Origin of the sequence: Phytopseudomonas flavescens, from assembly GCF_900100535.1 — a bacterium.
Lineage (GTDB): Bacteria > Pseudomonadota > Gammaproteobacteria > Pseudomonadales > Pseudomonadaceae > Aquipseudomonas > Aquipseudomonas flavescens.
This window is the reverse complement of record NZ_FNDG01000026.1, coordinates 1-43,497: the sequence shown is the minus strand read 5'-3', so window position 1 is coordinate 43,497 and position 43,497 is coordinate 1. Positions and strand designations below refer to the sequence as shown.

The 43,497-nt window shown below is 61.6% G+C and carries 54 protein-coding genes, 1 tRNA gene and 1 other RNA gene; 52 read left to right on the top strand and 4 right to left on the bottom strand.

The features are described 5' to 3' along the window. The first annotated feature begins 18 nt into the window (after nt 1-18). The 3 genes from BLR94_RS24280 (at nt 19) to BLR94_RS24270 (ending at nt 4,231) form a co-directional block, all read left to right on the top strand. Nucleotides 19-95 (top strand) — tRNA-Met (locus BLR94_RS24280). Nucleotides 96-338: 243 nt separating this feature from the next. Beyond that, a complete protein-coding gene (gene mprF, locus BLR94_RS24275) occupies nt 339-2,969 on the top strand; it encodes a bifunctional lysylphosphatidylglycerol flippase/synthetase MprF (protein ID WP_084308551.1) in 2,631 nt (876 codons plus the stop codon). Beyond that, nucleotides 2,969-4,231 carry a virulence factor family protein gene (locus tag BLR94_RS24270; RefSeq protein ID WP_084308550.1) on the top strand — a complete coding sequence of 421 codons (1,263 nt, stop codon included), beginning with the start codon at nt 2,969-2,971 and terminating at the stop codon, nt 4,229-4,231. The genes mprF and BLR94_RS24270 overlap by 1 nt, the downstream gene beginning before the upstream one ends. A 35-nt stretch (nt 4,232-4,266) precedes the next feature. On the opposite strand, the gene BLR94_RS24265 is transcribed toward BLR94_RS24270, so the two are convergent. After that, a complete protein-coding gene (locus BLR94_RS24265; protein ID WP_084308549.1) occupies nt 4,267-6,312 on the bottom strand; it encodes a TonB-dependent receptor in 2,046 nt (681 codons plus the stop codon). Between the two features lie 410 nt (nt 6,313-6,722). Between BLR94_RS24265 and rimO the strand changes: the two genes are divergently transcribed. The 12 genes from rimO to BLR94_RS24210 all read left to right on the top strand — a co-directional run bounded on the left by rimO (nt 6,723) and on the right by BLR94_RS24210 (nt 16,432). After that, the gene (gene rimO / locus BLR94_RS24260) at nt 6,723-8,048 is read left to right on the top strand and encodes a 30S ribosomal protein S12 methylthiotransferase RimO (protein ID WP_084308548.1); all 1,326 of its coding nucleotides are present in this window, start codon (nt 6,723-6,725) and stop codon (nt 8,046-8,048) included. Nucleotides 8,049-8,157: 109 nt separating this feature from the next. Continuing rightward, nucleotides 8,158-8,592: a hypothetical protein gene (locus tag BLR94_RS24255; protein ID WP_084308547.1), complete on the top strand. Its 435-nt coding sequence runs from the start codon at nt 8,158-8,160 to the stop codon at nt 8,590-8,592. A gap of 509 nt (nt 8,593-9,101) precedes the next feature. Then, nucleotides 9,102-9,458 carry a hypothetical protein gene (locus BLR94_RS24250; protein WP_084308546.1) on the top strand — a complete coding sequence of 119 codons (357 nt, stop codon included), beginning with the start codon at nt 9,102-9,104 and terminating at the stop codon, nt 9,456-9,458. A gap of 163 nt (nt 9,459-9,621) precedes the next feature. After that, complete coding sequence (locus BLR94_RS24245; RefSeq protein WP_084308545.1) at nt 9,622-10,155, top strand: sigma-70 family RNA polymerase sigma factor; 534 nt, start codon at nt 9,622-9,624, stop codon at nt 10,153-10,155. Continuing rightward, on the top strand, nt 10,145-11,083 hold the full coding sequence (locus BLR94_RS24240; protein ID WP_084308544.1) for a FecR family protein: 939 nt from the start codon (nt 10,145-10,147) through the stop codon (nt 11,081-11,083). The genes BLR94_RS24245 and BLR94_RS24240 overlap by 11 nt, the downstream gene beginning before the upstream one ends. 112 nt (nt 11,084-11,195) lie before the next feature. Then, a complete protein-coding gene (locus BLR94_RS24235; RefSeq protein ID WP_084308543.1) occupies nt 11,196-13,610 on the top strand; it encodes a TonB-dependent receptor in 2,415 nt (804 codons plus the stop codon). A gap of 250 nt (nt 13,611-13,860) precedes the next feature. Continuing rightward, entirely contained in the window at nt 13,861-14,091 is a 231-nt protein-coding gene (locus BLR94_RS24230) for a hypothetical protein (RefSeq protein ID WP_084308542.1), read from the top strand. A 61-nt stretch (nt 14,092-14,152) separates the two neighbouring features. Continuing rightward, the gene (locus tag BLR94_RS24225; protein WP_175154258.1) at nt 14,153-14,539 is read left to right on the top strand and encodes a hypothetical protein; all 387 of its coding nucleotides are present in this window, start codon (nt 14,153-14,155) and stop codon (nt 14,537-14,539) included. Next, entirely contained in the window at nt 14,517-14,678 is a 162-nt protein-coding gene (locus tag BLR94_RS27620) for a hypothetical protein (protein ID WP_167359804.1), read from the top strand. Before BLR94_RS24225 ends, BLR94_RS27620 begins: the two co-directional genes overlap by 23 nt. A gap of 109 nt (nt 14,679-14,787) precedes the next feature. Beyond that, a complete protein-coding gene (locus BLR94_RS24220; protein WP_084308541.1) occupies nt 14,788-14,949 on the top strand; it encodes a DUF2986 domain-containing protein in 162 nt (53 codons plus the stop codon). Between the two features lie 135 nt (nt 14,950-15,084). Continuing rightward, on the top strand, nt 15,085-15,672 hold the full coding sequence (locus tag BLR94_RS24215; protein WP_084308540.1) for a hypothetical protein: 588 nt from the start codon (nt 15,085-15,087) through the stop codon (nt 15,670-15,672). Between the two features lie 169 nt (nt 15,673-15,841). Next, nucleotides 15,842-16,432 (top strand): hypothetical protein, encoded by a 591-nt coding sequence (locus BLR94_RS24210; protein ID WP_084308539.1) that lies wholly within the window; start codon nt 15,842-15,844, stop codon nt 16,430-16,432. Nucleotides 16,433-16,765: 333 nt separating this feature from the next. Here BLR94_RS24210 and BLR94_RS24205 read toward each other — a convergent pair whose 3' ends face one another. Next, nucleotides 16,766-17,467, bottom strand: a complete 702-nt coding sequence (locus BLR94_RS24205; protein ID WP_244158258.1) for a LexA family transcriptional regulator — start codon at nt 17,465-17,467, stop codon at nt 16,766-16,768. A gap of 166 nt (nt 17,468-17,633) precedes the next feature. Between BLR94_RS24205 and BLR94_RS24200 the strand changes: the two genes are divergently transcribed. From BLR94_RS24200 to BLR94_RS24105, 21 genes are all read left to right on the top strand, one after another. Next, nucleotides 17,634-17,981 (top strand): helix-turn-helix domain-containing protein, encoded by a 348-nt coding sequence (locus BLR94_RS24200; RefSeq protein ID WP_084308538.1) that lies wholly within the window; start codon nt 17,634-17,636, stop codon nt 17,979-17,981. Further along, entirely contained in the window at nt 17,974-20,013 is a 2,040-nt protein-coding gene (locus BLR94_RS24195) for a DNA-binding protein (protein ID WP_084308537.1), read from the top strand. The genes BLR94_RS24200 and BLR94_RS24195 overlap by 8 nt, the downstream gene beginning before the upstream one ends. 60 nt (nt 20,014-20,073) lie before the next feature. Beyond that, nucleotides 20,074-20,796, top strand: coding sequence for an AAA family ATPase (locus tag BLR94_RS24190; protein WP_084308536.1), 723 nt, complete (start codon nt 20,074-20,076; stop codon nt 20,794-20,796). Then, complete coding sequence (locus tag BLR94_RS24185) at nt 20,796-21,569, top strand: hypothetical protein (RefSeq protein ID WP_084308535.1); 774 nt, start codon at nt 20,796-20,798, stop codon at nt 21,567-21,569. The genes BLR94_RS24190 and BLR94_RS24185 overlap by 1 nt, the downstream gene beginning before the upstream one ends. Beyond that, nucleotides 21,566-21,940 carry a hypothetical protein gene (locus BLR94_RS24180; RefSeq protein ID WP_084308534.1) on the top strand — a complete coding sequence of 125 codons (375 nt, stop codon included), beginning with the start codon at nt 21,566-21,568 and terminating at the stop codon, nt 21,938-21,940. Before BLR94_RS24185 ends, BLR94_RS24180 begins: the two co-directional genes overlap by 4 nt. After that, nucleotides 21,924-22,241 carry a hypothetical protein gene (locus tag BLR94_RS27355; protein WP_139207500.1) on the top strand — a complete coding sequence of 106 codons (318 nt, stop codon included), beginning with the start codon at nt 21,924-21,926 and terminating at the stop codon, nt 22,239-22,241. Before BLR94_RS24180 ends, BLR94_RS27355 begins: the two co-directional genes overlap by 17 nt. A 32-nt stretch (nt 22,242-22,273) precedes the next feature. After that, the gene (locus BLR94_RS24175; RefSeq protein ID WP_244158257.1) at nt 22,274-22,729 is read left to right on the top strand and encodes a hypothetical protein; all 456 of its coding nucleotides are present in this window, start codon (nt 22,274-22,276) and stop codon (nt 22,727-22,729) included. Then, on the top strand, nt 22,719-23,099 hold the full coding sequence (locus tag BLR94_RS24170) for a hypothetical protein (protein WP_084308532.1): 381 nt from the start codon (nt 22,719-22,721) through the stop codon (nt 23,097-23,099). The genes BLR94_RS24175 and BLR94_RS24170 overlap by 11 nt, the downstream gene beginning before the upstream one ends. Further along, the gene (locus BLR94_RS24165; RefSeq protein ID WP_084308531.1) at nt 23,096-23,707 is read left to right on the top strand and encodes a DUF3164 family protein; all 612 of its coding nucleotides are present in this window, start codon (nt 23,096-23,098) and stop codon (nt 23,705-23,707) included. The genes BLR94_RS24170 and BLR94_RS24165 overlap by 4 nt, the downstream gene beginning before the upstream one ends. A 2-nt stretch (nt 23,708-23,709) precedes the next feature. After that, nucleotides 23,710-23,982, top strand: a complete 273-nt coding sequence (locus tag BLR94_RS24160) for a hypothetical protein (RefSeq protein WP_084308530.1) — start codon at nt 23,710-23,712, stop codon at nt 23,980-23,982. Between the two features lie 59 nt (nt 23,983-24,041). After that, nucleotides 24,042-24,281, top strand: coding sequence for a hypothetical protein (locus BLR94_RS24155; protein WP_084308529.1), 240 nt, complete (start codon nt 24,042-24,044; stop codon nt 24,279-24,281). Next, an RNA gene (locus BLR94_RS24150) (hammerhead ribozyme type II) lies at nt 24,280-24,351 on the top strand. The genes BLR94_RS24155 and BLR94_RS24150 overlap by 2 nt, the downstream gene beginning before the upstream one ends. Beyond that, entirely contained in the window at nt 24,351-24,629 is a 279-nt protein-coding gene (locus tag BLR94_RS24145; protein ID WP_084308528.1) for a hypothetical protein, read from the top strand. The genes BLR94_RS24150 and BLR94_RS24145 overlap by 1 nt, the downstream gene beginning before the upstream one ends. Next, entirely contained in the window at nt 24,626-25,030 is a 405-nt protein-coding gene (locus BLR94_RS24140; RefSeq protein ID WP_084308527.1) for a gp16 family protein, read from the top strand. The genes BLR94_RS24145 and BLR94_RS24140 overlap by 4 nt, the downstream gene beginning before the upstream one ends. Next, nucleotides 25,031-25,465, top strand: coding sequence for a Mor transcription activator family protein (locus BLR94_RS24135; RefSeq protein WP_244158256.1), 435 nt, complete (start codon nt 25,031-25,033; stop codon nt 25,463-25,465). Further along, nucleotides 25,462-25,992, top strand: a complete 531-nt coding sequence (locus BLR94_RS24130; protein WP_084308526.1) for a hypothetical protein — start codon at nt 25,462-25,464, stop codon at nt 25,990-25,992. Before BLR94_RS24135 ends, BLR94_RS24130 begins: the two co-directional genes overlap by 4 nt. Before the next feature lie 422 nt (nt 25,993-26,414). Beyond that, nucleotides 26,415-26,945, top strand: coding sequence for a lysozyme (locus BLR94_RS24125; protein ID WP_084308525.1), 531 nt, complete (start codon nt 26,415-26,417; stop codon nt 26,943-26,945). Beyond that, complete coding sequence (locus BLR94_RS24120) at nt 26,945-27,544, top strand: BAR domain-containing protein (protein WP_090423763.1); 600 nt, start codon at nt 26,945-26,947, stop codon at nt 27,542-27,544. Before BLR94_RS24125 ends, BLR94_RS24120 begins: the two co-directional genes overlap by 1 nt. After that, a complete protein-coding gene (locus BLR94_RS24115) occupies nt 27,544-27,912 on the top strand; it encodes a hypothetical protein (protein WP_084308523.1) in 369 nt (122 codons plus the stop codon). The genes BLR94_RS24120 and BLR94_RS24115 overlap by 1 nt, the downstream gene beginning before the upstream one ends. Continuing rightward, complete coding sequence (locus tag BLR94_RS24110) at nt 27,905-28,219, top strand: hypothetical protein (protein ID WP_084308522.1); 315 nt, start codon at nt 27,905-27,907, stop codon at nt 28,217-28,219. Before BLR94_RS24115 ends, BLR94_RS24110 begins: the two co-directional genes overlap by 8 nt. Further along, nucleotides 28,219-28,731 (top strand): DUF3486 family protein, encoded by a 513-nt coding sequence (locus tag BLR94_RS24105; RefSeq protein ID WP_084308521.1) that lies wholly within the window; start codon nt 28,219-28,221, stop codon nt 28,729-28,731. The genes BLR94_RS24110 and BLR94_RS24105 overlap by 1 nt, the downstream gene beginning before the upstream one ends. 2 nt (nt 28,732-28,733) lie before the next feature. Here BLR94_RS24105 and BLR94_RS27350 read toward each other — a convergent pair whose 3' ends face one another. Then, entirely contained in the window at nt 28,734-29,210 is a 477-nt protein-coding gene (locus BLR94_RS27350) for a hypothetical protein (RefSeq protein WP_139207499.1), read from the bottom strand. 53 nt (nt 29,211-29,263) lie between these two features. Between BLR94_RS27350 and BLR94_RS24095 the strand changes: the two genes are divergently transcribed. From BLR94_RS24095 to BLR94_RS24020, 16 genes are all read left to right on the top strand, one after another. Next, nucleotides 29,264-30,844 (top strand): hypothetical protein, encoded by a 1,581-nt coding sequence (locus BLR94_RS24095; protein ID WP_084308519.1) that lies wholly within the window; start codon nt 29,264-29,266, stop codon nt 30,842-30,844. Continuing rightward, on the top strand, nt 30,844-32,403 hold the full coding sequence (locus BLR94_RS24090; RefSeq protein WP_084308518.1) for a DUF935 domain-containing protein: 1,560 nt from the start codon (nt 30,844-30,846) through the stop codon (nt 32,401-32,403). The genes BLR94_RS24095 and BLR94_RS24090 overlap by 1 nt, the downstream gene beginning before the upstream one ends. A gap of 285 nt (nt 32,404-32,688) precedes the next feature. Continuing rightward, nucleotides 32,689-33,963: a PBECR2 nuclease fold domain-containing protein gene (locus BLR94_RS24085; RefSeq protein WP_084308517.1), complete on the top strand. Its 1,275-nt coding sequence runs from the start codon at nt 32,689-32,691 to the stop codon at nt 33,961-33,963. A 102-nt stretch (nt 33,964-34,065) separates the two neighbouring features. Then, nucleotides 34,066-34,539, top strand: a complete 474-nt coding sequence (locus BLR94_RS24080) for a phage virion morphogenesis protein (protein ID WP_084308516.1) — start codon at nt 34,066-34,068, stop codon at nt 34,537-34,539. 131 nt (nt 34,540-34,670) lie between these two features. Then, nucleotides 34,671-35,267, top strand: coding sequence for a HEPN domain-containing protein (locus BLR94_RS24075; protein WP_084308515.1), 597 nt, complete (start codon nt 34,671-34,673; stop codon nt 35,265-35,267). 53 nt (nt 35,268-35,320) lie between these two features. Further along, complete coding sequence (locus tag BLR94_RS24070) at nt 35,321-36,304, top strand: phage protease (RefSeq protein ID WP_084308514.1); 984 nt, start codon at nt 35,321-35,323, stop codon at nt 36,302-36,304. 2 nt (nt 36,305-36,306) lie between these two features. Further along, nucleotides 36,307-36,711 (top strand): hypothetical protein, encoded by a 405-nt coding sequence (locus tag BLR94_RS24065; RefSeq protein WP_084308513.1) that lies wholly within the window; start codon nt 36,307-36,309, stop codon nt 36,709-36,711. Between the two features lie 15 nt (nt 36,712-36,726). Then, complete coding sequence (locus BLR94_RS24060; RefSeq protein ID WP_084308512.1) at nt 36,727-37,632, top strand: Mu-like prophage major head subunit gpT family protein; 906 nt, start codon at nt 36,727-36,729, stop codon at nt 37,630-37,632. A gap of 3 nt (nt 37,633-37,635) precedes the next feature. Next, nucleotides 37,636-38,052 carry an HI1506-related protein gene (locus tag BLR94_RS24055; protein WP_084308511.1) on the top strand — a complete coding sequence of 139 codons (417 nt, stop codon included), beginning with the start codon at nt 37,636-37,638 and terminating at the stop codon, nt 38,050-38,052. After that, nucleotides 38,049-38,540, top strand: a complete 492-nt coding sequence (locus BLR94_RS24050; RefSeq protein WP_084308510.1) for a phage protein Gp36 family protein — start codon at nt 38,049-38,051, stop codon at nt 38,538-38,540. Before BLR94_RS24055 ends, BLR94_RS24050 begins: the two co-directional genes overlap by 4 nt. Further along, nucleotides 38,540-39,103 carry a phage protein Gp37 gene (locus BLR94_RS24045; RefSeq protein WP_084308509.1) on the top strand — a complete coding sequence of 188 codons (564 nt, stop codon included), beginning with the start codon at nt 38,540-38,542 and terminating at the stop codon, nt 39,101-39,103. The genes BLR94_RS24050 and BLR94_RS24045 overlap by 1 nt, the downstream gene beginning before the upstream one ends. After that, entirely contained in the window at nt 39,103-39,336 is a 234-nt protein-coding gene (locus BLR94_RS27725; protein ID WP_169835199.1) for a hypothetical protein, read from the top strand. The genes BLR94_RS24045 and BLR94_RS27725 overlap by 1 nt, the downstream gene beginning before the upstream one ends. Beyond that, entirely contained in the window at nt 39,333-40,430 is a 1,098-nt protein-coding gene (locus tag BLR94_RS24035; RefSeq protein ID WP_084308508.1) for a phage tail sheath C-terminal domain-containing protein, read from the top strand. Before BLR94_RS27725 ends, BLR94_RS24035 begins: the two co-directional genes overlap by 4 nt. 14 nt (nt 40,431-40,444) lie before the next feature. After that, nucleotides 40,445-40,816: a phage tail protein gene (locus tag BLR94_RS24030; RefSeq protein WP_084308507.1), complete on the top strand. Its 372-nt coding sequence runs from the start codon at nt 40,445-40,447 to the stop codon at nt 40,814-40,816. A 6-nt stretch (nt 40,817-40,822) separates the two neighbouring features. Continuing rightward, on the top strand, nt 40,823-41,197 hold the full coding sequence (locus tag BLR94_RS24025; protein WP_084308506.1) for a hypothetical protein: 375 nt from the start codon (nt 40,823-40,825) through the stop codon (nt 41,195-41,197). A 123-nt stretch (nt 41,198-41,320) separates the two neighbouring features. Further along, on the top strand, nt 41,321-43,153 hold the full coding sequence (locus BLR94_RS24020; protein ID WP_090423762.1) for a phage tail tape measure protein: 1,833 nt from the start codon (nt 41,321-41,323) through the stop codon (nt 43,151-43,153). On the opposite strand, the gene BLR94_RS24015 is transcribed toward BLR94_RS24020, so the two are convergent. Further along, nucleotides 43,142-43,497: integrase core domain-containing protein (locus BLR94_RS24015; RefSeq protein WP_139207443.1), on the bottom strand; the 356-nt coding region annotated here is incomplete at its 5' end. The genes BLR94_RS24020 and BLR94_RS24015 overlap by 12 nt on opposite strands.

The following is a 43,497-nucleotide window of genomic DNA, read 5'->3' as shown; positions in this document are numbered from 1 at the left end:
CTCGTATAGAATTGCCGGCGCGGGATGGAGCAGTCTGGTAGCTCGTCGGGCTCATAACCCGAAGGTCGTCGGTTCAAATCCGGCTCCCGCAACCACCTTCGAAACGAAAGCCCCGACAGCCCAGCTGTCGGGGCTTTCGTTTTATGGACAGCCGAAAAACGCCAGGGCCCCTCCTGCATAACTCGGCCCGAGGCACTATCCTCGTGTGCAGACAAATCTTTCATGGCGGCAGGCATCGCTCCCTTGAAGCAGCCCGCATGCACCCATACATTATTTGTCACACAAAGGAACTTGGCTTCCGTACTCCAATCTGAGCCGCACTACCCAAGAGGTATCCGATGCGCGCCAGCTCCGACGCTACTGCCCCACCCTCCGTACCCAAATCTCAAGTCCTGCTATGGCGCCAACGCCTGGATCGATACCGCCAGCCACTGGGGCTGAGCGCCGCTCTGTTGCTGTTCGTGGTCGCGCTGTTCGCCTGCCGGCACCTGCTCAATGAGCTCGATCCCAGTGCGTTGCACCAGTCCATACTGGCCGTACCGACCGCCAACCTGTTCGGTGCCGTCGGCCTGACCATCCTCGGTTTCATCGCCCTGCTCGGCTACGAGTGGTCAGCCAGCCGCTACGCGGCCGTCAGCCTGCCGACTCGGACATGGGCCACTGGCGGCTTCTGTGCCTTCGCCATCGGCAATGCGGTCGGCCTGTCGATGCTTTCCGGCGGTTCGATCCGCTATCGCCTCTATGCTCGCCACGGCATCGGCGCCGGCGAAGTGGCACGCATGACGGTTTTCGCCAGCCTGTCACTCGGCTGCGTGCTCCCCTTGCTGGCGGCCTTGGCGGCCCTGGCGGATCCCGCTGCCGCGTCAGCCGCCCTGCATCTGCCGCAAGCTGTCCTGGTCAGCCTCTGCCTGGTGCTTCTGGGCCTGGACGGTGCATTGCTTCTGGCCCTGCACCGCGCCCGCCTCAGCGAACGGCCGGCAGCGGATTGCGTGACCGTGCGCCTGCGCCGGCACCTGTTGCGCCTGCCCGATACCCGCCTCACGCTGCTCCAGGTACTGATCACCCTGATGGATGTCAGTGCCGCGGCCGGCGTGCTGTACCTGCTGCTGCCCGAGGCCCCGCCCTTCACCACCTTCCTGCTGGTCTACCTGCTGGCGCTGGCTGCCGGCGTGCTCAGCCACGTACCCGGTGGCGTGGGCGTATTCGAGGCGGTGCTGCTGGCCGCCTTCGCCAACGAGATCGGTGCCGCGCCATTGGCGGCGGCACTGCTGCTGTATCGCCTCATCTATATCGTGTTGCCGTTGCTGGTGGCGTGCCTGCTGTTGCTGGCCATCGAGTTGCGTCGCCTGGTCGATGCACGCCAGGCGATTCGCGCCGCCAGCGGCCTGGCAGCGCCGGTCCTGGCGCTGCTGGTGTTCATCTCCGGGATGGTACTGCTGTTCTCCGGCGCGACACCGAGCCTGGACGAGCGCCTGGAGATTCTCGACTTTCTCATCCCGCATCGACTGATCGACGCTTCGCACTTCGGCGCCAGCCTGATCGGCCTGCTCTGCCTGCTGCTCGCCCAGGGGCTGCGCCGTCGCCTGTCGGCCGCCTGGGCGATGACCCTGGGGCTGCTGGTCACCGGGGCGGTGCTGTCGCTGCTCAAGGGCTTCGACTGGGAAGAAGCGCTGCTGCTGAGCATAACGGCGGGCCTGCTGGCCTTGTTCCGTCCCTACTTCTATCGCCCCAGCCGGATCATGGAGCTGCCCTTTTCGCCCTGGCACCTGGCTGCCAGTGCCTGCGTGCTCGGCGCCTCCATCTGGCTGCTGTTCTTCGCCTACCAGGACGTGCCTTACGAAAACCAGCTGTGGTGGCAGTTCGCGGTGAATGCCGACGCGCCGCGCGGTCTGCGCGCCGCACTGGGCTGCGTGTTGCTGCTCGGCGTGGTGTTTCTCGTCTGGTTGCTGCGCGCCGCGCCGCCGGCCGTGACCCTGCCCGACCAGGAAGAGCTGGACAGTGCAGCGCGCATCGTCAAGGCGTCCGGCCAGGCCGACGGCGGCCTGGCGCTGACGGGCGACAAGGCGCTGCTGGTGCACCCGCAGGGTGATGCCTTCCTGATGTATTCACGCCGCGCGCGCAGCATGGTCGCCCTGTTCGACCCCATCGGTACGGCGCAGCGACGTGCCGAGCTGGTCTGGCAATTCCGCGACCTGTGCGACCGCCACCATACCCGCCCGGTGTTCTACCAGGTGCGTGCCGAAAACCTGCCGCTGTACATGGACATCGGCCTGACGGCCATCAAGCTGGGCGAAGAAGCCCGGGTCGACCTGAATCGTTTCGACCTGGAAAGCACCGGCAAGACCATGAAGGATCTGCGTTACACCTGGAACCGCGGACAGCGCGATGGCCTGGTGCTGGAGTTCCACGCGCCCGGCGAAGCCCCTTTGGAGGAATTGCGCGGCATCTCCGACGCCTGGCTGAACGGCAAGCAGATGCGCGAGAAAGGCTTCTCCCTCGGCCGCTTCGATCCGGCCTATTTGCGCCATTTCCGCATCGTCGTGGCACGCGTTGAAGGCCGTGCCGTCGCCTTCGCCAACCTGCTGGAAACCGACAGCCGCGACCTGGCCACCCTGGACCTGATGCGCGTACTGCCCGATGCGCCGAAGCTGACCATGGAATTTCTCATGCTCGGCCTGATCCTGCATTTCAAGACAGCCGGATTCGCCCGGTTCAGCCTTGGCATGGTGCCGCTATCCGGCCTGCAGCCGCGTCGCGGCGCACCATTGGCCCAGCGTCTCGGCGCCCTGGTGTTCCAGCGGGGCGAGGGGTTCTACAACTTCCAGGGCCTGCGCCGTTTCAAGGACAAGTTCCAGCCGGACTGGGAGCCCCGCTATATGGCCGTACCGGCCGGGCTCGACCCGCTGGTGGCCCTGACCGATACCGCTGCGCTGATCGCTGGCGGCTTTACCGGACTGGTGAAACGTTGATGACTCGCACCGCCAAACGCCTGTTACCGATCCTGATCCTGTTGCTCGCGCTTCTCGCCGCTGGCCTCTATTACTGGCTGCGGCCAGCTGCCGAAGCCAGCCTGGCGCGCCACCCATTGGCCTCCGGCGGTGACCTGGTGATCGCCACCCCGGGTGGCAGGGTGCAACGCCGGGTGCTCCTTGCGCTACCCGCCGAGCAGCAGCTCGGTGATGCGCAGCTGCTGGAACTGGCGCAATCCAACCATGCCGCGATCGGCCAGTACCCGGCCACGGCGCAGAGCTGCGAGGCCCAGGACAAGCGCCTGGAAGAGGCCACCACGAAGATGGGCGGCGCACTGGATCTGCTCGCCGGCAGCGACAACAGCGCCATGCTCGCCTGGCGCTGGCTCGCCACCCAGGACAACGACCAGGCCCAGGCCCTGTCGGTCGGCTTCTCGCTTTCCAAGCCCGATTGCGACACGCCGCCTCCGGCACGCAGCGCTCATGGCCATTGGCTGGCGGTGTGGAATGACAACCCGGATGACGCCAGCGCCCGCTTCGTGCGCCAGCAGGCCAATGCCGAAACCCTGATCGGTGACTACAAGACCGCCCCCAGGACGCTGCTCACCGCCCAGTTGCGCCGCCTGCTGCAGGGCACCAGCGACGCCCTGCCAGTGGTGGAAGCGCCAGCGCCCCAGCCTGGCGACACGGTGAGCCTGTTCTACTCCGGCGACGGCGGCTGGCGCGATCTGGATCGCGCAGTCGCCGAGCAGATGGCCATGCGTGGCTACCCGGTGGTCGGTGTCGACACCCTGCGCTATTTCTGGCAACGCAAGAGCCCGGAGCAAGCCGCCAGCGACCTCTCCGAGCTGATGCGCGAGTACCGCGAGAAATGGCATGCCAAGCGCTTCGTGCTGATCGGCTATTCGTTCGGCGCCGACGTGATGCCGGCGCTCTACAACCGCCTGCCGGACAGCGACAAGAGCCAGGTCGACGCCGTGCTGCTGCTGGCCCTGGCGCGCAGCGGCGCCTTCGAGATCCACGTCCAGGGCTGGCTCGGCAAGGACGCCAGCGAAGCGGCCACCGGCCCGGAACTGGCTCTCTTACCCGCCGACAAGGTGCTGTGCGTGTATGGCAGCGAAGAAGCCGCGGAAAGCGGCTGTACCCAACCCGGGGCGGTCGGCGAGAAGCTGCAGTTGCCCGGCGGCCATCATTACGACAAGGACTACCCGGCGCTGGCCGAACGCCTGATCAAGGCCATCGACAAACGCCAGGGCAAGTAGCGGCCGCCAGCCGCAGCCAGGCCAAACGCAGGCTTTCAGAACCCCAGACGCACACCGACGGTGAGGTTGCGCCCTGGCAACAGCACGTCGTCCTTGATGAACGAGCTGTGGCTGCGGGCCTTCTCGTCGAGCAGGTTGTCCGCCCTGGCGAAGACCTGGTAGTCGCTGGACTCGAGGCGCCCGCGATAGCTCAGGCCGGCGCCGAGCATGTTGTAGCCGGCGGTCTCGGTCTCGTAGTCAGCGAGCTGGTCCTGGCGCTGCACGCGGTAGAACTCCAGCTGTCCGCTGAGCGCCTCGCTGAAGGCCTGGTCGAGGCGCACGCCCAGGCGATCGGCGGGAATGCGCGGCAGGTCGCCGCCCTGCTCGAGCCGACCGCGCACGTGGTCGCCGAACAGGGTGACGTCCGTGGCCGCCCCCAGGGCGTAGGTCAGCGAGCCCTCGGCCCCGGTGAGCACGGCGTCCTGCTGGCGGTACTCGATCTCGCGGAAACCGCCACCCACGTCGCGCCCGCTGTCGGCGGCGTAGATGAAGTCGCTCACCTGGTTGCGGAACAGGCTCAGGGTGAAGGTGGTGCGCCCGGCGAACTTGCGCAGGGTCAGCTCGGCGTTGTGCGAGGTCTCTTCGTCGAGATCGACGTTGCCCAGTTCGACGGTGCGGGTGGCTGCATGGGGACCGTTGGCATACAGCTCTTCGGCGGTGGGCAGGCGCTGGGAACGGGACAGCGAGAAGCCCAGGGAATAGTCCGGTGCGAAGGTCCACACCGCGCCGGCCGATGCCGATGTACCGCGATGGCGGGTGTTCTGCTCGCCCTGCGCGTCGATCCCCTGCCACTCGTGGCGCAGGCCCAGTTCGTAGCGCCAACTGCCGACGCGGTACTCCTCGAGCAGGAACAGCGCGTGGTTGCGGGTCAGGGTCGGCGGCACGTAGGCCTCCTCGCCGGCGGCCTGGAAATCCCGGCGCTGGGTCTGCCCGCCGAGCACGCCGCGCCAGCCGAACAGCGGCGCATGGGTCAGCTCCAGGCGGGCATCGCTGGCCTCGTTGCTGAATGAGGTACCGACCTCGCTGCCCTCGATCTCGTCGTGTCGGTAGTCGCTGTGACCGACCCGCAGTTTGGCCAGCTCGAAGCCTGGCAGGGGGTCGCTGAGTTCGCCACGCAGGTCCCAGCGCTTCTGCTTCATGCGGACGTAGGGGACGCCGGTATGCTCGTGGTCATGGTCGTGTTCGTGCTCGTCTTCGTCGTGCTCGTCATGATCATGGGCGCTGCAGTGCCAATCGCGCTCACCATGGGTGTGGCAATCGGCATGTTCATGGGCCAGCAGGCCGTAGCGCAGGTTCTGCTCGCTGTAGGCCGCACCCAGGTAGCCGCGCTCGCCGATGAAGCTGGCGCCCAGGCTGTAGCTGTCGGTGTCGTTGTAGGCCCCTTGCTGGCGGCCGGGCGAACCGGGAATGCGGTAGGCCTCGTCCTGGCGCTTGCTGCCTTCGGCGCGCAGGGCGAGGTTGCCGCTGCCCGCGGTGATGCCGAACAGCCCGGCGCCCTGGTCGGCCACCGTGTTGGCGCGCAACTCCAGGTCGCCTTCGTAGCCCTTCTCCGGCACCCGGGTGGGAATCTTCTTGTCCAGCACGTTGACCACCCCGCCGATGGCACCGCCGCCGTAAAGCAAGGTGGCCGGCCCCTTGAGCACCTCGATGCGTTCGGCGAACAGCGGCTCGCTGGTCACCGCGTGATCCGGGCTGATGGTCGAGGCGTCGAGGGTGTCCACACCATCGCTGAGGACCTTCACCCGCGCCCCGTCCAGGCCGCGGATCACCGGGCGGCTGGCGCCGGCACCGAAGCTGCTGGCGTGCACCCCCGGCAGGCCGTCGAGGGTTTCGCCCAGGGTCGATGCACGACGCCGGACCAGGGCCTCGCCGTCGAGCACCTCGGCGGGGCTGACCATTTCGTTCTGCGTACTGTCGAGGGCACTGGCGCTGACCACGGACGCACCGAGCTGCAGTGTCGCCCGGTCCTCGGCAGCCAACAGCGGCCCGGTTGGCAGCAGGCTGGCGGCAACCGCCCAGGCCAGTGGATGACGGTGAATCATAGAAACCTCCATGTGGGCAAAGATGATGTCAGGTGAGTCATCGGGCAGGTCGCCAGGAGCGATATAGGAAGATATAACGTTTCATTTACGCTCAATAATCCGAGAACGATGGCTCTTCGCCGTATGGCTCGGTGAAACCCCCAACCCGATCCTGGCAAGCCAGAAATGTTACCTTATAACAAAACACAAAGCGATACCGTTTTGCCAGCGCCCACTCCTGCCTGCGCCCCCCCCCTTCCCCATCCCGTGCGAGCCAGTTCAGGCAGATTCGCTGCACCGCTGTTGCGACCGTCAGCAAAACGCCTCGTCGGCAGCGCTGGCAAAGTCCTGCGCACGCCGCTAGAATTGCGCACTTTTTGACCAGAGGCGCCCCAAGCGCCCGGCCCGTCTTAGCCCTGAGGTTCACCTGCATGACCACCACCGCCACCCCAAAAGTTGGGTTCGTTTCCCTTGGCTGCCCGAAAGCCCTGGTGGACTCCGAACGCATCCTGACCCAGCTGCGCATGGAAGGTTATGAAGTGGTGCCGACCTACCAGGACGCCGACGTGGTGGTGGTCAACACCTGCGGTTTCATCGACAGCGCCAAGGCCGAGTCCCTGGAAGTGATCGGTGAGGCCATCAAGGAAAACGGCAAGGTCATCGTCACCGGCTGCATGGGCGTCGAGGAAGGCAACATCCGTGACGTGCACCCCAGCGTACTGTCGGTCACCGGCCCGCAGCAGTACGAGCAGGTGGTCAAAGCCGTGCACGAAGTGGTGCCGCCGCGCCAGGATCACAATCCGCTGATCGACCTGGTGCCGCCCCAGGGCGTGAAACTCACCCCGCGTCACTACGCCTACCTGAAGATTTCCGAAGGCTGCAACCACAGCTGCAGCTTCTGCATCATCCCGTCGATGCGTGGCAAGCTGGTCAGCCGGCCGGTGGGCGACGTGCTGGGCGAGGCCGAGCGCCTGGTCAAGGCCGGCGTCAAGGAAGTGCTGGTGATCAGCCAGGACACCAGCGCCTATGGGGTCGACCTCAAGTACAAGACCGATTTCTGGAACGGCCAGCCGGTCAAGACGCGCATGAAAGAACTGTGCGAGGCGCTCTCCAGCATGGGCGTGTGGGTGCGCCTGCATTACGTGTACCCCTACCCCAACGTCGACGACATCATCCCGCTGATGGCCGCCGGCAAGCTGCTGCCCTACCTGGATATCCCCTTCCAGCACGCCAGCCCGCGCGTGCTCAAGCTGATGAAGCGCCCGGCCTTCGAAGACCGCACCCTGGCGCGCATCAAGGCCTGGCGCGAGCAGTGCCCGGATCTGACCATCCGTTCGACCTTCATCGTCGGCTTCCCCGGGGAAACCGAAGAAGACTTCCAGTACCTGCTCGACTGGCTGAGCGAAGCCCAGCTCGACCGCGTCGGCTGCTTCCAGTATTCGCCGGTGGAAGGCGCCCCGGCCAACGACCTGGACGCCGAGGTGGTGCCCGATGACGTCAAACAGGATCGCTGGGACCGCTTCATGGCCCACCAGCAGGCCATCAGCAGCGCGCGCCTGCAGATGAAGATCGGCCGCGAGATGGACGTTCTGATCGACGAAGTCGACGACCAGGGCGCCGTGGCCCGCTCCTGGGCCGACGCCCCGGAAATCGACGGCAGCGTGTTCATCGAAGGCACCGACTTCCAACCGGGCGACACGGTGCGTGTGCGTATCGTCGATGCCGACGAGTACGACATGTGGGCCGAGCGGGTTTGAAGCCAGCGTCGCTGCGTGCTCATCATGAAAACCTGCGCGGCAGGTTTTCCGCGCCCCTTCGGTGTGTGACTCACCCGCTAATGTTGATGTATCGGTCAGAGGGCAAGAGATGGATCTAGGCACGGCACTGCTCGCGAAAATCGCCGCATTGGATGAGATCGACGACGCGCATTTTCCCATCGTCTCCATCGACGATTACTTTCTCGGCAACGAGCAAGAAGAGTCGATTGCGCCCAACCAGTGGGGCTATGGCCGCCCCTCGATTGGTGAGCTCTACGCTCGCCTCAAGGAGATCGAGGCCAGGCCTGATGTCCAGGGCGTCTTCGTCGGCATCCACCAGGACTGGACCGATGCCGAGAGACTGGGCGATTGGGCGCCCGCCGAAAACATTCATATCTATTCGTCTGCCCCCCAGGAAATCGCCGATCGATGGATCGACGGGTGGCAGTCGGACGGTATCAGTCCCGGCTGGCCCTATGGCAAGCACGCGGCGGCACCAGAGCCGCTGGCTGGCTATCAGGTCTTCACCATCTACTGGGACTGAGGGCGTGGCCGGTAATCATTCAATCCCGCCGGCGCCGCTGGCTGGCGCGGCCAGAAACCCGCCACAGCCACGTGCCAGGCCATAGGTATCAGGCCCTTGCAGACAGCTAGCGAAATCAGTGTCTCTCCGGACGGTTCCCATGCGGTTCACGTCGAACCGTGGGAAGCGCGTGCCTCTCAGTGGGTCTGCCATCCGCGCATCGTCGAGGTAGCTTCGCAGGCGCTGGTCTGGTCACCCTCCGACGCCAGATGGTCACTGGACAGGGCAACCTGGCAGTGCGGCTCGGTCGTTCATCTGCTCCTGCGCAGGTTTCCTGGCGATCAACGGCCGTCCTGCGTCGAGGTGACGATCGATTGCCGATCCCGAACCGCGCTCATCGAAGCGACATCGCGCTGCAGCACCGCAGCACTGGAGCAGCAGCTCGACAGGGTTATGGACGCCCGGCCGGTGGTCTAACCGCCCAACCAAGCCGAGCGACACCACTCACCTCACCCATCAGGGCCAAGAAAATGACGCCACACGACTTCGTCGATGCACTCCAACGCGAGTGCGCGGACGCTGCCGTTCACGACAGCCTGCACCTGCTCCAGTCACCGCCCGGCCGCAGGCCCGCCCAAGCCCTGGTCGATCTCTCCAACTGGTACCTTGGCCTCGACCCTGCCGGGCAGGCCAATGTTGCCGCCGCCATGCGGGAAGCGGCCGACGCCACCCTGTTCGGCGTGCTGTGCGTCATCGACGGTGTTCGCGTGATCGAGGATCAGCCAGCGAAAACGGCATTCAGGCTCACGGCCATTGACGATGGCTCGGAGTCCGTCATATCGCCAGGTGCCGAACCCCTTCATGACCTGCTTCGGGCTGAGCCCTGACCTCCACCCAGGTAGCTCCCGCGCGGCACGGTTCAGGCGCCAGCCCCTGTCGCCCGGCTCGTGGCGCTGACGAAGCCTGGCGTGCCCAGTAACCCTGCCTGTTGCAATCGCCACGGGCACACGGCAATCTTTGATAATAATTTTCATTAAGCATTGTCGACATATGCCCTCCGCTTCTTTCGATGGCCAGCACCTGGCCCGCAATCGCGTTCTGCGACAGATGTTCGGCGACCACCATGGCTGGCTGCTGGAGCGCCTGCGCGCCCGTCTCGGCTGCCGTCACGACGCCGCGGACATGGCGGCGGAAACCTTCGCCCAGGTGGTGGCCCTCCCCGACCACCAGGGCATCCGCGAGCCCCGCGCCCTGCTCACCACCATCGCCAAACGGCTGGTGTTCGCCAGCTGGCGCCGCCGCGACCTGGAGCGCGCCTACCTCGAGGTTCTGGCGCAGCAACCGCAACGCCACGAACCGTCTGCGGAAGAACGGGCACTGGCCCTGGAAACCCTGCTGAACATCGATGCCATGCTCGACGGGCTGTCGCCGCGAGGGCGCAGCGCGTTCCTCTACAGCCAGCTCGAGGGCCTGACCTACGCCGAGATCGGCCGGCGCCTGGGTGTTTCCGCGCCACGCGTGCACCAGTACGTGGTCAAGGCCATGAGCCTGTGCTACCTGGCCCTGGAAGACGATGGCCGTTGAGCGCCTGCCCGCCGCGGTAGCCGAGGCCGTGGAATGGCTGTCGCGCCAGCGTTCCGGCAGCATGAGCGACAGCGAGGCGCGGCTTCTGCAACAGTGGCTGCAGGCCAGCCCGGATAACCGCCAGGCCTGGGAGCGGGTGCAGCAACGCCTCGGCCAGGCCTTCGACGGCCTGCCGGCGGGCAGCCACCTGGCCCTCGGCCGTAGCGCCCCGAGCCGCCGCCATCTGCTGCGTGGCGCACTGGGCCTGGGCGGTCTCGCGCTGGGCGGCTGGTGGCTGCAGCGCAGCGGCGTGCTGCCGCTGGGCAATGCGCACCTGCGCAGTGGCATCGCCGAACGCCGCCGCATCGAGCTGGAGGACGGCAGCCGCCTGCTGCTCAATGCCCAGAGCCGCGTCGAACAGCGCTTCGATGCACGCCATCGCCTGCTGATCCTGCATGAGGGCGCGCTGCTCATCGAGGTCGCCGCCGACCCGCAGCGGCCGCTGGTGGTACGCACGGCGTTCGGCGACGCACGCGCCCTGGGCACGCGCTTCTCGGTGGTGCTCGAACAACGGCAGAGCCGGGTCTGGGTGCAGGAGTCGCGGGTGCAGGTCAGCGTGCCGGCCGGCCAGCGGCTCGAACTGGGCAGTGGTCAGGGTGCCCGCCTGGATCACGCAGGCATCCACCCCCTGGACCCACGCCAGGCCACTGCGGACAGCTGGGCAGACGGCGTGCTGGAAGTCCACGACCAGCCTCTGGCGCACGTGGTCGAGGCGCTGCGCCCCTATCGCCGCGGGGTCTTGCAGGTGGCTGACGACGCCGCCGTGCTGCGGGTTTCCGGCGTGTTCCCGCTGGATGACAGCGAACAGGCACTGCGCTCGCTGGAGGAGGTGCTGCCGATCCACGTGGAGCAGCGCCTGGGCTGGTGGACCCGGGTGAGTCGGCGCTGAGGCCGGCCGTCGGCAAAAACGTCTCCCGGAAGTTTTTTGCGGGCGGCCCTTAATATTCGTGGCCGTCGCGTCACAACACAGGCATCGATCCCGATCCCTGGAGATACGCCCCATGCACCGCCCATTCCGCCACCCGCTCACGCCCCTGGCCATGGCCATGGCCCTGGCCCTGGCCCTGAGCGCCCCCTATGCCAGCGCCGACGACGTCGAACCGGTGCTGGCCGAGCAGCGGCTGCTCGGTTTCGACCTGCCGGCCGGCCCGCTGGAGAACAGCCTGACCGCCATCGCTCGGCAGAGTGGCCGCGGCATCGCCTTCGATGCGGCGCTGACGCGCAATCTGTCCGCCCCAGCCCTGCAGGGCCACTACAGCGACGAAGAGGCCGTGCGCCAGGTCCTGCGGGGCTCGCCGCTGCAGCTGAGCGTCACCCCCAGCGGCACCCTGACCGTGGCGCCCCGCGAACGGCAGGGGGCCATCGATCTGCAGCAGACCCACGTGACCGTCACCGTTGGCAGCCGTACGCCAACCTCGGTGAGCGAGACCGCGGGCACCGTATGGGTGGTGGAACAGGCGCAATTGCGCGAACAGCTGCAGACCGGGGTGAGCCTCAAGGAGGCCCTGGGCAAGCTGGTCCCGAGCCTGGATCTCGGCCCCGAGGGCCGTACCAACTACGGCCAGAACCTGCGCGGACGCGGCGTCCTGGTGATGATCGACGGGGTCAGCCAGAACAGCTCGCGTGGCCTGTCGCGGCAGTTCGACAGCATCGACCCGTTCAACGTCGAGCGCGTGGAGGTGCTCTCCGGAGCCAGCAGCCTGTACGGCGGCGGCGCCACCGGCGGGATCATCAACATCATCACCCGCAAGGGCGAAAGCGGTCCCCTCGGCTTCCAGACCCAGGCCAGCCTGAGCAGCGGCTTCAACGCCAGCGACGACCTGTCCAGCCGCCTGGCGCAGTCGGTGAGCGGTGGCAACGACAGCGTGCGCGGGCGACTCGGGGTATCCGTGGAAAAGAACGAGGCCTTCTACGACGCCGCGGGGGAGCAGATCTTCCTCGACAATACCCAGACCGACCTGCAGTACAACCGGCGCGTCGACGTGCTCGGCAGCCTCGGCCTGACCCTGGACGAGCAGCAGAGCCTCGATCTGCTGGCCCAGTACTACGATTCCGGCTACGACGGCAGCACGGGCATCTACTTCCCCAACCTCAACTACAACGGCCCGTCCAACCTCGATGACGCCCAGTTGCGCAGCGGCTACGCCACCGACCTGGAGCCGCGTACCCAGCGCACCCTGTTCAACGCCAGCTACCACCATACCGACCTGCTCGGCCAGGATTTCTACCTGCAAGGCTACCATCGCCGCGAGAACGACAATTTCTACCCCTTCACCTACTACAACCGGGGCACGCCCACGGGCAGCAACGGCGTGTACTTCGCCGCGTCGCAGCAGAATTTCGAGATGTCCGGGCTCAAGGCGCTGTTCGCCAAGCAATGGGACGCCTGGAAGCTGACCTACGGCCTGGACCTGGATCGCGAGCGCTTCAACGCCACCCAGAAGACCTTCGACGCACGTGTCTCGTCCGAGAGCGGCGGCCTCGACCTGGTCACCGCCAGCGAAGCGCCCCGCTACCCGAGCTACCGGGTCGCGGGCCTGTCCGGCTACCTGCAGCTGGACTGGAAGGCCACCGAGCGGCTGACCTTCTCCGGTGGTGCACGACGCCAGCACATGGACGTCGAAGTCGAGGACTACCGCGGCATCCCCGGCGGCGACAACGACTATGAGGTCGACCTGTACAACCTCAGCGCGCTCTATGAGCTGGGCGCGGGCCAGCAGGTGTGGGCCAACTACAGCGAAGGCTTCGACCTGGCCGACCCGGCCAAATACTACGGGCGCGCCGGCCTGGACGTCGCCGCCAACCCCCTGGCCGGGATCAAGAGCCGCCAGGTGGAAACCGGCTGGCGCTATGCCGACAGCGCCTGGGAGGCCCAGGCGGCGCTGTACTACATCTGGTCCGACAAGGTCATCGAGATCGACACCGCGACCCTGAACATCGACGTCGCCAGCAAGAAAAGCCGCGACTACGGCTTCGAGACGGCGTTGACCCGGCACTTCGACAGCGGCTGGCAGGCGGGCGGCAACCTGCACCTGGTGCGCTCGCAGGAGCAGGACGACCAGGGCGACTGGAAGAAACGCGATGCCAAGTCCAGCTCCCTGTCCAAGGCCACGGCCTTCTTCGGCTGGAGCGACGACCTCAGCCAGGCGCGGCTGCAGGTCAACCACGCACGCAGCCTGGAGGACGACGACGGCAACCGCATCCAGGGCTTCACCACCCTCGACCTGATGGGCAGCCGTGAACTCGGCATGGGCAACCTGTCGCTGGGCATCCAGAACCTGCTCGACCGGCAGTACAGCACCGTCTGGGGCCAGCGCGCGACGATGTTCTATTCGCCGACCTACGGTCCCGCCTACCTGTACGACTACCAGGGCCGCGGTCGCACCTACACCCTCACCTGGGCCATGAACTACTGAGGCGGCTGCTCACCTGAGGCACGGCCCATACCCTGCCCTTGGGCCGGCAGCCTGGGTCGAGCGCGGCGACTGCGGAGTGGTGATCGCTAACGCCGTTGGCTCCGGGATCACGCCTGGGGCTGACCGAAGTTACCAGTTGGTATGCTGCAAGCGTCCAATCTGGACGAGTATCAGAGGGGGCACAGGGTACATTGCCCCACTGGATAGTCATGCTTCGTCTACTGCCTACTGGGGGCGCTTGAGACTTGCAATGAGAAATATCGAAACTGACCGCCGAAGCTTTATCCCACTGCGAAGAGCGTACCTGTTCATCTCGGCGCTCGTGCTTGTGGTGTCGGCTATCGTTCTGCTCAACGAAGGCTTATGGGGCATTTTCGCGTTCTGCTGTCTCAATGCGCCCTTCCTGGCGATCGCTGTTTACTTGAAAGACGGAACGCTGAAGCGCTTCAATGAGACGCTTTCGAGCTTGGCGGATATCTAGCGCGTACTCAATCGACCTTGGCGCGAACCGCTCTCACACACCTCAACGTTCTGGAGGCAGCTTGGCCGTTTCCGTTCACTACGCAGCAAAACGCAAGGCGCCCCTGACCTGCAGCGAAGTTGCGACCATCACGGCGATTGTCGGGCATTACCGTGTCGATGGGCAGATCGAACAGTTCCTGGCCACGGGTAAGGGCCTCAATTGGGAATCCTTCGATTTCACCGTCAATCCCGAGCCGGGTGGCTTGCTGGAGACAGGCACTGTCTTCTCCGGCTCGACCAAATTGCCAGACAACAGGGAAGACGCCACATGGCTAGGCTTACAGCACTGGTGCAGATGCCTGTCGGCGATTCGCAACGCGGTTCCCGGCTGCGCCTGGCGGGTCGCTGTCGAGGATTACCCGTTGCAGTGGGACGAGCGGGCCCATGCATACGATCCATCCCGGTGACAGGACAAGCCGTCCGAATGTGCCTGCGGGAATCGGCGGCGGCGTGTTCATCGAAGGCACCGACTTGCAGCCGGGCGACACGGCGCGTGTGCGTATCGTCGATGCCAACGAGTACGATATGGGGACCGAGCGGGTTTAAGCCCCTCCCCTCACGACACCCCCCCATTGGGCCGGGAATCACGCCTCGCGTCAGCCCGGCTCGATGGGCGTCCTTGTATCAGGCCCTCTGGCCTCAAGGCAGGTAAACCATGAATCGCCGCAAGAAAATAAAACAGCTGCTGGAAGCCCATGCCAAGAAAGCCAATGCCAAGCTGGCGCCGAAGAACAAAGCCAAGTACATCTGCAAGGCCGACAGGCTGAAACTGGCCAATGAAGCGGCCAAGGCGCCAGTCGTTTCGCCCGAAGGCTGATTGTTTGGCAATCGCTTGGTGACACGCAGTCCCTCGTCAACACCAGCGAAGGGTCGAGCCTGGGGCCAAGACGCCATAGGGCTTGGCAGGGCGGCTACAGACCCCGCAACCAAACGTCAGGACGTAGAGGCAGTCATGTGCAAGCCATGGAAGATCGGCACTGTTTATTCTCTCTGTTTTTTGCTCAGTGCATGCATCGGATCGACACCGCCGCGAACCTGGTTCGAGGGCGAGAGCGGATGGCCGAGTGTTCACAGCTTCGAAGTCACCACACAGGGAAAACCGCAGCCCTTCGAAATCGTGACGAAAATCCATTATGTGGAGCAGTCCAGCACCTGGATCTACCTGTATGTGAATGACTTCAAAAGAGGCTCGGCCTCTATGAGTTATTCCGCCAAGGACGCCTATATAAAAAAGGAAAACGGCGAGCGCATCACGCCGACGCTTTATATAACCAGCCCGGACGCGGAAAACATATCGCCAGGTCTGCCATGGGCAGGGAAGATTCCGGATATCGCCGTACGCCAACGAACAGTCGACCCCAGCAACAGCGGGGGCATGCATGGCGGCGTTGATTTGCGTTTCGACACTGCACCGCCCGAAGCAGGATCACGCTGGACCCTGCACCTGGGGAAAGTGACCGTCGGGGATACGGACGTCGAAATCCCGGAACGAACGATAGTGCTCAGAGCCAGGCAGTGGTACACCGTGCCCGTGCAGTGACTGACCAGGTAGCTCGAATAGGTCGGGTGAACAACGCGAAGCTTGTCCGCCGCTCCAGGGTCTGTTGACGTTTCACCCACGGCCGCGCCGGAGCCCGGGAAAAACCAGGGCTCGCCCCGTGCAGCGGTGGGAACGGCACGCCCGAAATAACCGACATACGCGAGGCGACATGCAATACATCGTATTCATCAGTGAACAATCCTGTCCTGACGGCTTGTACAGCGGCCCGGTCGATCAGCAGGACGCCGACTACCTCGGCACCCGGGTCATGCCCCATCTGACGCCGTTGAGCGATGAGGATTACCTCGCCGGCCCGGCGGCGATTGTGCAGACCGCCGCTCGCTACGGCTACGTGCTCGACGGCCAGAACCTCTATTGGTGTATCGAATGGCAACCGGGTCTCGTCGTGGTGAAGTTTTCACCCGACGGCAAGATGGCATGGGCAGCCTTGCGCTCACCGGTGCCCGACTTCGGAGGCCGTGTCGCCCTGGAAGCCGATACCGCCCGATACGACGAAGAGGCTGACAATCCGCAATACAACCTGGTGTTCAGAAGCTGGGATGCCCAGTTCGACGAGCAGAACAGAATGCTGGGCGCATTCGAGCCGGCGTCGGCCCATGACGTGGAGGCATTCGATGCGGCATTGCGCCACGCCAATGCGCTGTCGACCCGGCTGGCCGCTCCTGCAGCGGGGAACCTGCAGGAGCGCCTGGAACGCTTCACGGCCCGCTGTGGCGAAGGCATCCGGATCCACTCATAGGCGCGATCGCGCCTGAGGTGTGTGGCCGTCTCACCAATCGCTGCGCGCCGGACCAGCCTGTTCGCGAGCGCTCCCGCCGGGGTGACCGCTCGCCGCGAGCGGCGCGGCGCGCCACCTGCCTCGGTTCCCCGGCTGCCGCACTGTGGGGAAGTGTTCTGTATGGCACTAAAGGAAAAGGGGCGGAAGAAGCCGGAAGAAAACGGAAAACCCAGGAGTGGTGCGGGGTTGGCAGGACAGGCTGCTAGAAATCGAGGCCAAAGAGACGCTTGAGACGAATTGGAGGAAACAGATGAAAAAGCCCGCTATACGCGGGCTTTTTGGCATCTGCACTTTCTAAATCATCCAGCCGCCAGCCCAGACTACCCGGCCGATGATCTGCAGCGAGTCCAGCCGCTCCTGAGGTACGACCATTGGTTCATACGCTGTATTGGCGCTGATGACCTTCACCCCGCCATCAAACAGCCTCTGCAACCGCTTAGCGTACAGCAGGTCATCCAGGCGGATGACATAGAAAGCTTCGCCCTGGAGCGTGTTGCGACCAAGGTCGACCATGACAGTATCGCCGTCACTAATTTCCGGTTCGTTGGAATCACCATCCACTCGAACCGCTGCAAGCGTCGCCGGGTCTAGCCCCTTCTTACGCAGGCTGTAACGCGTAAACGCTAGCATCGTGAGCACACGGGCGCCCTCAATCCACGAACCGTGCCCCTGGCTGATGTGTGCGTCATAGAGCGGAATGTGGGCATAGATGTCATCAACATCCGTAGCACCTGCACCCGGCTGCATCACCCCTTCTCCCGATGCTAGCCAATCAAGGGAGACGCCCTGCGCCCTCGCCAGTGCCGCAATGGAACTGAACGCAGGCATTCCTTCTGCCGCAATCCAGCGCTGCAGTGTCGACTGTGAGACCTGCGCTGCATCGGCTGCCTGCTTACGGGACGCGAACAGGTCAGCAATCGCCTCTATGCGGGTTTCCAATCCCGTATTCGGAAAAGAAACGGGCTCAGGCAGATTTTCTCTGTTTTTCTTTTCCACGTAAGTACCTGATTTATAAAGAATTCACTCGAATCCAGAATGCCATTCGTCCGTTTTCGGGAATAGAAACACGCAAATGCGGTTTACTCGCTCCCGAATGCGGGATAAATTGTCCGAAACCGGGCGTTAGGAAGCCCAAAAAAACCACCCCTAAAGATGGTCTGACATGGAAATCTTCGACGTACCTCTAGATCTGGACAGGCGCTGGGAATGGATCAAGTTCCAGCTACGCGTTCGCCATACAAGCACCGCCGAAATCGCTCGGCAGATGGAGCTCAACGAGCGCGCTATACGTAGTGCTAAGCATCGCTCCTACCCGCGTGTAGAACGGGAAATTGCCGCAGTTCTCGGCGTCCTTCCTGCTCAGCTGTGGCCAGAGCGCTGGAACGCAGATGGCACGCCGGTTAGACAGCGACCAAACAGGCCAGAAGCCAACGCAACGTCCACAAAAAAGGATACCGGATATTGTCCGGTAGAGAACAGTAAATCGGGACGGAGTGACAGGAATGCGTAGCTGGTTCACGCCTCAAGAACTGGCGGGCGTTGCAGGCATGCCAGGAACCGTTCAAGGCGTTCGTCAACTGGCTGCCCGCCATAAATGGGAAGGTCAGCGTCGGCTGGGCTCGAAGGCTATCGAATATTCATTCGCTCTGCTTCCGACAGCCACCCAAGAAGCATTGTTGGCGAAAGCGGTCGAAGAGACAGCGCCGCATGAACAACAACATCACGAAGAGAAAGAGTCCTTAACAGATGAGCGTGACGCTAAAAACGCATCACGCTTAAACGAAAAACAGCGCCAAGTAATGCAGGCTCGACTCGCATTCTGCCGAGAGATTGAACGCATGATGGATCTGGTGTCGCAGAAGACGGCCATCAACATCATGGTGTCCCATGCGCAAGCCGGCACCCTCTCGCCCTATTTGCAGGCACGTGTGGATTTGGCGAATGACCGCAAGACGGCCGAACGTGGTCTGTCCGAGCGCACCTTAAAGCGCTGGCTCGCCACCTGGCGCGCAGCCGAGCGTGATGAAAACTCTCTGGCACCTCTGCGTCAGCGTCAGAACTTGGAGTTGCCTGATTGGCTGCCAGCGTTTCTGCGGTGCTACCAGCGCCCTACTAAGCCAACGGTTGCCGCAAGCTACGCCGAGTTTATTGCTGGTTGGGTAGGCACTCCGCCGAGCATTCATGCTGTGCAGCGTTTCCTCAAGAAACTATCGCCGGATGCCCTGAATCGGGGCCGCATAAGCCCACAAGAACTGAAGGCATTGCAACCGTTTCGGCGCCGCTCGACCAAGAACCTGTTTCCGGGCGATGTGTATACGGCTGATGGTCACAAGTTTGATGCAGAGGTCATTAACCCGCTTACAGGCAAGCCGTACCGCCCGGAGATAACCACCGTTCTCGACGTGGCCACCCGCCGTGTCGTAGGGGTGTCGGTCGGTGAGGCTGAGTCCGCCATCGGGGTACTTGATGCTCTGCGCGATGCGGTGCGCGAGTGCATGTTCGCCATCTTCTACGTCGACAACGGCTCAGGCTTCGCTAATGAAACCGTCCGCGAGGTCGTCGACCGCCTAGGCGGCACCATGACCCATTCGCTGCCTTACAACAGCCAGGCCAGAGGGCTCTCTGAGCGCGGTCACCAGACCATTTGGGTGCGTGCAGCCAAGAAGCTGACCAGCTACATCGGCGCGGACATGGATAAGCACGCAGGCACCAAGGTGCATCGGATTGGCCGTAAGGAGCTGCGCGAATCAGGCAAAACCAGATTGATGCCCGAATTCGGTGTGTTTATGGCCGGGCTTGAACGCGAAATCACCGAGTACAACGACACCCCACACCGAGGCCTGGGCAAGGCACGCGATCCCCAGACAGGGGTACTGCGCCACCAGAGCCCCAATGAGGCTTGGCAGGCCGCCATCACCGAGGGCTGGGAGCCACTGCGCGCGAGCGTTGAGCTGGTCGAGTCGTTGATGCGTCCGCAGGTAACGCGCACCACTCGCCGTGGTGAGATTGCATGGGGTGGCAGCACCTATTTCCTCGCGGATCTAACGGCCTTGCATGGGCAAGAAATACGCCTGGCATATGACGTTAGAGATGCTAGCAAGGTCTGGACATACACCATGGAAGGCGAGCTGATCGGCGTGGCGAAGCTGGATGGAAACAGCACCGATTACATGCCACTGACCATGGTCGAGCAAGCCAGGGAGAAACGTACGCAAGGGCAATACAAACGAGCGGTGGACAAGCTTGAGACGTTGACAGGCAACCGAGTCGAGATGATTGCACCGACCACTGCACCGTCAGCCACATTGCCCGCAGCCGAACGCACAGCGGCCCTGGAGTACGCCCGCACGCTCGATGCTCAACGGCCCACCTTTGAGGTGCCAGGCGACGACGTAGCGCGGTATCGGTTGTGGATCAAGCTGGATCAGCGGCTGACCGCTGGGGAAGAACTAAGCGACGCAGAAGCGACTTGGTGGAAGCGGTATCCGAATCATCCTGACTTCATTGCGATGCAGGAAGTGTTTCAACAACACGCGGGCTGAGGGGCCCGCGTTTACAGCACTAAACGTGTGCCAACACGTTAGCAAACTAGGAGTAGCTACATGAGTGTAACCAAGATTGTTCCTTTGACCAACGTCGGTCTATTGTCCGGGGCCATGAAGCGAGCTCAAGCTCGCCCTATAGGCTTGCCGGGTTTAGTCGCCATGTATGGCCCCAGTGGCTACGGCAAGAGTGCAGCCGCTGCCTTCGCGGCGAATCAACATCGCTGCTACTACGTCGAGTGCCGCGACAGTTGGAGTAAAAAGGCTTTTTTGCAGGCCATCCTTCGTGAGATGGCAATCCACCCTGGCCGCACTATGTCCGAAATGGTCGACCAGATCGCTGTACAGCTTTCGGCCTCGCGCCGCCCGCTGATAGTGGATGACGTGCAGTACCTGCTTGATAAGGCTGTGGCAAACGTACTGACCGATGTCTACAACGCCAGTGAGGGCACTATCGTACTGATCGGCGAAGAACGAGTACCAGCCTCCCTCGCCAAGCTAGAGCGACTTCACAATAGAGTGCTGGAGTGGGTTCCAGCACAACCGGCGACGTTGGACGACTTACGTCAACTGGCTGAGCAGAGCTATCCCGAAATGTCCTTCAGCGATGACCTGTTGGAAGACCTCAATCGTGCAACCCGTGGCTGCCTGCGCCGTGCGGCGGTGAACCTGTACAAGGTGCAATCCGAAGCCAGCGCAATGATGCGTGAGCGTATCGACCTGGCAGCGTGGGGCAATCGTGGCTGGTTCACTGGCGAAGCTCCAATCAGGAGGGCTCGCTGATGCTACGCAAAGCGTTCAATGCCACAGCAGCCACGGGTAAAGAGCCACGGCAACGTATCTGGGATGAGATTCGCGTGCTGGGTGAAGGCTTCACAATGCACGATATCACCCGCCGTTCCTGTCAGATGCCCGCAGACGTCAGGATCTACCTCCATGCGCTAGCTCAGGCAAAAATCATCGCTGTACTTGAGCCGAACAAGCTACCCATTCGAGTCGTTTGGCGCCTAGTGCAAGATGAAGGGGTTGATTACCCACGGCTGAATGCCAAAGGTGAGCGCACAACTGCTCACCTCGCTATTGAGAACGTCTGGCGCACACTGCGCATCCTTGGCAATGACCTGACCATACATGAGTTGCATGCGGCAGTTTGTGTTGGTGAAGCCAAGATCAACGTACGGCGCTTGAGGGACTATCTCAATGCCCTGGCCACAGCAGGTTATGTGGTACGTACTCAGAACCCAAAGCCCAAGGTTGGAGACACCTTCCGCCTAATTCCTTCACGCTACACCGGGCCAAAACCGCCTGTCGTACATGAGATGCAGTCTCTTCAGGTTTATGACCCGAACCTTGAGCGCGTGGCTTTCGCCAAGGCAGCCAGTCAACAGAGCGAGCCCTACGAAGACGTGTGGGCCAAAGAAGAAAACGAGCGCGCTCGCGCCCTGCTGGCTGAGTGGTCAAGCATGGACTGGAAGCAGCACCCCGAGTTGGCTGACCTACTGCAGCGCACACGCCTTGAGCTTGCCCCGATCACTGGCACGGGGACAGTCCAATGAGCCGTGTAGACATCTCTGCCTGGGGAGCAGAACCGCCCCTGTTCATCCGTCTGCTTGCCGCTGAAGCGAGCTGCACCGACAAGAGCAAAGCTGCAGCCCGTATTGGCATGAGCCGCACGGCAGTAAGCCTGGTGCTGGCCAACAAGTACACCAGCCCCAGCACTGCTGGTGTCGAGCGCCGTGTTATGGAGGTTCTTGGTCGGATCGAGTGTGCCGCCGTAGCTGAGCCGATCACAGTGGAGCAGTGCCAAAGCTATCGCGCGCGCCCGGCGCCGACTCATAACCCGCAATCCATGCAGCACTGGCGCGCCTGCCAGCAGTGCCCGATGAATCCGAACTGCACAGGGGGTGGCCATGCAACCGTCCATTGAGCAGCCGCGCCCGCTCAGGGTGCTGACTGAGGTATTTGCGAACCAGCTCTGCGCGTTTAACGCTGCATCCCGAGCACTACGCCGTGCAGGCGTTGTGATTCTCAGCCAGGACAGCGAACACAACTGCATTGTTATCAGCCACGAAATGGCGAACCGCATTGCTGATTGCCTGACCTTGCAAGGGTTCGCTCAGTCACCATCGGCAGGTAGCACGCTGTACCGAGCGGTAAGCGATGGGGTGACTGTTCAGTGGCGAGAGCCCATCAGCAGTCGTAAGCGATACGACTGGGAGCTGCATTGATGCGCACACGATGCCCGAACTGCGGAACCACGTTGAGCCTTGACGCGCTCATTGCACACGACGGTGCCCGTGAAGCGCTGGGTGTTGCGTTCAAGTTGTCAGGCCCGCTTGGCAACGCGCTGATTCGCTACCTGGGTCTCTTTCGTCCCGATGCCCGCGAACTGACGCTGGATCGTGTGGCCAAGCTGCTGGGAGAGCTGTTGCCGGACATGCAGGCCCAGCGGGTCGAGCGTAACGGCCAGATTCACGATGCACCGCCAGCGGCCTGGGTATGGGCCATTGAGCAGAGCCTCATTGCGCGTGAATCTGGCCGGCTGGTCACTCCACTCAAGGGGCATGGCTGGTTGTATCAGGTAATCAGCCAATGGCAACCAGAGGCAGCGACAGCCGTTGCATTAACGGGCGCAACAGCTCGCCTGTCGGGCCGGCCAACTAGCCAGACAGCCAATGCCATCGCCGCGCTTCAGGAGCGCATCAATGGCGGATAAATGGTTGGAGCGCGAAGTGGCTCAGGGGTTGATGGGGCTGATAGCCCTGCGCCTGGACGGAGCGCCCGCCGCCGACTCGGTTACTCAGACTATGGACATCTGGCTGGTTGCCCTGAGCAAGGGCCGCTACTGGGAGGAGGAGCAAGACGCAGAGCGGTTCAAGCAAGCCTTTAGCACCTTGTTTGCCACCTGCGACCGCTGGCCAGCACCGGCCAGACTTCTAAGAGAAATGCCTGCCCGCAAGGGACTGCCGGCCCTGCCCAAACCAGAGCTGACAGATACGCAACGAACCAATGGGCGGAGGCAGTTGGCTGACTTGATCGCCAGCTTGAAGCCCCGCCTCAAACAGACAAAGGAACAGCACCAATGAACACGATTCCAGATGGTTATCGCCAGGACGCACAGAAACGCCTGGTGCTGGAAAGCTTGATCAAGCCAATCGACTTGGAGCGCGACCGCTTGGTCTGCGAGCTGGTCGATCTCGCACGAGATCTCAAAGCGAAGATGGTCGCATTTAAGGCAGGCGCTTTTGGTGACATCGAGGCATTCGTGGATCTTTCCGCCGAGCAGTACAACGCGAAGCTGGGCGGCAAGAAAGGCAATGTCAGCCTGCTGAGCTTCGATGGGCGCTACAAAATCCAGCGCGCTATCCAAGAACGCATTGCCTTCGATGAGCGCCTGCAGGCTGCGCGATCACTAATCGACGAATGCTTGGTCGAGTGGACGCAAGGGGCACGGCCTGAGCTGCTGACAGTGGTTAACGAGGCTTTCCGCGTCGACAAGAACGGCGACATCAGTACGGCCCGTGTGCTCGCACTGCGCCGCTTGGAAATTCAAGACGAGCGCTGGAGCCGCGCAATGATTGCGATTGCCGAAGCCTGCCAGGTGGTGGGTTCAAAAGCTTATGTCCGCATCTATGAGCGTCTTGGCGACTCGGACAGCTTCACCCCTATCAGTCTCAACCTTGCGGAGCTTTGAATATGCACATCACATATTTCGCTCATTGCGGGAAGGACGGCGCTATTCAGATTGGGCGCAAGGTGCCAGACGGCGCCATTGGGATCGCGAAAGGAACCCGCGATGTACTGCACAAGGTGCTGGCGGGTACTGCGGTAACCGGCCCAGGTGGGGAGACCTTGGTGCCGGGCATGCGCGAGAGCGCCACCGAACGTGCTGCACTCACTGAGTTAGCCCGCTTCATCCAGCAGCTTGGCGAACAGAACAAACCAGGATTCAGGGCGCTGGGCGCCTGAGCAAACAAACCAAAGCGCGACAGACGCTCAACACTTACACGGACATATCGAGAATACCCATGGCTAAGTTCCAGATCATCATTGAAGACAACGAAGAGATTGGCGGCGTGAACATCAGCGTTCACGGCGGGCAAGGTGGCCAGACGCGCGCTGCGCAGCTAACCAGCGTGATGATTCAGCAGGCTCGCCTGATCGCACGTATTCCACTGCCAGATGCCCTGCAGGCAGGCGCCCCGTGCAGTTGCGATAAGTGCCAGGCGATGGCTGAGAAGATCGCCCTCAACCCCACCATCCACTAAGCGAAACCGCCCCGGCCTAGCCGGGACGGTCTGCCCAGCGTGGTGGCTGGGTACTGACGAGCAGCCAATATGAGCAAGAAGAGAACACCCCAGGTGCGTCAGCAAGACGCCCAGCGGCAACAGAACAAACGCGACAGAGATGCCGAGCACCGTGAACGCATGGGTGCGGAGGTAATCAAGGTGACCACCTACCGTGGCACCCGTAGCGACCTGGAAACCATGCAGCAGGTTGGCGGGTTTGAAGAGCGCGACGAGGCAATAACCCTGGCCGTGCGCTACATGGCAAGCATGGCCAGGCGCAACCCTGCCGCCTACCTCGACGCAATGAACCCGAGGAGTCCTGTATGAGCGCAGCAAAACAGAAGATCCAGATCGCCCGCCGCCAGCTTGGCCTGGACGATGACGCTTACTACGCCATTCTGGCTCGCGTTGCCGGGGTTAAATCATCCACTGACCTTACACCTGGTCAGGTCGGTCGTGTGCTGGCTGAGCTGGAAAGGCTTGGCTTCAAGCCAAAGACTGCAGCTAAGCGCACCGACCGCCCGAAACCTAAGCCGAGCTCCGACCGTAAATCCCAGGTTGGCAAGATTGAGGCGCTACTCGCAGAGGCAAATCGCCCATGGAGTTACGCAGATGCCATGGCTCAACACATGTTCAAAGTCGAGCGAGTGGAATGGCTCGATGGAGACCAACTGACACGAATGATTGCCGCGCTGATCTACAACGCTAAGCGCAACGGGAGGCTGTGAGTGACTGGACTATTTGAAGATGACATCGACAAGCTAGACCCTATAAAGGTGCTGGCCAACATGGCAGATCCCGCGATCTTGCATCGCTGGGAAGGTACGCTGAAAGAGATGGTCGAGATAGCCGAGGCAGAGCTGCGTACCAAAATGCCGGACTTACCCCAGGTGCCAGAACTGGCAAGGGCTGTGGTGTTTGCCATCTGTGACACCATGGGTGGTTCGGTGATCTACCTGCCCCGTGGCGATGCGCTGAAGAAGGCGGTGCGTGACGCGTCGATCTTTCGGGACTGGCGCGAGCACAACATTCAGCCCATGGAGTTGGTAAGGAAATACCGACTTGCCTCACCAACCATTTATGACATCATCGCCCGTCAACGGGCCTTGCATCGCCGCAACGAGCCCGACCTATTCGGGTTCGATGAAGGAACGGTGCATTGAAAAAAGGACTGTCAGCACTTGTGCTGCTTTTGCCTCTTATTGGCCACACGGCGGATATTCCCAAAGCAGTCAGTGACGAGGTTGCCGCACGGGAAGCTAGGGGGAACCAAGCGCTGGCAGTCAATCTATGGGATAGCAACGTGCGAGCCTGTGAGAGCAGGAACCTGCCCACGCTATTCTCCATCATGAAAACCGTCGACACGCGCCTTGAAGCGCAGCCCGATGACCATCAGAAGTATAGGGCCCGCTTCGTTTACTCTGGTTGTAGGCAAATGCTGCTTAATGTGGCCTCGTTGAATGGGGCATGCCTGAACAAGATTCCTGACGAGCAATCGCAGCAGTATGCCTCTAAGAGGTGGAAGGATGACTCCGCACAGTGCGCTCGCGAGATTGAATCTCCTGACTTGGGCTACGACGTGACGAAGCCCGTCGACAGAAAGCAGGAACTCCTGTCCGAGGGATACACAGGCGATGAAGCCGAAGAGGTGATGCGCGTAATGCGCAAAGCCGCTGGAGAAAACGAGTAATCAGCGAAACCCCGCCAAATGCGGGGCTTTTTCTTGTGCCTTTAAGAAACTCCCGCAGACCCCGCCTCACGCGAACCTAGCGTCGTTCCCTACGATGCAGGTTCAGCCATGCAACAGACCCCAGCGCCCTCTTCACCTCGGGCTTACGCAGATCAGATGCTCGCCTGCCATACCGATGCAGAGCGCGAGCAGGTTTACCGACGCTGCCCTACTGAATGGCACGGCATGGTTAACCGCCATGTGGAACTAGCTAGGCAAAAAAACGCGAAGTTCACCGCAAAGCGGGAAGCCCTACGCCTTCAAACAAAAGCGGAAGTGCCGAGTATTGGCAAGTATGTGCCTCCGATGGCCAAGCGTGGCTCTGCGGTTGTTGCTGCTCAGCACCTGGCGAATGCCCGCGCCTCAATCGGAGGCACTGCACCATGTCGCTAAGAGGCAGGATTACAGTTGGTACGCTGCTGCTGGCTAGCGCGCCACTGATGGCGTTCCTAGGCACTTGGGAGGGCGACGGTCAGAACACAGTCAAACCAGACAATCTGGCCCGTGGCCTGCCTACCGTCTGCAAAGGCATCACCAAACATACCAGCCCCTATCCGGTAATCGTTGGCGACTACTGGTCAGATGAGCGCTGTGAAGAGGTGGAACGCCTGGTTGTGAGCAAGGGCCAGCTGGAATTGGCCGATTGCATCACCAATACCGCAATAACTCAGAGCACGTTCGATGCCCTAAGCAGCCATGGCCACAACGTCGGTAACCCTTCGACATGCGCAAGCCGTGCTGCCGTACTGATCAATATGGGCCGGGTGACAGAAGGCTGTAACGCCCTGGCGTGGGGGGCTGACGGCCGCCCGGTGTGGGCCTACGTCACCGATGCACAAGGCAGAAAGGTATTCGTGCGCGGTTTGCACAATCGTCGCCTGGCTGAAGTTCGCCTGTGCAAGGAGGGGTTGTGATGCTCGACTTCCTACGGCCTTGGTTTCCCCTGGTGCTTATCGGGGCGCTAGGCCTTTGGGTCAACCACCTGCAGGACGGAGCGTATGAAGACGGCTACTCGAAGGCTCAAACCGAGGGTACTCGTGCCCTGAATCTGTTGCGCGGAGAGCACCAAGCGAAAGAACTAGCCGATGCCAAAGCAGCTGCCAAACGCCTGCAGGAAGAACAGACGCGCAACGATGAGTTAGCCACTGATCTCGCTGAGCAGCAACGCCAACACCGTAAAACCACCGACCGACTTTCCGGGGAGATTGCCCGTGTCAACGACCTATACCGTCAGGCACTCGACACGCCGCCTGAGCCCTTGCCTGCTTGCATGTTTACTCGCGGCTTTGTCCGGGTGTGGAACGAGGCCACCGGAGCTAGCACCGAGCTGCCCGCCGCCACAGTACCCGGCGGAGCTAATGCGCAAAGCACCGAAGCCAGAACACTTGACCAACTACCCGCAGGCATCGGCCGGGCCGACATCCTTGCCCATCACGTTCGTTATGCCGAGCAGTGCCGCAACACAGCAGCACAGCTCGATGCTCTGATCGATGCTGTACAGGGAACCAAGTAATGCCATTTCCCGAGGTAACGCAGTTGGGCATCGCTGAGCTGATCGGCTGGGCTATCAGCCTGTTGGGCATCTTTACCACCATCGTTTTCGGCCTGGTCAAGCTGCTGCTCAACCAGATGGAAAAGCGCATGACCGAGCGCGATCAAGCCCAAGAGAACGCTTTCTCCAAGCTGATCGAGCGGCAGGACAAGGACGCAGAGGCGCTGCGGCAATTGGAAAAAAGCTTCCTGCGCTTCCAGGCCGACTTGCCGCTGCAGTACGTACGACGTGAGGACTACGTGCGCAATCAGACGATTATCGAGGCCAAGCTTGACGCGCTGGCCAGCAAGCTAGAACTCATTCAGATACGAGGCAAAGCACATGATTGATGCAGCCAAGGCCCGGCGCGAATCCATGCGCTGGTACATCCTGCTAACCCTGAACAACTCTCGTCCGCTCGATCCACATGAAGCGGTTGTGCTGTCGACCATTCAGGGCATTTACCCCGACGCCACTCCGCTGGAGCTGCGCCGCGAACTCGACTACCTGGCAGACCGATCCACTGTGACCCTCAATAAACAGCCGTCCGGCGTGTGGATCTGCGGCCTGACCAGCCTGGGCGTGGACATCACCGAATACACCGTTGATTGCCGCGCAGGTATTGCGCGCCCTGAGAAGTACTGGGGCGGCGCCTGATGCCACCGCGTAGCAAGGTAGCGGCTCTGCCCCCCGAGGTTAAAGCCTGGCTTGACCGGGAGCTGGTGGATAACAACTTCAGCGGCTATGAGGCGCTGTCTGCCGAGCTGGCCGGGCGTGGATTCACCATTGGCAAGAGCGCCCTGCATGCCTATGGCCAGACCTTCGAGGATCGTCTATCAGCTCTTCGAGTAGCCAGCGAGCAAGCCCGCGCGGTAGTGGCTGCTGCCCCAGACGAAGAAGGCGCCGTGAACGAGGCGCTGATGCGCTTGGTGCAGGAACATCTGTTCAAGCTGCTGATGACTGACGGCAAGCCGATTGATCTGCCCAAAGTGGCGAAGGCCGTCGCTGAACTCGGCCGTGCCTCTGTCGTGCAGAAGAAATGGCAGGCCGAGGTTCGTGCCAAAGCGGAGGCCGCCGCCAGCCAAGTAGAAAAAATAGCGAAGAAAGGTGGGCTCAACGCCGAAACAGTGGCGGAGATTCGGCGCGAGATTCTAGGGGTAGCATCTTGAAGCTACCAGAAAGGTCTACGTGCAGTGGTATAGCGCACAGCCGGAGCAGAGCTCCTAGTCCAAATTTTTGTTTTGCACTCAGGGCAGTCAAGCCGCGCGGCCCCATGAAGAGTAATCCTTTTTCCGTTCTCAAAGCATCGAGAGCAAAAGTAGGTCTTTTCAGTATCAGCGCTGTCAACCTGTGTCTTTGCGATGTAGGCATGAGTGCCCGTGGTAAAACGGTGCACGACATATTCGTCGGAGAAATCCGTTGCCGATTGCGAGAGTCGACGCTCCCTTTCCAGCTCTTCAATTCGCTTGATGAGATCCATTTGCTGAAGTTGAGCGCTCATCAGTTGCTGCTGAAGATCAAGCAGGCAATTGTTCAGCTCGAACACTCGTTCTTTCACAATGCTCTCGTCACGGATACTAACAAGAGCTTGGCTTATTTCCTTAACCGCATTAGCGCTCGACACAGCGCCTGCAAACCAATCAAGCATTTAGCGTCCCTCCCAGAACAATTCGTCAAGAGCGTAGCACCGAAGGTGGCGCAATGAGCAGTGCTCATGCCTCGCCACTTCAGGCCCTCTCGCCTTTTTCCATCGAATCCAGCTCGGATAAGGCGATTGATATTCCGGGCGTCTTGCTCGCATACCAGAAACACTGGATCGGCATTCGCGCCCCACTCAAAGTCGGCGAGAAGTCCCGCCGTATTGGCCTGACCTGGGCCGAAGCGGCGGATAACGTGCTGGTCGCTGCCTCGGCCAAGTCGGCCGGTGGCCAGACCGTCTATTACCTGGGCTACAACCAAGACATGACGGTTGAGTACATCCAAGCCTGCGCGCTGTGGGCTCGGGCGTTCAACTATGCCGCAGAAGAAATCGAGGAAGGCATCTGGCCAGATGAAGATCCGGACAAGCACATCAAGACGTACACCATTGTTTTCCCCAGCGGCCACCGCATCGTTGCGCTGACCAGCCGGCCGTCTAACCTGCGCGGTCGCCAGGGCATCGTGGTAATCGATGAGGCGGCATTCCATGCGGATTTGGCTGAGCTACTGAAGTCCGCACTGGCCCTGCTGATCTGGGGCGGTGAAGTGCACGTGATCAGCACCCACAATGGCACCGAGAACCCGTTCAATGAACTGATTGAGGAGATCCGTTCCAAGAAGCGCAAAGGCGTGCTGTTCCGCTGCACCTTCGCCGAGGCCGTAGCCGATGGGCTTTACCAGCGCGTGTGCCTGCGCAAGGGCATTCCCTACGACAAGGAAGAGGAAGCTGCCTGGGTCGCGGACGTATACAGCTTCTATGGTGATGCAGCCAACGAAGAGCTGGACTGCATACCAAGCCAAGGCGGCGGCGCCTACTTCAGCCTGGCGCTGATCGAAGAGCGCACCAGTCGTGAAACCCCCGTGCTCCGTCTGGCCTATCCCCAAGGCTATGAGGTCACGGCCGAGTATCTGCGCCTGGCCGACTCCCAGGACTGGTGCGAGCGTGAGCTGCTACCGCTGCTGCAGGCTATGCCCAAAGACGTACAGAGTTTCTACGGCATGGACTTCGCCCGTAGTGGCGACCTCTCGGTGTTTTGGCCGCTGCTCAAAGAGCAGGACTTGCGCAAGCGTACGCCCTTCGTCGTCGAGCTGCGTAACGTCCCATTCAAGCAGCAAGAGCAGATCCTCTTCTATATGGTTCGTCGCCTGCCTAACTTCCTGAAAGGCGCGCACGACGCCCGAGGCAACGGCCAGCAGATCGCCGAATCTGCCGCCGTCGAGTTCGGTTACAACCGTATCGAGCAGGTAATGCTTACCGAGGGCTGGTATCGCGACAACATGCCTGGCCTCAAGGCGGATCTGGAAGACGACACCCTTTACGACATTCCGGCCGACAAGGACGTGGTGACCGACGTGCGGGCTTTCCGGGTCGTGAAAGGTGTTGCCCGAATTCCCGAAACCCGCACCACAGAGAAAGGTGGCGCCAAGCGCCACGGTGACGCCGGTATCGCCCTGGCCCTGGCTGATTTTGCGTCCCGCCAGGAAGTGGAAATTTTCGAGTACCACCGCGTGAATCACGCCGCTGGGCACACCCGTGCCATCGAGAGCGGCGCGGGTTGGCGCACCAAGAAAGGCATCTGGTAATGGCTAAGTCCACCATCGTCGACCAGTACGGCCGACCAATCGAATACGACCAACTCACCGAGGAAGTGGCCGGCCCGCGCATTACCGGCGTGCGGCAGATTTGGCACCCGAGTGTAGCCAGTGGTCTGACCCCTGGTCGGCTGGCGACCATCCTGCAGGCCGCAGCCGAGGGAAATGCCCACGACTACCTCACCCTGGCCGAAGAGATGGAAGAGCGCGACCTGCATTACGCCTCGGTACTCGGTACACGGCGTCTCGGCCTGGGCGGCCTGCAGGTGCGCATCGAAGCGTTCAGCGATGACGCCGAAGACGTACGCCGTGCCGATGCGTTGCGCGAGCTGGTCGACGCCCCCGAGTTCGGTGAGATGCAGTCCGACTTGACCGACGCGCTCGGTAAGGGCTACGCCGTCAACGAAATTATCTGGGATCGCAGCGGCAAGACGTGGACACCAGAGCGCTTTGAGGAACGCGATCAGCGCTTCTTCCAGTTCGACCGGGAGACCGGCCGAGAGCTGCGCCTGCTCGATGACGCGGCTCCGATGGATGGGCTGCCGCTGGCACCCTACAAGTTCATCGTGCACTACCCGCGTATCCGTTCCGGCCTGCCGATCCGTGGCGGCTTGGCCCGTCTGGCTGCAGTTGGCTACATGTGCAAAGCCTGGACGTGGAAAGACTGGATGGCCTTCGCCGACATCTTTGGCATGCCGATGCGTGTGGGCCGCTACGGGCCAGGCGCAAGCAAGGATGACATCGGTGTGTTGATGTCTGCCGTGGCCAACCTAGGCAGCGACGCAGCGGCAGTGATCCCGGACAGCATGCGCATTGACTTCACCCAAGCGGTACAGGTCGCCGGGGCCGGTGACTTCTTCAAAGGCTTGGCAGAGTGGTGGGACAAGCAGATCAGCAAGGGCATTCTCGGCCAGACCATGACGGCCGACGATGGCAGCAGCATGGCCCAGGCCCGCGTGCATGACGGCATTCGTCTGGATCTACTAGAGGCCGATGCCAAAGCGCTGAGCAACACACTCAATCGCAGCTTAGTGCGGCCTTGGTGCGACCTGAACTTCGCACCTGGGCGCGGCTATCCGAAGCTGGTCGTGGTGGTGCCCAACCCCGAAGACATCAAGGCGCTGGTCAGTGCGCTCAAGGGTCTGGTGCCTATGGGCCTGGAGGTCGAGCAGTCGGTCATCCGCGACAAGCTGAACCTGCCTGAACCAGACAAGGGCGCCAAGCTGTTACGTGCACCTGGCTCGATGCCGATTGAGGTGCCCGCACTGGCTCAAGCCACAAACCGGGAACTGCCAGCCCGAACGGCTGCTCCCCCCGATATCGTCGACAACCAAGTGCGCACCCTTGAGCAGGCAGTGGCAGGTTCGATGGATGACATGGTGGACGATATTCGCGAACTGCTGGACTCGGTATCCACACTGGAAGAGTTTCGGGATCGGCTAATCGAGGTGTACCCAGGAATGAATACCGCCCAGTTAGCTGATGCGATGGCCGATGGTATGGCGGCTGCTCAGTTGGCTGGGCGGTGGGATGTGGTGCGTGGCCTATAGCTACTTGTCAGAAAGGAGAACTGCCAGAGCGCTAAGACCAGCGGCAACAGCGATAAAGAAATTACCCTGTGAGCCTAGATTCAACATATCAGCTACCAACGCTCGATAGCCAGGCTGATCCGAAACATCAATGGAGTGGAGTTGTTCCTGAAGTCGTCCTAGTTGATAGACAACCGAAGCGCCCATAACAGCCATTAGTGCGCCTGTAACTGCTAAGAGACGCCGAACGTGCTTTATCAACATACATTGACCCTTCCTGTGGATTCAAAGCGATAGTAGGTGTGTATGGCAGTTTCCCATGGATCTATTCCGTTCCGTGAACAGATTGATTATTTCAAAAACAAGATTGATTTACCAACCAGCTCTTGGACTGATATTTATCAGCAGGAACATGACTACGCTTTTGTAGTGGCCGGTGCCAACAAGCGTGCACTGCTGGCTGATCTACGTGGTGCTGTTGAAAAGGTCATTACCAGCGGCGGCACGCTTGAACAATTCAGGCAGAACTTCGACAAGGTGGTCGAGCAACACGGCTGGCAGTACAACGGCGGCCGTGGCTGGCGTACTCGCGTCATTTACGAAACCAACCTGCGCCAAAGCTACAACGCTGGCCGGGAAGCGCAGATGGCTGACCCTGCGCTACGCAAGCGCCGGCCTTATGGCTTGTATCGCCACGGCGACAGCGCCAATCCGCGCCCCCAACACTTGGCCTGGAACGGCTTGGTGCTGCCGCTGGATGATCCGTTCTGGGCGACTCATAGCCCGCAAAACGGCTGGGGCTGCAAGTGCAAGAAGTTCATGCTCAGCGAGCGCGACCTGGAGCGCCAAGGCCTGGCAGTCGGCAGCTCGCCTGCCATCGAGTATGAAGACCACGTGATCGGCAAGAACAGCCCCAGCGGCCCGCGAACTGTGCGACTGCCAAAGGGCATTGATCCAGGCTTCGACTACGCCCCTGGTCGCTCGCGACTATCCGAGGCAGTGCCGCCTCTGCGAGCAGTAGACCCATTACCAGATCCTACCGGCCGGGCCAGCAGCGCGACTGGTGCAGGACTGCCCAACCGGCAGCCGTCAGCAGCGCTACCACCGCCAAGGCCTGCCAAGGCAGAGCGCCTGCTACCCGAGGGACTGGAGGACGAACAGTATCTAAGTCGCTTTCTTGACGAGTTCGGCGCCACCGCCGAGCAGCCTGCGGTGTTCAGGGACGTGACCGGCGATGCTGTCGTCATCGGTCGGGAAATGTTCACCAATACCAAAACGGGCAAGCTCAAGATCAGCAAGCGTGGCCATGCGCGTGAGCTGCTGCTGTTGGCTGACGCACTCAAGTCGCCCGATGAAGTGTGGGTGCGGTTGGAATGGCAATACGCCCAGAGCAAGGCTGTAGTGCGCCGCCGCTATATAAGCCGCTTCAACGTTGAGGGCGAGCCCGTGCCAGCGCTGGCCGTGTTCGAGGTTGGCGACGATGGGTGGGACGGCATTACAACATTTGCCCCTGATGCCAAAGACCCCGACTATCTGGAGCGGCTACGCCTGGGCGTGCGGCTCTATAAACGCGGGCAATAAAAAACCACGCGCCGCCACACGTGGTTCACCCTGGCTGTAGGCCTGGAGGTTCTGGCGGGAACAGCTCAGCCAATGGGCGAAGCTTAATAGTAGGAAGGTTCGATGGCCGGCGCAACGTTGGATGTAGAGGTAGATAGCAGCCAGGTTGGCGAGATGCTGGCCAAGCTGGCCGAGCGCATGGACGATCTGCGTACGCCGCTGGAGGATATCCGCGAGTACCTGCACCAATCCACTGATGAGCGGTTCAGCCAGCAGGTCGCTCCGGACGGTTCGCCCTGGGCACCTTTGGCACCATCCACCCTGGCCAAGAAGAAAAGCCCACGCACCCTACGTGAAAGCGGAGACCTGCAGGACACCTTGCGTGGCCAGGTTGAGGGCGACGAACTGCTGTTCGGTACGGATCGACCCTACGGTGCCGTGCACCAGTTCGGGCAAAAGGCTGGAGCATCAGGCCGCAATCGTCGCGGGTCGCCTATTCCGTGGGGGGACATTCCAGCACGCCCCTACTTGGGACTTTCTGCTGAGGATGAAACCGAGATTCTCGCTATCGTCGAAAGCTGGTTACTTCCAGTGTAGGGGCGGCTACCAATCAGGCGCGCTAAGGGGCTTAACCGTAAGGCTGCAGCCCAAGGTATAGCAGCAACCTGCCATCTGCGTTAGAGATGCGTTAGATTTGCCTTAAGCCGACAGCTCTTGAGGTTCCAAGGATGAAGCAACTGATATTAGACCGAATGGAAGTAAACCTTGCCCGTGCAGAGACGCTGGTGATGATTTACAAGACTCACCTAAAGGGGACTGGCAGGGGGAGGCGCGGGCATGCGAAGACGGACGTACTTCGTGCTGCTGTCGTGTTCATCCATGCGAGTGTTGAAGAAGTTTTGAGGAGTACCGCTTACTGGAAACTTCCTCTCGCAGGCTCAACTTACCTGGATAACCTCTTCCTTCCAGGTGAGGGAAAAAAGGTTGCGCTAGGGGCGCTAGCTGCACACCGAGGGAAGACGGTGGATCAAGTGATCGCCGAATCTGTGAATGACGAGCTGGAAAAATCGAACTACAACAACCCCAAAGAGATAGCTGCTCTCTGCATGAACGTTGGGGTATTACCAACGGATGTGAATCATCATTTCGCGGTGATCGATCTGATGATGAAGCGTCGGCATAAGATTGTTCATCGCGCAGATCGCTCTGAGATTGTGGGCCGAGGTCAGTATCAGTTCGCCCACATCAGCCCTGAGCAGGTCGAAAGTTGGATCGAGGCCGCTAAAAATTTCTGCGTAGATTTCGTTGGCCGAGTTCCTGAGTAGCCTTAAACCCTCCTGAAACTCCCCGCCTGACCTAGTGCCGCCACCATGGCGGCATGAAAACTCAACTCGCACTTAATACCGACCTCTCCGCAGCGCTGACCCCAGATGGTCAAGCGCCGGATTGGGTCGAGCTGATTCCAGCTGGCCCGGTGGTGCGCGGTCGTGATGGCCGCCAGTGGCTGTTCGACGAACCTGCACAGAACCTGGTGGTTTCCTCTTTCACCGGTCGCGCCATCGATCTGCCCATCGACTGGGAACACTCCACCCAGCTCAAAGCCCCCAAGGGCGAAGAAGCCCCGGCCGGTGCATGGATCAAACAGTTGGAGATCCGCGACGGTGCCCTGTGGGGCCGCGTTGACTGGAACGCCCGCGCCGCTCTGCAGGTGGCCAATCGCGAGTACCGCTTTCTTTCCCCCGTTTTCGACTACGACCCGGACACCACGCGCATTGCCTTGCTGGTCAGCGCCGGGATCACCAATAAGCCGAATTTCCTGCTTACCGCGCTGAACCACGAAAACCAAACCCCGGAGGCACCCATGCCACTCTCCGTTGCACTCGCGGCTGTTCTCGGCTTGACCGTCGACGACTCCGAAGACCAGGCCATTGCGGCCATCACCAAGCTGAAGGCGACCGCCCAGGCGGCCAACAGCGAGCACAGCAACATCGAGCGCTACATGCCGCGTGCGGACTATGACGCTGTACTGCTGCGCGCTACCAATGCCGAACAGGCGCTGGTCAGCACCAAGAAAGCCGAGCGTGAAAAGACGGTGGATGCGGAGATCGAGGCGGCCCTGAAGGCCGGCAAGATCACCCCGGCCACCACCGACTACCACCGCGCCGCCTGTCAGGAAGAAGGTGGCCTGGAGCGTTTTCGCAGCTTCGTCGCTGCCGCCCCAGTAGTAGGCGATCCATCCGACTTGGTCGAGCGCAAACCCAATAAAACCGCCACCGCCCTCAACTCCGAGCAGCAAGCCATGTGCGTGCAACTGGGTGTTGATCCGGTGGAGTTCGCCAAAACCCTGCAGAGTGAGGCGTAACCATGCCGTTGACCACAGATCGCAACACCGCCCGCATGGACACCGATTTGGTGGTGGTCGCAGTAGGCGCCAACGTGCGCATCTTTGCCGGTGCATTGCTGGTAGCCAATGCCGGTGGCTTTGCAGTGCCGGGCCATCAGGCCGCAGGCCTGAAGTACATCGGTCGTGCTGAAGAGAGCGTCGACAACCGCGGCGGTGCTGCTGGCGGTCGCTCGGTGCAGATTCGCCGTAGCAAAGCCTTCAAATGGGACAACGACGGCTCCGTCACCCAAACCCACCTTTTCCGTACTGCCTACATCGTCGACGACGCGACTGTCGCGGCCGATGACGCCAACGGCGCCCGCTCTGTAGCTGGCCAGATTGTCGCCATCGACCCGGACGGCGTGTGGGTCGAGCAAAGCCACTAAAGGAGCGCATTGCGCATGCTGATCAATAAAGAGTCCATCCGGGCGGCTTTCGTCGCCATGAAAACCCTGTTCAACAACGCGTTCACGGCAGCACCCACGACCTGGGAAAAGATCGCCATGAAGGTGCCGTCCAGCACGGGCAGCAACCTCTACGCCTGGCTGAGCGCCTTCCCGAAGATGCGCCGCTGGATTGGCGAGAAGCACGTCAAGAACCTGAAGGCCTTCACCTACACCATCGTCAACGAAGACTGGGAAGCTACCGTCGCGGTCGACCGTAACCACATCAAGGATGACCAGCTCGGTATCTACGCGCCTCAGGCGCAGATGGCAGGCCACTCGGCCAAGCAGTTGCCGGACGAGATCATCTACGAGCTGGTCAATGGCGCGTTTACCAACGTCTGCTATGACGGGCAGTACTTCTTCGATACTGACCACCCCGTCGGCAAGGGCAGCGTGAGCAACAAGGGCACGGCCGCTCTGTCGATTGCCACACAGGTAACCGCAAAAGCCAGCTACGGCGCTGCCCGTACAGCCATGCGCAAGTACAAGGATGAAGACGGCCGCCCTCTGGGCATCAAACCGACCATCCTGCTGGTTGGCCCCGGCCTTGAAGACACCGCCAAGGCGTTGCTCACCAATGATCGCCTGGAAGACGGCAAGGCCAACCCCTACAAGGGCACCGCCGAGTTGGTGGTGGATGCACGCATCGAGTCGGATACCGCCTGGTTCCTGCTCGATACCAGCCTACCGGTGAAGCCCTTCATCTATCAGGAACGCGAAGCCCCGAACTTCGTGCAGCAGACCGATCCGGAAGCTGACGACGTGTTCAACCGCAAAGAATTCAAGTTCGGCGCGGAAGCCCGTGCGGCTGGTGGCTATGGCTTCTGGCAGCTGGCCTACGGCTCGACTGGGGAGGCCTGATCCATGGGACTGCTCATTACTGCAATGGCCGAGGGGTTCCGCCGTGCTGGCGTAGCCCACTCGAGCACCGCCACCTATTGGCCCGATGACAGCTTTACCGAAGAGCAACTGCAGCACCTGCGCGAGGAGCCCAAGCTGGTCGTGATCGAAGGTGCCCAGCCCCCGGAAGAACTGCTGAAGGTGTTGGCCGATGAACAGAACACGCCCGCCGCAAGCGGCGGCACTACCGAGGTATCTGGTGCTGCGCCGACTAAGGCGCCGGCTACGAAGCCAGCTAAGGCAACTGGTGCTAAGGCCCCTGTAAAGGACAAGGCCGGTGCCAAAACCCCCGCGAAGAAACCCGTAGTACCTGCCGCTCAGGAAACGCCGAAAGGCGATGCCGAAGGCAAGGTAGAAGGTAGCGAGGGCGCCGGGGAATGAACCTCTCACTGCCGTCTGCCAGCCAGTTGATTGTGCGCTTCGGTGCCAAACAGCTGACTGAGCTTGCTGTACCACGCGACCAGTATGTCATCGATGCGGAGCTGCTGACCGCAGCCGCAGGCGGTGATGACGTGGACGCATGGCCGGCCGAGGACGTGGCCATTGCCGTGAAGGCACTGGCACGCATCGCCGATGCGGTGACGCGGGCACGCAGTGAGATCTCGTTCTACCTGCGCTTTCGCAAGGCTGGCCAGGACGCGCCGGCCTGGGTCGCCGATGACCTGATGGAGCTTGCCCGCTACCACTTGGTAGATGACGCAGGCAAAGAAGAGTCAACGGTACGTGCCCGTTACAAGGACGTGCTCAAACGCCTCGAAACTCTCGCCAAGGAAGATGAGAGCCGGGGCGCATCCGAAGCTGGCGACTCTGGGCTGACGCTCAGAAGCCAGCCCAGGATGTTCAACCGCAACACGCTGCGGTCGCTGTGATGCTTGGCGACCTTGAAGATTTGATCCAAAGCCGGCTGGCTGAGCTGAGTACCAAGGCTCGACCAGTGGCGGTGGAAACCTACGGCGGTGAACTGGGCGACCCGGATCTGTTGCCCGGTTTGCTAAAGCGCTGCCCAGTCTTGTTGCTGACCACACCCAAGGCAGCGTTCCGCAAGCGCAGCCATGGCCGCTACACGATGGCCATCACCCTTCGCCTGGTCATCGCCACCCGCGCGGTGCGCAGTGAGCGTGAAGGCCGTCGTGGCAATGGTCGCGACATTGGCAGCTACGACTTGTGGTCGGCCTGCATGGCCCTGCTGGTGGATTGGCAGCCCTGGCCAGAACGGGCGCAGATCGTACCGACCGACTTAGCAAATCTGGTCAACGGCAAGTTTCAGAACGACCACCTGTCCGTACTGGGGCAGTCGTTCGCCATTGAACTGGAGTGGGAGAAGCCGGAGGCGGATCTGCCAGACCTTCTAGGCGTTGGCCTGCATTACCACGCCCCGTCCGGTAACCCCGAGGCGGTGGCAGTCGACATCATCAATTTGGAGAACACCTGATGCGTGTTACCGCTGCTGAAGGCCTGCAGGTTCCTTACGAGGCCGAACCCCGCAAACACATTGAGCACGACCCGGCCAAGCCGGTGGACGTGCCCAACAGCAGCTACTACCGCCGCCGCGTGACGAGCGGCGAGCTGACCCTGGTGGCCGACGCCGCCGAACTGCCAGCCGCTGAGGAAGTGGCAAGCAGTGCCAAACCCGCCGCTAAGGCCAAGAGAGGTGCAAGCGCATGACCATCAGCTTTGACACTATCCCGGCATCCATTCGCAAGCCGGGCGCGTACTTCGAATTCAACACCAGCCTGGCCGTACGCACGCTGCCGACCAACGCGCAGAGCATTTGCCTAATTGTACCGCTGGGCGCGGACGCAACCGCAGTAGCCAATGTGCCCGCCCAGGTATATAGCGCTGACGAAGCCAAGAAGGCGTTCGGCGACGTGGCGGCCGAGATGGTCGCCGCTGCCATCGCTGCTTATCGTTATGTGGCTATTTCCTGCGTTGGCGTGGCCGCCGAGGGCGACGCTGAGCCAGACATTACAGCCGCGCTGGATGCCACTGCGCTGGGCGGCTTCACCATCCTGGTGCCGGCCTGGTTCAGCCAGGACGCGCTGACGGCGTTGCGTACCCACATCGCTACTTACACCAACAGCATTGAGCAGCAGAGCATCGTTGGTGCTGGTGCAGTGGTCAGTACGCTATCTGCGGCTACCACCTTGGCCGCTTCGCTGAATGCTGGGGCCATTACCTTGGCCGTATTGCCGGGCACCAGCTCGACGCCGCGCCAAGTGGCTGCAGCGTACGCGGCGATGATCGCCTCCGAGGAAGATCCGGCCCGCCCGCTCAACACCTTGGTGCTAGCAGGCATCAAGGCACCGAACATTACCTCGCGCCTCGGCCGTACCGAACAGGAAACAGCGCTGAAGAACGGCGTCACGCCGTTGGAAGTGGGCGCTGGTGAGGTAGTGCAGATCGTGCGTGCGGTCACCACCTACACCAAGTCCGCAGCAGGTGCCGATGACGTGTCGCTGCTCGACCTGACCAGCATTCGCACCCTTTACTACGTGCGCCAAGCCTGCCGCGAGCGCATCCGCCTGCGCTTCCCTCGCTCCAAGCTGTCGAGCCGCACGGCCGCTGCTGTGCGCAGCGAGCTGCTGGACGTGCTGAAGAAGTGCGAAGAGCTGGAGATCCTGGAGGAAGTCGACGCCAACGCTGATGCCCTGGTAGTCGAGCGCTCTCTGCAGGATGTCAATCGCCTCAACGCCGCTATTCCCGCTGATGTGGTCAACGGCCTGCATGTGTTCGCCGGCCGCATCGACATGCTGCTCTAACTGGAGTCATCACTATGGCAGACAAATTCGTCGGGCAGATCGTGCTCGAAATCAACGGCACCGATTACGAGGTGGTGAGCGTAGAGCCCACCCTCAAGACTGGCCGCACCACCGTTAAAACCATGAATCGCACGGGCCGCCCAACTGGCACCGCCAAGGGTATCGAAGAGCATGACCTGCGCATTAGCGTTGCGATCCCCAAAACCGGCGAGCCGGACTGGCGTGCCCTGGTGGATGCCAAGCTGACCATCTACCCGCAAGACGGCGGCGGCAAGCGCGAGAGCTGGACAGGTTGCTCGCTCATCGAGCTGGGCAGCAGTTACAAGGTCGAAGGGGAAGCCCAACGTGACCTGACCATCGCCGCCCTCAACTACTACACGGAGTAATGCCTGATGGACATGCGCTGGGATGGCCTGACCATTACCAAACCCCTGGGCGTTGGCGTGTATTACGCGGGTAGTTTCCACCGCAGCATCACGCTTCGGGTTGCCATGGCCGGTGACTTGATCGCTGCCCAGGAGAAACACCCGCACGGCCCCCTGCAGTTGGTGACGCTGGAGGTGTACCGCCAGCAGTTGCTGGCCGTGGGCGATATCCCTGCAGATGCCCTGACAACCCAGCTGCTACGCGAGAGCCTGACCGAAGGCGACCTGGCGTTGATTGCCGAGGCCGATGAGGAACTGGAAAAAAAGCTCGCGCAGCCGAGCGCAACCTCGGTGACTGGCGACGCATCGAACACGCCCTTACCCGGCACGGCTACGACCTAGCCGACATCCGCCGCATGAGCCGCACCGAGATCGAAAGCCGCATTGATCTGCTGGTAGGCCGCCAGAAAGCCGTTCGCTACGTCAGCCAGCGCAAGAAGCCCGCGCAGTAACCCGGAGAGAGTCATGAGTGATCTGCGCGTAGCCCTGCGTTTTCAAGCCCATGCTGGCAATACCCGCCGTGAGGTGCAGAGCTTAGAGCGCGATCTGCGCCAGGCTGGCAAGAACGGCGCTAAGGCGCTGAGCGACGAAGCCGGCAAAGCTGGGGCCGTCGTCAATAAGGCAGGTCGCGAAGGCGCTGCCAGCTATCGCATCATCCGACAGGTGATGCGTGAAGCGGCCACTCAGGGTTCCGGCATCCTGCGCCAGGACGTAGTGAAGACGCAGAGCGAACTCAAGCAATTGGGCCAGGTAGGCCGCCAGGCTGCCAAAGATACTAAAGCCGAACTGGTAAGGGCTGATCGCGAAGGCGTGCAGCCCCTTGCCCGTAGCGTGGATAAAGCCGACAGCAGTCTGCGCCGCATGGCGCAAAACGGCGGCCGCAACCTACGCGCCCTCAAAACCATTGCCGCTGGCGTTCGCTCCGAGTTTGACCGGCTGAAGAACTTTGGCGGCTCAACCATGGGGCAGTTGGCGGGTTTTGGCGTGGGCGTTGGCACTGCAGCCAGCTTGAAGAACAGCGCCATGCTGGATCGTCAGTTGATCCGTACCCAGCAGACAGCGGACATGACGCCCCTGGAGCGCGAAGAGTGGCGCCAGGAAGGCCGCCGTATTGGCGTGGCTTATGGCGTCGATCCTACGGGGATCTATACCGGAGGTGACACTTTGCTGGCCGGGGGGCTTAGCTATGCGGCCGTCAAGGCCAGCGCCGATGCGATGGGACAGGCAACCGCCGTTACCGGGGCAGACTCTTCTGTGCTGGCTGGTGCGTTGATGTCTGGCGCGTCTGCCTACGGTATTGATCTAGAACAACCAGGTGCGGCCTTGGAAATGCTGCAGAAGATGACGGTTGCGGGCCGCCTTGGCCGGGCTGAGTTAGAAAACCTTGCGGACATATTCCCCAAGATCGGAGCCAACTCGCAGGCCGCTGGTATGAGCTTCGAGCAGTCTTTAGCCTTTGTCGAAACATTGTCCGCTATGGAAGGTGCCCCTGATCGTCTCGGCACCCTGGCTGAATCAACTTTGCGGATGTTCACCAACCCGCAGTATCGCGAGCAGATCACCAAAACGACCGGTATCTCCTTCTTCAACAAGGATGGCAGTTCGCGTAACCCTATGGGCGTGCTGGAAGACGTTGGGACTCAGTATGGCCGGCTGACCACTGATAAAGAGCGTGCCATGTACATGGGTACGGCTTTCAAAGGCATGGATCAGGACTTGCTGCGTGGCGTCCGTTACCTGCTAAGCGATGGCGTACTGGGCACATTCTCCAGCCAGGCGAAAGATATTGCCGGAGCCAAGCCTGTATTCAACAAGGATCTGGAAGACAACGTAACCAGCTCAACAGGCGCGGCCGGCCGGATGCGTGCAACCTTGGGTGAAGCCATCGACCGCATGGCCAAACCACTCAATAAATCATTCGCCGACTTTGGCACCTACCTGCTCGATGACCTGAACCTCTCAGGCGAGCAGATGCTGGCCGGTGGTGTTGCTGCCGGCGTTGGCGGCTACTACGCCGGGCGTGGTGCCAAAGCCGGCGCGGGGGCATTGCTGAACAAGTTTCTAGGCGGCCCGGAAACGATCAAGAACATTGCGGTAGGCAAGGTGCTGGAAGAAGCGACCGGTGTGCAGTCGGTGTTCGTAACCAACTGGCCGGCCGGAGGCATTGCTGCTGGCATTGATATGCCAGGGAAGAGCGATAAGCCAGGCAAGCCGTCCACCGGTAGCCGCCTGCCTACTACGGCAGCACTGGCAGCGCTCGGCACCACCGTGTTGGCGGCAGGTGCGCTAGGTGTGTAAACCCAGTACGTTGTTCAGTGGAAGTGGCGCGCGACTGATGGGTGGTAGGTAGCCTAGGCTGGCGTGAGGTCGGTGCCAGTTGTAATGATGAAGCCAAGGTAGCAGGTGGGCGGCCCGTTGCTCTGAAGTGTCATAGCTGCAGGCATACGCCCACTCGCGCAAGCTGGTCTGGATGAATCGCTCGGCCTTGCCGTTGGTGCGCGGTGTGTAGGGTTTGGTCCACAGATGACGCAAGCCAAGCCTGCGCACCAAACGCCGGAAGCGCTTGGATCGGTAGCAGACGCCATTGTCGGTCATGATGCGAGTAATCCGTATGCCCAGGCCGCGGTAGTAGCGCAGCGCCT

What these genes read in the sequence shown, in the direction of transcription:
- BLR94_RS24050 (WP_084308510.1), top strand. Translation starts at nt 38,049, where the DNA reads ATGAACCTCTCACTGCCGTCTGCCAGCCAGTTGATTGTGCGCTTCGGT.
- BLR94_RS24120 (WP_090423763.1), top strand. Translation starts at nt 26,945, where the DNA reads ATGCTCGACTTCCTACGGCCTTGGTTTCCCCTGGTGCTTATCGGGGCG.
- BLR94_RS24105 (WP_084308521.1), top strand. Translation starts at nt 28,219, where the DNA reads ATGCCACCGCGTAGCAAGGTAGCGGCTCTGCCCCCCGAGGTTAAAGCC.
- BLR94_RS24025 (WP_084308506.1), top strand. Translation starts at nt 40,823, where the DNA reads ATGGACATGCGCTGGGATGGCCTGACCATTACCAAACCCCTGGGCGTT.
- BLR94_RS24055 (WP_084308511.1), top strand. Translation starts at nt 37,636, where the DNA reads ATGGGACTGCTCATTACTGCAATGGCCGAGGGGTTCCGCCGTGCTGGC.
- BLR94_RS24235 (WP_084308543.1), top strand. Translation starts at nt 11,196, where the DNA reads ATGCACCGCCCATTCCGCCACCCGCTCACGCCCCTGGCCATGGCCATG.
- mprF (WP_084308551.1), top strand. Translation starts at nt 339, where the DNA reads ATGCGCGCCAGCTCCGACGCTACTGCCCCACCCTCCGTACCCAAATCT.
- BLR94_RS24075 (WP_084308515.1), top strand. Translation starts at nt 34,671, where the DNA reads ATGAAGCAACTGATATTAGACCGAATGGAAGTAAACCTTGCCCGTGCA.
- BLR94_RS24185 (WP_084308535.1), top strand. Translation starts at nt 20,796, where the DNA reads ATGCTACGCAAAGCGTTCAATGCCACAGCAGCCACGGGTAAAGAGCCA.
- BLR94_RS24245 (WP_084308545.1), top strand. Translation starts at nt 9,622, where the DNA reads ATGCCCTCCGCTTCTTTCGATGGCCAGCACCTGGCCCGCAATCGCGTT.
- BLR94_RS24095 (WP_084308519.1), top strand. Translation starts at nt 29,264, where the DNA reads ATGAGCAGTGCTCATGCCTCGCCACTTCAGGCCCTCTCGCCTTTTTCC.
- BLR94_RS24020 (WP_090423762.1), top strand. Translation starts at nt 41,321, where the DNA reads ATGAGTGATCTGCGCGTAGCCCTGCGTTTTCAAGCCCATGCTGGCAAT.
- BLR94_RS24170 (WP_084308532.1), top strand. Translation starts at nt 22,719, where the DNA reads ATGGCGGATAAATGGTTGGAGCGCGAAGTGGCTCAGGGGTTGATGGGG.
- BLR94_RS27355 (WP_139207500.1), top strand. Translation starts at nt 21,924, where the DNA reads ATGCAACCGTCCATTGAGCAGCCGCGCCCGCTCAGGGTGCTGACTGAG.
- BLR94_RS24110 (WP_084308522.1), top strand. Translation starts at nt 27,905, where the DNA reads ATGATTGATGCAGCCAAGGCCCGGCGCGAATCCATGCGCTGGTACATC.
- BLR94_RS24220 (WP_084308541.1), top strand. Translation starts at nt 14,788, where the DNA reads ATGAATCGCCGCAAGAAAATAAAACAGCTGCTGGAAGCCCATGCCAAG.
- BLR94_RS24045 (WP_084308509.1), top strand. Translation starts at nt 38,540, where the DNA reads ATGCTTGGCGACCTTGAAGATTTGATCCAAAGCCGGCTGGCTGAGCTG.
- BLR94_RS24080 (WP_084308516.1), top strand. Translation starts at nt 34,066, where the DNA reads ATGGCCGGCGCAACGTTGGATGTAGAGGTAGATAGCAGCCAGGTTGGC.
- rimO (WP_084308548.1), top strand. Translation starts at nt 6,723, where the DNA reads ATGACCACCACCGCCACCCCAAAAGTTGGGTTCGTTTCCCTTGGCTGC.
- BLR94_RS27725 (WP_169835199.1), top strand. Translation starts at nt 39,103, where the DNA reads ATGCGTGTTACCGCTGCTGAAGGCCTGCAGGTTCCTTACGAGGCCGAA.
- BLR94_RS24210 (WP_084308539.1), top strand. Translation starts at nt 15,842, where the DNA reads ATGCAATACATCGTATTCATCAGTGAACAATCCTGTCCTGACGGCTTG.
- BLR94_RS24160 (WP_084308530.1), top strand. Translation starts at nt 23,710, where the DNA reads ATGCACATCACATATTTCGCTCATTGCGGGAAGGACGGCGCTATTCAG.
- BLR94_RS24090 (WP_084308518.1), top strand. Translation starts at nt 30,844, where the DNA reads ATGGCTAAGTCCACCATCGTCGACCAGTACGGCCGACCAATCGAATAC.
- BLR94_RS24085 (WP_084308517.1), top strand. Translation starts at nt 32,689, where the DNA reads ATGGCAGTTTCCCATGGATCTATTCCGTTCCGTGAACAGATTGATTAT.
- BLR94_RS24065 (WP_084308513.1), top strand. Translation starts at nt 36,307, where the DNA reads ATGCCGTTGACCACAGATCGCAACACCGCCCGCATGGACACCGATTTG.
- BLR94_RS24265 (WP_084308549.1), bottom strand. Translation starts at nt 6,312, where the DNA reads ATGATTCACCGTCATCCACTGGCCTGGGCGGTTGCCGCCAGCCTGCTG.
- BLR94_RS24115 (WP_084308523.1), top strand. Translation starts at nt 27,544, where the DNA reads ATGCCATTTCCCGAGGTAACGCAGTTGGGCATCGCTGAGCTGATCGGC.
- BLR94_RS24255 (WP_084308547.1), top strand. Translation starts at nt 8,158, where the DNA reads ATGGATCTAGGCACGGCACTGCTCGCGAAAATCGCCGCATTGGATGAG.
- BLR94_RS24190 (WP_084308536.1), top strand. Translation starts at nt 20,074, where the DNA reads ATGAGTGTAACCAAGATTGTTCCTTTGACCAACGTCGGTCTATTGTCC.
- BLR94_RS24140 (WP_084308527.1), top strand. Translation starts at nt 24,626, where the DNA reads ATGAGCGCAGCAAAACAGAAGATCCAGATCGCCCGCCGCCAGCTTGGC.
- BLR94_RS24200 (WP_084308538.1), top strand. Translation starts at nt 17,634, where the DNA reads ATGGAAATCTTCGACGTACCTCTAGATCTGGACAGGCGCTGGGAATGG.
- BLR94_RS24230 (WP_084308542.1), top strand. Translation starts at nt 13,861, where the DNA reads ATGAGAAATATCGAAACTGACCGCCGAAGCTTTATCCCACTGCGAAGA.
- BLR94_RS24035 (WP_084308508.1), top strand. Translation starts at nt 39,333, where the DNA reads ATGACCATCAGCTTTGACACTATCCCGGCATCCATTCGCAAGCCGGGC.
- BLR94_RS24060 (WP_084308512.1), top strand. Translation starts at nt 36,727, where the DNA reads ATGCTGATCAATAAAGAGTCCATCCGGGCGGCTTTCGTCGCCATGAAA.
- BLR94_RS24070 (WP_084308514.1), top strand. Translation starts at nt 35,321, where the DNA reads ATGAAAACTCAACTCGCACTTAATACCGACCTCTCCGCAGCGCTGACC.
- BLR94_RS24155 (WP_084308529.1), top strand. Translation starts at nt 24,042, where the DNA reads ATGGCTAAGTTCCAGATCATCATTGAAGACAACGAAGAGATTGGCGGC.
- BLR94_RS27620 (WP_167359804.1), top strand. Translation starts at nt 14,517, where the DNA reads ATGCATACGATCCATCCCGGTGACAGGACAAGCCGTCCGAATGTGCCT.
- BLR94_RS24240 (WP_084308544.1), top strand. Translation starts at nt 10,145, where the DNA reads ATGGCCGTTGAGCGCCTGCCCGCCGCGGTAGCCGAGGCCGTGGAATGG.
- BLR94_RS27350 (WP_139207499.1), bottom strand. Translation starts at nt 29,210, where the DNA reads ATGCTTGATTGGTTTGCAGGCGCTGTGTCGAGCGCTAATGCGGTTAAG.
- BLR94_RS24180 (WP_084308534.1), top strand. Translation starts at nt 21,566, where the DNA reads ATGAGCCGTGTAGACATCTCTGCCTGGGGAGCAGAACCGCCCCTGTTC.
- BLR94_RS24270 (WP_084308550.1), top strand. Translation starts at nt 2,969, where the DNA reads ATGACTCGCACCGCCAAACGCCTGTTACCGATCCTGATCCTGTTGCTC.
- BLR94_RS24165 (WP_084308531.1), top strand. Translation starts at nt 23,096, where the DNA reads ATGAACACGATTCCAGATGGTTATCGCCAGGACGCACAGAAACGCCTG.
- BLR94_RS24250 (WP_084308546.1), top strand. Translation starts at nt 9,102, where the DNA reads ATGACGCCACACGACTTCGTCGATGCACTCCAACGCGAGTGCGCGGAC.
- BLR94_RS24215 (WP_084308540.1), top strand. Translation starts at nt 15,085, where the DNA reads ATGTGCAAGCCATGGAAGATCGGCACTGTTTATTCTCTCTGTTTTTTG.
- BLR94_RS24030 (WP_084308507.1), top strand. Translation starts at nt 40,445, where the DNA reads ATGGCAGACAAATTCGTCGGGCAGATCGTGCTCGAAATCAACGGCACC.
- BLR94_RS24125 (WP_084308525.1), top strand. Translation starts at nt 26,415, where the DNA reads ATGTCGCTAAGAGGCAGGATTACAGTTGGTACGCTGCTGCTGGCTAGC.
- BLR94_RS24195 (WP_084308537.1), top strand. Translation starts at nt 17,974, where the DNA reads ATGCGTAGCTGGTTCACGCCTCAAGAACTGGCGGGCGTTGCAGGCATG.
- BLR94_RS24145 (WP_084308528.1), top strand. Translation starts at nt 24,351, where the DNA reads ATGAGCAAGAAGAGAACACCCCAGGTGCGTCAGCAAGACGCCCAGCGG.